The sequence below is a fragment of the Tepidiphilus sp. HLB4 genome (assembly GCF_054823945.1).
The window spans coordinates 1-55719 of the sequence record NZ_JSYB01000025.1; the positions used below are offsets into that span (position 1 = coordinate 1).

Consider the following 55719-nt stretch of genomic DNA (forward strand, 5'->3'; position numbering starts at 1 on the left):
CCCGGAAAACGGGAGTTGATCGAGGTTCCCTATTGAAAGGCGAGCCTTCGATGACCTTCCTGCTGATCGCAAGATATACCAATGTATTGTTTTTTTCATCCCACAGACGAACCACGCGCGTCTCTTTGAAGAGCAGCGATGTGTCCTCGGAAAATACCGTCTCTTCTTTGGGCAGGCGCGGCGGCAATACGATCGGACCCGTCTGCCGGCAGGCCAAGGAAAACTGTGACGGATCTTGCGCCACGCCGAACGCCCCGGAAATGCCTCCTGTCTTGGCCTGGCTGACGTGGCAGGTCACCCCTTGCACCTTGGGGTCGTGAAAAGCCTCGACGCAGACCTTGTGGTTTGCACCGATGAGCTTCCATGCGGTGGTGACGCAACCGATTTCTTCTGCGTTGGCGAGCAGGGGGCCGCCGAACAGGCAGATCACGAAAACAGCGGCTGACTTGAGGTTCATCTGAGTCTCCCGAGGATATTTTACATAATACAAATTATCACGCTTTTACTTCAAGGGCGCAAGAAAGAGCACCTCGGGTACCGGTGTACCCGCTAGACGGGCCTTCTTGCCCAGCGCCGCGACATGGCGCAAGGTAGCGCGCTGCTCTTCATGACCGAGGAACTCCTGCACTTCTTCGAGACTATAGCGGCCGCACGTCAAGGCCAAACGTGCGAAGGTGTTACGCAAAAGGTTTGCTCCCGTCTGCTCGTGTGTTTCCGTCAGGGGGCCTAGCCAGAGATTGACGCGGCGAAAAAGCCCCGATACGGAAAAAGCGGAACCTTGACGTGTGGCGGGACAAAAGACGTTTCCTGGAATGGATGAGGCCTTGCGCTCGATCTGCCACTCGTCGATCCAGGTCCGCCAAGGTCCTTCCGGCAAAACGAGCGTCCGATGTGCCCGATGGACGCTGTTTGGCCGCACCTCGATTTCGTACAGGGGCGAAACATCTCCCACGCGAAGCCCGATCAATTCGTTTGCACGTAGACCGGCACCGAGCAGCAAACCTGCCGCCGCCCGGTCTCTCTTGCCGCGCCAACCCGGCAAGGCTTCGAGCCGTTCGACGACGGCGGCGAGCTCCGTTTCATCCAGGCTTTCGGGATCGTCGGGATCCAAGATTTTCTCTTTTGCGAGTTCCTCTCGCAAAGGATGTACTCCTGGCCAACCAATACGGGATAGATAACGATACACGCGATCGAGAAGCTGGAGATACCTTCGGCGTGATATGGCTTCGAGCTCATGAGCGGCGAAAATTTTTGCCGCATCCTTGGGAGAAGCCTCGAGCAATCCAACCCCTTCCCTTTCGAGCGCATCGAGCCACCAAGAAAAAATCGCCACATAGGTTTTCGTTGAGCTGCGTCGAAACTGCCGATCATGGACGATGCGTTGTTGTGATAACCAATCGAGGAAACTTTCACGTGGAGCTTCTTGCCACGAGCGCAGATCATCCGCAGGCCAAAAAGTACCATTACGCGTGGGCAACGCAATAGGGGCCGTTTTTCTCATAGGGCCCTACTCCATGTGATTCTTGGCAAGAGTATATTGTAGCAAAAATTTCAATTTACCAACTGTAAGCTCCATTTTGATTGTTGAAGTTATTTGCTGACTTTTGTGGATTCTAGCTATTTCTATTGCAGTTCAGTCGATGGTGCGAGTTTTTTATGGTTTTCGTCTCCTTTGTCCGTAAATTGAAATTTAATTTTCGAGACGGTCGCAGGTCCGGGTCTGGAACTCCTGATAATCAGCTTGGGGGCGTTTTGGTCCGAAAACGCAGCGACCCAAGCACTGCCACGATCAACACGATCGATACGAGCGGCACTTCTCCGCCAAGACGTACGAAGGGGGTAAGACCCTCCCTGCCCTGCACCGTCATGTCCAGCGTACCTTCCTGCCATTCGGGCAAAGCCGAGAGCACTCGACCATCGGCGTCGAACCCTACGCTCACGCCCGTATTCGTCGCCTGAACCCAGGGACGGGCGGTCTCCAACGCCCGCACCCGACCGATCTGGGCGTGCTGGGCTTGCGCGGCGCTGCGGTCGTACCAGGCGAGATTGGAGAGATTGAGTAGCCAGGTGGCACCGGCACGCACGTCACCGGCGATCAGGTCGGCGAAGGCGCTCTCATAGCAGATATTGACTGCCGCTGCGCTCTCGCCCACGCGCAGCATGGCTTGTCGCGCAGCCCCCGGTCCTTGGTCCGACATGGGAATCGACAGGGCGCGGAAAAACCAGCCGAAGAGCGGCGGCGAGTATTCGCCAAACGGAACCAGGTGGCGTTTGTGATAGGAAAAGGGCGCGGCCCTGCCCTGCGCCAGCGCCGAATTGTGGATGACACCTGCCGCGTCGCGCGTGAAAGCGCCATAGAGCACGGTACGATCCTCGCCCAAGACCTGCGCCACGAGGCTGCGCCACTCGTCGGGAATCTGGGCGTCGAGCAGCGGCAGAGAGGTTTCTGGCAGCACCACCAGCGTGCCGCGCGTCTGCGCGAGCAGCTCGGCCTGGCGCCAAAGGTGGCGCCCCAGCAGCGCCCCGTCCCATTTCTGATCCTGGGGAATCGCCGGCTGCACCAGGCTCAGCGCAAGCGGCGCCCCTGCAGGCCGGGACCATTCCACGCCGCGCAGGGCGCCGCCGAGTGCGGCCATGATGGCCACGAACGGCAGCCAGCGCCGCCAGGATAGGCCGAAGGCGATGAGCCCGGCAAGGACGAAGAGCAGGAAACCCACCCCCAGCGCTCCGACGAGCGGATAGAATCCTGCCAAGGGGCTGGGCGGTGTCTGGCTCAGGCCGGGAGTGAGCCAGGGAAAGCCGGAGAAGGCCCAGCCGCGCGCCCATTCGGCGGCCGTGAAGACCGCCGCCGTAAAAAACGCCCGGCGGAAAGCGCTTCCTGACGGAGCCCAGCGCACGGCCAGTCCCGCCGCCAAGGCCCACCACGCGGCAAGGTAGGCGGCAAAGAGCGACACCGCTGCCCAGGCGGCCGGCCAGGGAAGCCCGCCATAGCGTGCGAGCGCCACCGACAGCCACCCTACCCCCACGAGAAAATACGGCCAGACCCAGAGAAAGGCCGCGACCATGGCCTGTCGCGGACTGGCATGCACCAACGCGAAAAAGAGGGGCAGAAGCGCAACGGGCAACCACCAGAACGCCTCGGTCGGAGCGAAGGCCAAAGGGGCGCTCGCTCCGGCAGCGGCGATCAGGATCCCCCCTGCCCAAGGCGGCAGAGAATGGCCGCGCAGGGTCAGAGGCGGCAGCCAGGCGGCCATCCTCACCCTGCGCTTTCCTCTCCGCCCGAGGGTGCTGGCGGGCGCACGCGCAGCCAGTGCAGCCGGCGGCTGTCGGCACGCAGCACCTCGAAAGTCCAGCCGTCGATCTCGAGGCGCTCGCCGCGCTGCGGCAGGCGCCCGAGCCGATGGATCACGAGTCCGCCGACGGTGTCGCTCTCCTCGTCGGAGAACTCGGTTCCAAACGCCTCGTTGAAGTCGATGAGCTCCATCGTCGCCTTGACGCGATAGCTGCCGTCGGCTTCGAGCCGGATGGCGTCTTCCGGCTCGTCGAAGTCGTATTCGTCTTCGATCTCGCCGACGATCTGCTCGAGCACGTCTTCGATCGTCACCAGGCCACTCACTCCGCCGTATTCGTCGGCGACGATGGCCATGTGGTTGCGCCGACGGCGAAATTCGCGCAGCAGCAGATCCAGCCGTTTGGATTCCGGCACGAACACGGCCGGACGCAGGCTATCGCGCAGATCGAACGGCAAGCCGGCGAAATAGCGGATCAGGTCCTTGGCAAGGAAGATGCCGAGAACGTCGTCCTTGCTCTCGCCGATCGCCGGAAAGCGCGAATGATTCGTTTCCGCCGCGAAGCGGGCGATCTCCTCGATCGGATCGTCGATGCGGATCACGTCCATCTGGCTGCGCGGCACCATCACGTCGCGCACGCGCAGCTCGGAAATCGCCAGGGCGCCTTCGATGATGGAGAGCGCCTCGGCGTCGAAAAGGTTTCGCTCGCAGGCCGAGCGCAGCACTTCCAGCAATTCTTCGCGCGTTTCCGGCTCGCGCGACCAGAACGCCGTCAGCCGATCCCACCAGCTACGATGGGAAGGTTCGTCGTCGTCTTTCATCGCTCCTCGTCAGCATACGGGTCGGGAAAACCGAGCCGCCCGAGCACGTCGCGCTCGAGCGCCTCCATCTCGGCCGCCTGCGCTTCGTCCTCGTGGTCGTAGCCTTGCAGGTGCAGCATACCATGCACGATCAGGTGCGCGTAGTGCGCCGCCAGCGGCTTGCCCTGCTCCGCGGCCTCGCGCGCCACCACGGGCGCGCACAGCACCAGATCCCCCATCAAGCCGGCTTCTTCTGGAAGATCATAGACGAAAGAAAGCACGTTGGTGGCGTAATCCTTGCCACGGAACCGCCGGTTCAATTCACGCCCTTCCTCGGCATCGACGAAACGCACCGTCACCTGCGCCTCGCCCTCCAATAAGGCGGCACGCGTCCAGCGCAGCACCGCGGCGCGCGGCGGCAATTCTTCGGCGGCGCAGGCCCGCTGATAGCTCAGGCGCAGGCGTTTCACCGTTCCCCTCCTTCGAGGCGGTCATAGGCTTCGACGATGCGCGCCACCAGCGGGTGGCGCACCACGTCTTCCTTGAGGAACTGGGTGAAGGCCACGCCGCGCACCTCGGCCAGTACCTCGCGCGCCTGCGCGAGACCGCTCTTGGCGCCGCGCGGCAGGTCGATCTGGGTGAGATCGCCCGTGATGACCGCCTTGGAGCCGATGCCGATGCGTGTCAGGAACATCTTCATCTGCTCGGGAGTGGTGTTCTGCGCTTCGTCTAGAATGATGAACGAGTGATTGAGCGTGCGTCCGCGCATGAAGGCGAGCGGGGCGATCTCGATCGCGCCGCGCTCGAAGAGCTTGCCCACGCGCTCGAAACCGAAGAGGTCGTAGAGCGCATCGTACAAAGGACGAAGATAGGGGTCGACTTTCTGCGCCAGATCGCCGGGCAAAAACCCTAGGCGCTCGCCGGCTTCCACCGCCGGGCGCGTGAGCACGATGCGCTCGATTTGTTCGCGCTCGAAGGCGTCGACGGCCGCCGCCACCGCGAGATAGGTCTTGCCCGTGCCGGCCGGGCCGATGCCGAAGGTGATGTCGTGCGACTGGATCGCGCGCAGATAGGCCACCTGGCGCGGCGTGCGCCCGCCGATCGCCCCCTTGCGCGTGCGCAGCTGCGGCACCGCGCCTTCCTCGGCCGACGCCTCGTTCGCGTCGCTCAGGCGTTCGATCACGCCGAGCTGGATGTCGTCGAGCGAGAGCTCTTGCCCGGCGCGGGCCCACAGCCGCTGCAGGACGTCGAGCGCGAGCCTCGCCTGAGCCGGCGCGCCGGCCAGGGTGAAGTGGCCGCTGCGCCGTGCGATCGTCACGTCGAAGGCCGATTCGATCTGGCGTAGGTTCTCGTCGAGCACCCCGCACAGGTTCGCGAGTCGCGCGTTGTCGAGCGGCTCGGCTTCCCACTCCAGGTACTTCATCTCAGGACGCACGGACGAGCACCTCCCCGCGCAGGCTGTGCGGCAGCGCCTCGGTGATCTTCACGTCGATGAACTGCCCCACCAGCCGGGGCTCGCCGCGGAAATTGACCACGCGGTTGTTCTCGGTACGCCCGGCAAGCCAGGCCGGGTCTTTCTTCGAGGGACCGGTGACGAGCACCCGCTCGATGCGCCCTACCATGGCCTCGCTGAAGGCGCGCTCCTGCGCCTCGAGTTGCGCCTGCAATCGGGCGAGCCAGGCGAGCTTGGTCTGCTGCGGCACCGGGTCGGGCAGTTCGGCCGCGGGCGTACCGGGCCGGGCGCTATAGACGAAACTGAAGGAATGGTCGAACTGCAGCTCCTCGACGAGGCGCAGCGTCTTTTCGAAGTCGGCTTCGGTCTCGCCGGGAAAACCGACGATGAAGTCGGAGGACAGCGACAGGTCGGGGCGCACCGCCCGCAGCCGCCGCACGATGGACTTGTATTCGAGCACGGTATAGCCGCGTTTCATCGCCGCGAGCACCCGGTCGGAGCCGGACTGCACCGGCAGGTGCAGGTGGCTGACGAGCTGGGGAATTTTCTCGTAGGCGGCGATCAGGCGCGAAGTCATCTCGCGCGGGTGCGAGGTGGTGTAACGAATGCGCTCGATGCCGGGGATCTCGGCCACACACTCCAGCAGAAAGGCGAAGTCGCCCACTTCGTCCCCCTGACGCGTGATGCGCCCACGCCAGGCGTTGACGTTCTGCCCCAGCAGGGTCACCTCCTTGACCCCCTGCTCGGCGAGCTGGGCCACTTCGACGAGCACATCCTCGAGCGGACGGGAGATCTCTTCGCCCCGCGTGTAGGGGACGATGCAAAACGAGCAGTATTTGGAGCAGCCTTCCATGATGGAAACGAAGGCACTCGCCCCCTCGACGCGCGGCTCGGGCAGCGCATCGAACTTTTCGATCTCGGGGAAGGAGATGTCGACCTGCGGCCGATCCTGGCGCCGACGCGCTTCGATGAGCTCAGGCAGCCGGTGCAGGGTCTGCGGCCCGAAGACGACGTCCACATAAGGGGCGCGGCGCACGATGGCCTCGCCCTCCTGGCTCGCCACGCAGCCGCCCACGCCGATCACGAGATCGGGGTTGCGGCGCTTGAGCTCTTTGACCCGCCCCAAGTCGTGAAAGACCTTCTCCTGTGCCTTTTCACGCACCGAGCAGGTGTTGAAGAGGATGACGTCGGCTTCGAGCGGATCGTCGGTGGGTTCGGCGCCGTAGCGCGCCGCGAGTACGTCGAACATCTTGGTCGTGTCGTACTCGTTCATCTGGCATCCGAACGTGCGGATGTAGACTTTTTTCATTTGCCTGTGGACCCTTGACATCCGAAAGGGAAAACCGGTATATTACCAGACTCGATGGTGAAGTAGCTCAGATGGTTAGAGCGACGGATTCATAACCCGTAGGTCGGCGGTTCGACTCCGCCCTTCACCACCAGTTCCTCCGCGCCGCGATCCCCTTTTTGCACCACCACTTTCTCCCGCTCGATGAGGCGGCGAAAGGTCTCGTCGATGCTCGCCCAGTCGATCACGTCCACGCGGTAAGGCAGATCGGACTCGGAGAAGTCCTCGCGCAACCGGGCGCCGAGATCGAGCGGCAGGGGTCGGTCGGTGATCACGGCCAGATCCAGGTCGGAATACTTCCTTGCCGTTCCCTTGGCGCGTGAGCCGAACGCCCAGACTTCGATACCTGGAAGATGGCGCTGCAGGATGTCCCGCACGATCCGCCAATGCTCTGGGCGGATGTCGAGCGGCGGGACGCTCTCGCTCATGACAGCCGCTCCCGCAGCCGCTCGCGCAGATGACGCACTTCCGTGAGGAATTCGGGGATGCCTCGAACCACTTCGAGCGCGACGTTCTCGTCGTAGGCATGGCTGGTCTTGGCGCGCATCTCGCGGTAACGCCGCCAGTCGGGCCATTCTCCCCGCAGAAGTCCCTGCTCGTTGCCGGCGCGGATCAAATCCTGAAAGGGCATGTCGTCGTACTGCTGCGGTGAGGCAGAGGTGAGCCGGAGAAAGCGCTTGAGCATCTTGTGCGCGAGCTCGTAAGTGAACTCGAAGCGCTGGATCAGTCCGTCGCGAATCTGCAGGTCCTCAGGGTCTTGCAGATATCGCCTCCAACCCTCTTCCAGCCGGGCCAAGGCGCGCTCCAGCGGGGTGATGTCGAGCGACTCATCCATCACGCATCTTCCTCCCTCATCCCCTGCCGGGTTGGTGCTTCGGGTGGCACGGCGATACCCCTCAGCGCTGGCCGATCTTCACGTCGCCGAACACGCCGCGGTGCTGTTGCGGCTGGCAGCGCCAGTATTGCGGCGGGGCCTCGACGGTGGCGCCGAGCGCGGCGGCGGCGTGCCACGGCCAGCGCGGATCCCACACCATCATGCGCGCGAGCGCTACCAGATCGGCTTTTTCTTCGGCAAGAATGGCCTCGGCCTGCTGCGGCTCGGTGATGAGCCCGACGGCGATCACGGGCATGTGCTTCACGGCGCGCCGTACCGCTTCGGCGAATGGCACCTGATAGCCCGGAGCCACCGGAATTTTCTGCAGCGGCGAGAGACCGCCGCTCGAGACGTGGATATAAGCGCAGCCCAAGGGTTCGATCGCCTGCGCGAGCACGATGCTCTGCTCCAGATTCCAACCCCCTTCCACCCAGTCGGTGGCCGAGATGCGCACGCCCACGGGAATGCGCTCGGGAACGGCATCGCGCACCGCCCGGAACACTTCCAACGGAAAGCGCATGCGGTGCTCCAGCGAGCCACCGTACGCATCGGAGCGCTGGTTCGACAGCGGAGAGAGGAATTCGTGCAGCAGGTAGCCGTGCGCCATGTGCAGCTCGATCGCCTGCAGGCCGCAGTCGACGGCGCGCCGGGCGGCGGCCACGAAGGCTTCACGGATACGGGAAAGCCCTGCGGCATCGAGCTCCTGCGGCGGCAGCTCGCCCGGCGCGTGCGGCAGGGGCGAAGGAGCGAGCGCGAGCCAACCACCCTCCTCCACCGGAATCTGGGCGCCTCCTTCCCACGGCACCCGGCTCGAGGCCTTGCGCCCGGCATGGGATAGCTGGATGGCAAGCGGTATCACCCCTTGACGACGCACGGGTGCCAACGACCGGGCGAGCGACTCGGCGTGCGCGTCAGACCATAGCCCCAGACAACCCGGCGTGATGCGCCCTTCGGGCGTGACGGCGGTCGCCTCGACGATGAGCATGCCCGCACCCGAGAGCGCCATTGATCCCCAATGCAGAAGGTGCCAATCACTGGGATGCCCCTCCTGCGCCGAATACTGGCACATGGGCGCGATCACGATGCGGTTGGGCAGCTCCAGCGCCCCCAAGCGGAACGAAGAAAACAGACGGCTCACGGAATTCTCCTTGTTTCAAGGATGTGGGCGCCAGCGCGCCCGCTAGGCCGATGCCCGGAAAAACTGACGCAGCGAGATCTCAGCTCCGAGCGCCCCCAATACCGCCCCGGCGGCAACGAGTGCCACCCCTCCCGCCCAGACGGGAAACGGAAAGAATCCTCCGAGTCCGTAGAGTCGGGCGAGTTCGTCGAACGGCGGCGTGAGCCAGGCGATGAGCCCGCCCCAGAGCGCCGCGCCGACGCAGCCGGCGAACAGCCCCTGCAGCCAGCCGAGCCAGCGAAACGGCCGGCCGATGTAGCCGTCGGTGGCACCCAGGGCGCGCAGCACGGAGATCTCCTGCGCCGCGGCCACGAGTTGCAGCCGGATCGCCAGATAGGTCTGCGCCAGCATTCCCAAGGCGAACCAGGCCGCGAGCGCCGCTGCCACCATCGTGCCGGCGCGCGCGAGCCCATGCACCCGCTCTACCCAGGCCGTGTCCACCTGGACCGCCTCGATGCCAGGCTCGGCGGTGAGCCGTTGCTGCAGCTCGGCCACATCCTGCGGGGCATGGCGACGCGGCACCAGCGTCATGGCGTCCGGTAGGGGATTGTCGGGCAAGGTCTCGATCGCCGCGCCCAGATCCGTCTGCCGCAGACGGGCGAGCGCTTCCTCGCGCGGGATGAACACGGCGCGCGCCACCGCTTCGTCCTCGCGCCAGCGTTGCACCACCGCGAGCGCCTCTTCGCGGGCAAGCTTTTGCCGGAAAAAGGCCGTGATCTGCGGCTCCGTCCCCTGCCCGCCGAACCACTGGGTGACGCCGGCCCCGATCCAGGCCATCGTCGCCGGCAGCGCGAGCGCCGTGGCGAGCACGAGCGTGACCACCGCCGTCACCAGCGGCGCCGTACGCAATAGGATCGCGGCGCGCCCCAGCGCCTCCACCTGCCCTTCCCACCATCCCCGTTTCACCGCGCATCCTCCACCAGGCGACCGTGCGCGAGCACGATGCGCCGCTGCGCCACGCTGGAAAAAAGCGCCTCGTCGTGTGTGGCGATGATCATCGTCACCCCCGCCGCATGAAAGGCGCGCAACAGGCGCACCACTTCCGTGGCGCTGTCGTGATCGAGCTGGGCGGTGGGTTCGTCGGCGATGACCACCGAAGGCCGATGTACTACGGCGCGAGCGATCGCCGCCCGCTGCTGCTCTCCGCCCGAGAGCGTGGGCGGCAGTTCGTGTGCCCGGCCGGCGAGCCCCACGCGCTCCAGCGCTAGTGCCACGCGCTCGAACGCCTGCCGCCGCGGCACCCCGGCGAGCAGAAGCGGCAGGGCCACGTTCTCGGCCACCGTGCGCTGCGGCAAGAGGGGAGCGTCGGAGAGTACCAGGCCGAAGCGACGCCGATAATACGGCAAGCCTCCCCGCCCCAGGCGCGCCACGTCGTGCTCATTGACCGAAACGGTACCGCTGGTGGGTGTCTCCAGACCGGCGATGAGACGAAAGAGCGTGGTTTTCCCCGCCCCCGAATGGCCGCATACCAGAAGAAACTGCCCGGCGGGGATGGTGAGGTCGACATCGACGAGCGCCGCCACCGGGCCGGGATAGATCTTGGCGAGTTTCTCGCAACGGATCATCGTTCGATCCCGAGCAGCGCCTCCACGAAATCGCGGGCCGAGAAGGGGCGAAGATCGTCGATGCCCTCGCCCACGCCGATGAAACGCACCGGCTTGGGGCAACGCCGGGCGATCGCCGCGATCACGCCTCCCTTGGCCGTGCCGTCGAGCTTGGTGAGCACGAGCCCGGTAAGGCCGACGGCCTTGTCGAAGGTTTCGACCTGGGTGATGGCGTTCTGGCCGATGTTGGCATCGAGCACGAGCAGCACCTCGTGCGGTGCGCCCGGCTCGGCCTTGGCGATGACGCGGCGCACCTTGGCAATCTCCTCCATCAGATGCAGCTGGGTGGGGAGCCGCCCGGCCGTGTCGATGATGGCCACGTCCACCCCTCGAGCCTTGGCCGCCTGCACCGCGTCGAAGGCCACCGCCGCCGGGTCGCCGTGCTCCTGCGCGATCACCGGCACGCCGTTGCGCTCGCCCCACACCACCAGCTGCTCGCGCGCCGCGGCACGGAAGGTGTCTCCCGCCCCGAGCAGCACGGTTTTTCCTTGCGACTGGAAGTACTTGGCAAGCTTGCCGATGGAGGTGGTCTTGCCCGCGCCATTGACCCCCGTCACCATGATGATGAAGGGCTTGTGGGACTCGACCTCCAGCGCTTGCTGCAAGGGCAGGAGCAGCTCGGTGAGCAGTTCGGCCATCACGCCGCGCAGCTGCTCGGCGTCGGTAAGGCCGTCTTTTTTGATGCGCCGGCGCAGGGAATCCATCAGCCATTGCGTGGCCTCCACCCCGCAGTCGGCGAGCAGGAGCGTGGTCTCGATCTCTTCGAGGAGATCCTCGTCGATGCGCCGCCGCCCGAAGAGCCCGGCGAGGTTTTGCCGCGTGCGCGCCAGTCCCGCCTTGAGACGCTCGGTCCAGGAGCGCTTGCGCGATTCTTGCTCGGGCGCAGCCGCACCATGGGATTGCCTCTCCACGGCGACGGGCTCGCCCGCAGGCAGGATCGAATCCGATTCCTGTACGGCGGCCTCGGTCCCCGACTCGGGGGCATGGGGCGAATCTGCTGCCTTCGCTTCGGCTGCAATTGCCTCCTCCGGCGACGTTTCCGGCAAGGTTTGCGCCGACGCGGCGTCGGCGCCGCTGCCGGGGGAAGTTTCGCTGGGAAGCAGCGCTTCGGTGCCTTGCGTCCCGGCCGAATCCGCGGATTCCTTTTTCTTTCGCTTGAACAAACCGAACATGAGGCTGTCTGCCACCTTGGTGCGGACACCCGGAGCGCCAAGCACCGGATACCGCCGAAAAAGTATGGGTACAATGTTGCCTTGGGCGTTTGCTCACCCAACGGGTGAAAAGGATTCTAGCAGATGCGATTCGATCCCTCCCTACGCCGGACGTTCCCCTGGTCGCGGTCGTTTCTCGCCGCCCTCCTCGTCCTTACGGCCTTGCTGGTCGCCACGGCGGCGCGCGCCGAGGCCAAACTCTTTCGCCTCGACAATGGCATGGAACTCATCGTGGTCGAAGATCACCGGGCTCCTTCCGTGGTGCACATGCTCTGGTACGACGTAGGCTCCATCGACGAGCCGGCGGGCAAGACGGGCGTGGCGCACGTATTCGAGCACATGATGTTCAAAGGCACGCCCACCGTGGGGCCGGGGGAATTCAGCCGGCGCGTGGCCGAGCTCGGCGGGCGCGACAACGCCTTCACCAGCCGCGACTACACCGCCTACTTCGAGCAGATCCCGCCGCAGGCGCTGGAAGAAGTCATGAAGCTCGAGGCCGACCGCATGCAGCACCTCGCCTTCGACCCGAATGAGTTCGTCAAGGAGCGCGAGGTGGTGCGCGAGGAGCGGCGCCTGCGTACCGACGACGTACCCGAGTCGCTCGGCGAAGAAGCCCTCATGGCCACCGCCTTCTGGTCCCATCCCTACCACAACCCCGTGATCGGCTGGCCCACCGACCTCGAACGGCTCACCCTCGAAGACGTGCGGCAGTGGTACCGTACCTGGTACGCGCCGAACAACGCCCGGTTGGTGATCGTGGGCGACGTCAAAGCAGAAGACGTTCTGGCGCTGGCCCAGCGCCACTACGGCTCGATCGGTGCACGCCCTGTGCCCGAGCGACCCGTGCGCGACGAAACCCCGCAGCATGGCCGGCGCTACGCGATCGTGCGCGGCCCCACGGAACTTCCTAGCCTGACGCTCGCCTGGAAAGTGCCGCCGCTGCGCGATCTCGAGGCCGACCGCGATCCCTACGCCCTCATGGTGCTCGCCGCCGTGCTCGATGGCTACGACGGCGCACGCCTGACGAAAGCTCTGGTGCGGGAGCAACCCAGGGCCATCGCCGTCTCGGCCGACTATGACGGCCTCGCCCGCGGTCCCGGCCTCTTCACGCTGTCGGCCAGCGCCCGCCCCGGCGTGCCGCTCGATGCCCTGGAAAAGGCACTGCGCGAGGAAGTGGAGCGCATCGCCAAGGAAGGGGTTTCCGAACAGGAACTGCAGCGGGTCATCCGCCAGGCAGTGGCGCAGCAGGTCTATAAGCGCGACTCCCTCATGGGTCAGGCCATGGAGATCGGCTTTTCCCGCGCCGTGGGACTACCATGGGACGCGAGCGCGCGCATCACCGAGGCGCTCAAGCGCGTCACCGCCGCCGAGGTGCAGCGCGCGGCCCAGACCTGGTTCGCCGAAGAAGGGCTCACCCGCGTCGACGTGCTGCCCGACGGCAGCGCGCCGCGCCCCGTCGCCGTCGATCCGCACGCGCCGCTGCGCTGACCTTTTTCCTAGGAGGCACCGATGACCCGCCGTATCCTCCGTACCCGCGCTTTTGCCGCGCTGCTCTTCTTCATCGCCACCGCGTTCTCGCCGCTCGCCCTGGCGTTGCCGACGATCGAGCGCTTCACCACCGCGAACGGCGTGCGCGTCGATTTCGTCGCCAGTCGCGAACAGCCTCTCATCGACGTAGTCGTCTCGTTCGATGCCGGCTCCGCCCGCGACCCCGAGGGCAAGGAAGGGCTGGCTTCCCTCACCCGCCAACTGCTCGACACCAGTACCCGGGTGCACGACGAGCAGGGCCTGAGCGACGCCTTCGCCGATCTGGCCGTCAGCCTCTCCGGTTCGGTCGACGAAGACCGCGCCACCGTGGCCTGGCGCAACCTCTCGGAGGCGCAGGTGCGCGACGCGGCCGCGGATCTGGTGGCCGAAGTGCTCACCCAGCCCATCTTCTCTCCCGCCATCTTCATACGCGAACGCGCGAACGCCAAGGCGGCGCTCAAGGACGCCCTCACCCGGCCCGAGGTGCTCTCCGAACGCACCTTCACCGCCAACGTCTATCGCGACCATCCTTACGGCAAGCTTCCCACGCTCGAGTCGCTCGACCGGATCACGCGCGAGGATCTCATCGCCTTTCATCGCGCCTACTACACCCGCGCGGCGGCGCACGTGGCCATCGTCGGCGATCTCGATCGCGCCCAGGCCGAGCAGCTCGCCGACCGCATCACGGCGAAACTGCCCGCAGGCGAGCCGCCCAAGCCGCTGCCGCCGGTCGCCCCGACCCAGGCGCACGACGAGCGCATCGCCCATCCGGCGCAGCAGGCCCACCTGCGCCTGGGCCTGGCGGTGATGACGCGGGACGATCCCGATTATTTTCCGCTGCTCGTAGGCAACCACGTGCTCGGCGGCGGCGGTTTCGGCTCGCGCCTGGTCGATGAGATCCGGGAAAAACGCGGCTACGCCTACAGCGTGGCGAGCGTGCTCGAGCCGCGCCGCCAGGCCGGGCCTTTCGTCATCGCGCTGCAGACCCGCGGCAAGCAGGCCGAGGAAGCCATGGCGCTCGCGCGCGAGACGCTCGAGCGCTTCCGCGAGCAAGGTCCCACGGCCGAGGAGCTGCGCCGCGCCCAGGACAACATCGCTCAAGGCTTCGGCCTGAGGCTCGATTCCAACCGCAAGCTCATCGGCTACGTTTCCATGATGGGCTATTACGGTCTACCCCTCGACTGGCTGGAGCGCTACCCCGAGGCCGTGCGCGCCGTCAGCACGCAGCAGGTGCAGGACGCCTTCGCGCGGCGCATCGACCCGGCGCGTCTGGTGACGGTGCGCGTCGGCGGCGACGGGGATCGGTGAGGCGATGGCGCGGCTGCGCCTCATCGGCGGTGCCTGGCGCTCGCGGCTGCTCACCGTGCCCGACCTTCCCGGTTTGCGCCCGACGCCGGATCGGGTGCGCGAGACGCTCTTCAACTGGCTGGGGCAGGATCTCACCGGGCTTTCCTGCCTCGATCTCTTCGCCGGCACCGGCGCGCTCGGCTTCGAAGCCGCCTCGCGCGCAGCGGCACGCGTCACCCTCGTGGAGCGCGACCGGCGTCTCGCACGGCGTCTCGAAGAAAACCGGCGGCTGCTCGGCGGCGACACGGTGCGCATTCTTCTTGCCGATGCGTTAGAATGCGCGCGCGCCTGGTCCGAGCCCGTCGACGTGCTCTTCCTCGACCCGCCCTACCGCGAACGTTGGCCCGAGCGGCTCGAACCCTGGCTCGACCGGCTCGTGCGCCCCGAAGGAGCCATCTACCTCGAGGCCGAGCATGAAATCGAGACACTCGGGGCTTGGCACACCGTGAAACGCGGCCGTGCGGGCCAAGTGCATTACCATTTGCTGGAGCGCAGCCCATGAGCGAACGATCGGTCGTCGTCTATCCCGGCACCTTCGACCCCTTCACCCGGGGGCACGAAGACCTCGTACGCCGCGCTTCCCGCATCTTCGACGAGATCATCGTCGCCGTGGCGCGCAGCCGCAACAAAAACCCCCTGTTCGGACTCGAAGAGCGCGTTGAGATCGCCCGCGAAGTGCTCTCGCCTTTTCCCAACGTCGAAGTAGTGGGTTTCGATGGCCTCCTGATCGACTTCATGCGCCAGCGCAGCGCGCGCATCCTGCTGCGAGGCTTGCGCGCCGTCTCCGACTTCGAATACGAATTCCAGATGGCCGGAATGAACCGCAAGCTCTTTCCCGACATCGAAACGGTGTTCCTCACCCCGGCGGACGAATACATGTTCATTTCGGCGACCATGGTGCGCGAAATCGCCCGGCTGGGCGGCGACGTGCGCGGCTTCGTGCACCCCGTGGTCGCCGAACGGCTCGCGCACCGCAATGCCGTGCAAACCGATTGACCTTTCCTTCCTGCGGAGGCTTTTCCATGGCCCTGAAAATCACCGAAGAGTGCATCAACTGCGACGTGTGCGAACCCGAGTGCCCCAACGAGGCGATCTCGCAGGGCGACGAGATCTACGTCATCGACCCGGACAAATGCACCGAGTGCGTCGGTCACTACGACGAACCCCAATGCCAGCAGGTGTGCCCGGTGGATTGCATCATCCCCGATCCGGACCACCGCGAGACCAAGGAGCAGCTGCTGGAGAAATACAAACGCCTCATGGCCGCCAAGGCGAAAGCCTGAGCGCCCGTGCGCACGAAGCGGCGGCGCCCTTTTCCTGCAAAGAGGACGGCGCCGCCGTTTTTGCTGCGCCGCAAAAAGCGTATAATTTTCTTATCGTGTCCCTATCGATCCGCTCCGTGAAGCCCAAGACCCGCTATCGACCTCGTCGCTCGCCTCACCCCCGCTGCGCTCGCGGCTGACGCCTTCGTCGTTTCGCCGCGATCCGAAAACCCCGTCGGCGAAACGTACAAAGGTGCTCCATGCTGCGACTGTTCCAGACCGAAAAAGACGCCATCCGCGAACTGCCCAAAACCCTCACCGCCGACGCACAGGCCGTGGCGAGGGCGCTGTGGATCGACGCGCAAGACCCGGACGAAAACGAGCGCGAGCTGCTGCAGCGGCTGTTGAACGCCGAACTCCCCGAATCCGAAGACGTCGAGGAAATCGAGTCCTCCGCGCGCTTTTTCATCGACAACCAGGGGCTGCACGTCCACTCCCTTTTCCTTGCCCAGGAAGAGGGCCGCCACGTCACCGTCACCGTCGCTTTCATCCTGCAGCGCGATCGCCTCATCTCGGTGCGCGAGGAAGACCTGGCCGACTTCCGCCTGCTGCGCATGCGTGCTCGCCACGGCCAGGTGCACGCGCGTACCCCCCAAGAGCTGCTCGTGACCATCTTCGAGCAGAAGGTGGAAAACCTCGCCGACACCATCGAAGACCTGCACCGGCGGCTCGAGGACGTCAGCTTCATGGTGCTCGAGGACGAGAACGCCGAGCTCGAGGACGCCATCGACAAGCTGGCCAAGATCGAGAACAGCAACGGACGCATCCGCCTGTGCCTGATGGACACCCAGCGCGCCGTCTCCTTCCTGCTGCGCCATCTGCGCGATCAGGCCGAACTGCAGGAAACCTGCCGCGAGATGATCCGCGACCTCGAAACCCTCATGTCGCACACCAACTTCGTCTTCGAGAAGATCAACTTCCTCATGGATTCGGCGCAGGGGTTCATCAACATCGAGCAGAACCAGATCATCAAAATCTTCTCGATCGCGGCGGTGGTCTTCCTGCCGCCGACGCTCGTGGCCAGCATCTACGGCATGAACTTCGAGCACATGCCGGAGCTGCATTTCGAATACGGCTACCCCCTGGCGCTGCTCCTGATGGTATTCAGCGGTTTCGCTCCCTACTTCTATTTCAAGCGTAAGGGATGGCTGTGAAACTGGCCGAACACCCCATCCGGCAGGCGCTGCACGAAGAGATCCACGCCCGGCCTTCCGTGCCGCTCGTGGCCCCGGCCACGGTGGTCCAGCTCTCCTGGCTGCTGCCGCGTGAGGCCACATCCGAGCGTCTCCTCGAGCACTGGATGCGCCTGCGCAATCTTCCTGGCGCCGTGCTCGAGCTCGATGCCGCGGCGCAATCGCTCCTACGGTGGGGCGGGTTGCGCATCAAGCGCGAGCGCCACGCCGAATTCCATTCCTATACCTTCTATCTCGACGGCGATCACGACTTGCCCGCGGCGATCCTCTCACGCCTTCCCGAGGGGTGGCTCGAGGCCAGCCCCGGCGAAGTCATCGCCGCCACGCACGTGCGCCTGCGACCGATATCCGACACGCCGCCGAGCGAATTCCTCGACGCGGCCGATCCTTTCGGCCCGGCGCTCGTCGCCTCGAAGATCTCCGATGGCAACGCCTGGGTGCTGAGCGACTTTCAGTTGCACGAGGGTTTCATCCAGTTGATCGTGCTCGATGCGGCGATGACGCCCAAACAGGCCGGACGCGCCGTGCAGCGGCTGCTCGAGATCGACACCTACCGCATGCTGGCGCTGCTCGCCTTTCCCGTGGCCAAGGAGGTCGGCGCCTTCTTGGGTCGAGCAGAGGCGGAACTGGCCGAACTGGTAGCCGCCATGAGCCGCGCCGCCTCGTTCGAGGACGAGCGCGACATTCTTGCCCGGCTCACGCACCTGGCCGCCGAGATCGAGCATTCCATCGCCGCCAGCGCCTACCGCTTTGGCGCCGCGGCAGCCTACAGCGCCCTGGTGCGTCAGCGCATCGCCGAGCTGCGCGAGATCCGGCTTGCCGGCTATTCCACCCTGCAGGGCTTCATGGAGCGGCGCTTCGCCCCGGCCATGAATACCTGCGCCGCCGTGGCGCGGCGTCAGGAGGAGCTCTCGCAGCGCTCGACGCGCAACTCCCAGCTGCTGCGCACCCGCGTCGATCTCGAACTCGAGCGGCAGAACCAGCAGCTGCTCGCGCAGATGAACCGCCGCGCCAAGCTGCAGCTGCGGCTGCAGGCAGCCGTCGAGAGCCTGTCGGTGATGGCCATCACCTACTACGGCTCGCAGCTCGTGCATTACCTCGCCAAAGGCTTCGAGCCCTGGCTGCACATAAAGCCGGAACTGGCCACCGCCGTGTCCATCCCCCTGCTCGCCGCCCTGATCGCTCTGGGCGTGCGCCGCGTCCATCGGGTAGTGGAGCACGAAGGCTAGCGCCCGTGCGATAATTTCCTTTTTCAGAATGCCGGGGAAGGATCCATGGCCGAGGCGATCTTCGAGACGCACATCACCAGTCTGCCACTCATCGGACGCGGCAAGGTACGCGACCTCTATGCGGTTGGCGAGGACAAGCTCCTCGTCGTCGCCACCGACCGGCTCTCCGCCTTCGACGTCGTCCTGCCCGATCCCATCCCGGGCAAGGGCAAGGTGCTCACGGCGATCACCGAATTCTGGCTCGAGCAGCTCGCCGGCATCGTGCCGGATCATCGCACCGGTATCGATCCGACTTCCGTCGTCGCGCCCGGAGAGCGCGACCAGGTCGCCGGGCGGGCCATGGTGGTCAAGCGTCTGCAGCCGCTTCCCATCGAAGCGGTGGTGCGCGGCTATCTCATCGGCTCCGGCTGGAAAGAATATCAGCAGAAAGGCAGCGTCTGTGGCATCACGCTCCCAGCGGGGCTGCGGCTTGCCGAGCGGCTGCCCGAGCCGATCTTTACCCCGGCCACCAAGGCCGAGGCGGGCGAGCACGACGAGAACATTTCCTTCGAGCAGGCCGAGGCGCTGTGCGCCGCAAAGCTCGCGCCGCACGACGGCGCCGCCCTCGCGCGCCAGGCCAAGGCTGCGGCGCTCGCGCTCTACATCCGGGCGCGCGACTACGCCGCCGAGCGCGGCATCCTGATTGCCGACACCAAGTTCGAGTTCGGCATCGACGCGGCCGGCGTGCTGCACCTCATCGACGAAGTGCTCACCCCCGATTCCTCCCGCTTTTGGCCGGCCGACGCCTGGCAGCCCGGCACCAACCCGCCTTCCTTCGACAAGCAGTACGTGCGCGACTATCTCGAGACGCTCGCCTGGGACAAGACCGCGCCCGGCCCGCGCCTGCCGGAAGAAGTCATCCGGAAGACCGCCGAGAAGTATCGCGAGGCGTATCGGCGGCTGGTTGGGCGATCGCTGCCGGAATAACGCTTCCTGAAGGGGGTAATTCCGGCGCAGCCCCCCTCGCCGCGATTCCGAAAACAAAAAGAGGAGACTCCCTATGGCCTACAGCCGCCGCACGACGGCGCTCGTCGTCGTCATCGCCGCCTACGTTTTGTCCTTCTTCCACCGCTTCGCCCCCGCTGGCATCGCCACCGAGCTCGCTGCGGCCTTCCACACCAGCGCCGCCTCGCTCGGCACGCTCGCCGCCACCTATTTTTACGTCTACACGCTGATGCAGCTGCCCACTGGCATCCTCGCCGACACCGTGGGGCCGCGGCGCATCATCGTAGCGGGCGGGTTCGTCGCCGCCGCGGGAAGTCTCCTCTTCGCGCTCGCCCCGTCGCTGGAAGTGGCACTCGCCGGACGCACCCTCACGGGCCTTGGCGTGTCGGTCACCTTCATCGCCATGCTCAAGCTCTTCGCCCTGTGGTACGACGAGCGGCGTTTCGCCTCTCTGGTGGGTCTGGGCATGTTCGTCGGCAACCTCGGCTCGGTGCTCGCCGGCACGCCGCTCACGGCGCTTGCGCAACTCACCGGCTGGCGCGGCGTGTTCGTGGCTACGGCGCTGGCGTCGCTCGCCATCGCCGTGCTGTGCTGGCGGCTCATCGAACCGGAGCAGCCGGGCACCCTCAAGCGCTTCGACCGTACCGTGATCCTCGGCGGATTGGCGACCATCCTGCGCAACCGCGCCACCTGGCCCGCCGTGCTCGCCAACTTCGGCATCGCCGGCAGCTTTTTCGCCTTCGCCGGCCTGTGGGCTACCCCCTACCTCATGAGCGTGCACGGGCTGACGAAACTGCAGGCTTCGCACCACCTCTCTCTCTACTTTCTCGCCTTCGCCGTAGGGTGCCTGGCCATCGGGTCCTTGTCGGACCGGCTCGCGCGGCGCAAGGCGGTGCTGATTCCCGCCGCCGCCGTCTACCTCGCCTGCTGGGGCGTGTGCCTCTTTGCCGGCCCCCTGCCCGAGCGCCTTACCTTCCCCCTCTTCGCCCTCATGGGCCTTGCGACCTCTTCCTTCTCGCTCACCTGGGCCTGCGCCAAGGAGGTCAATCCGCCGGCGCTCTCGGGCATGAGTACGGCGCTCACCAACATGGGCGGATTCCTCGGCGGCGCCCTTCTGCAGCCGCTCGCCGGCGCGCTCATCGACCATGCCTGGAACGGCACGGTGGTCGACGGCGTGCGGATCTACGCGCCCGAGCATTTCACCGCGGCGATCGCCTGCCTGGCCGGCGCCGCCGCCCTCGGTTTTCTCGGCGCCTGTCTCGTGCGCGAGACACGCGCCCGCAACCAGTGGCAAAATCCCGCCTGAAGAGAATCCACCTCGAGGACACGATGAACGCACCAGAGCATCCGCTGCTGCATCCCTTTCAACTCCCTCCCTTCGACCGCCTCCGGCCGGAGGACGTCGAGCCGGTCATCACCGAACTCATCGCGCGGGCCCGCGCCGCGATCGACCACGCGATGGATGAGCGCACCCCGCCCACTTGGGAAGACTTCGTCGCACCGCTCGAACACGCGCTCGAGCAGCTCTCGGACGCATGGGGCGTGATCGGACACCTGCACAGCGTGATGGACACTCCCGCCTGGCGCGAGGCCTATAACAAGCTGCTCCCCGAAGTCACGCGTTTCTGGACGGAACTGGGGCAGAACGAGGCGCTCTACCGCAAGACGCAGGCGCTCGCGCAAAGCCCCGAATTCGCCCGCCTCTCGCCCGAGCGCCGCCGCGTGATCGAGCTCGACCTGCGCGACCATCGGCTTGCCGGCGCGGAACTGCCGCCCGAGAAGAAACCCCGCCACCGCGACATCCAGCAGGAACTGTCGGCGATCGCGGCCAGGTTCTCGGAAAACGTGCTCGATGCGACCAACGCCTACCAGGAGTGGATCGAGGACGAGGCGCAACTTTCCGGCATCCCGGAGGAAGTGCGGGCTATGGCGCGCGAGGCGGCGCAGGCGCAGAATCGCCCGGGCTGGTGCTTCACCCTGCAGATGCCCTTCTACCTGCCGGTGATGCAGTACGCCGACGATCGGTCGCTGCGCGAGCGCATGTACCGGGCGCACGCCACGCGGGCCTCCGAGTTCGGCCCCCCCGAGCGCGACAACGGCCCGCTCATCGAACGCATCCTGGCGCTGCGCGGCGAAGAGGCGCTACTGCTGGGCTACCCCGACTACGCCAGCTACTCGCTCGTGCCCAAGATGGCCGACCATCCGGAGGAAGTCGCTTCCTTCCTGCGGGAACTCGCCGCCCGCGCCAAGCCCTTCGCCCTGCGCGACCTGGAAGAACTGCGCGCCTTCGCCCGCGACACCCTCGGGCTCGATCCGCTCGAACCGTGGGACATCGCCTATGCCTCGGAAAAATTGCGCCAGGCGCGCTACGACTATTCCGAACAGGAAGTGCGGCGCTACCTGCCGCTGCCGCGCGTCCTGGAGGGGCTCTTCGCCCTCTTGGAACGGCTCTTCGGCGTGCGCCTCGTGCCCGACACCGCCCCCGTGTGGCATCCGGACGTGACCTTCTACCGCGTCGAGCGCGACGGCGCGCCGATCGCCTATTTCTACGTCGATCTCTACGCGCGCGACACCAAACGCGGCGGCGCCTGGATGGACAGCGCCAAGTCGCGCCGACGCGAGGGCGAGTCCCTCATGCTGCCGGTGGCCTACCTCGTGTGCAACTTCGCCCCGCCGGTGGGCGGCAAGCCCCCCACGCTCACCCACGACGACGTGCTCACCCTCTTCCACGAAATGGGCCACGGGCTGCATCACATGCTCACCCAGGTCGACGAAGCGCCCATCTCGGGCATTCACCACGTCGAATGGGACGCCGTGGAGCTGCCCAGCCAGTTCATGGAAAACTTCGCCTGGGAATGGGAAGTGCTGCAGCACATCACCGCCCACGTCGACACGGGCGAGCCACTGCCGCGCCCGCTCTACGAGAAGATGCGCGCGGCGAAGAACTTCCAGGCCGGCATGCAGATGGTACGCCAGATCGAATTCTCGCTCTTCGACCTGCGCATCCACCGCGAGCTTGCCAAAGCCCAGGAACCGGCGCCCGAACGCGTGCCGCTTGCCGAGGTACTGCGCATCCTGGAAGAAGTGCGCGACGAGGTGGCGGTGATCCGCCCGCCTTCCTGGCATCGCTTTCCCCAGAGCTTCTCGCACATCTTCGCCGGCGGCTATGCGGCCGGCTACTACAGCTACAAATGGGCCGAAGTGCTCTCGGCCGATGCCTACGAGGCCTTCGAGGAAGCCCAGGCGCGCACCGGCACCGTACTCGATCCCGATACCGGACGCCGCTTCTGGCGCGAGATCCTCGCCGTGGGCGCAAGCCGCCCCGCGGCCGAATCCTTCCGCGCCTTCCGCGGCCGCGAGCCGCGCATCGACGCACTGCTGCGGCACAATGGACTGGTGGAGGAAGCGGCGGGCGGCTAGAGGCGTCGCGCGGCGCCTTCAGCCGAGCAGCCGCTCGACGAGCGCCGCCGCGCGCGCCTCCACCTCCGGATCCTGGACGATGGCCCGGCCCCACTCACGCTGTGTCTCGCCGGGCCACTTGTTCGTGGCGTCGATCCCCATCTTGCTGCCCAGCCCGGCTTCGGGCGAGGCGAAGTCGAGATAGTCGATGGGCGTGTGCTCGGCGATCAGCGTGTCGCGCGCCGCATCCACGCGCGTGGTGAGCGCCCAGATCACTTCCTGCCAGTTGCGGATGTCGACGTCCTCGTCCACCACCACGATGAACTTGGTGTACATGAACTGGCGCAGGAAGCCCCAGATGCCGAACATCACACGCTTGGCGTGCCCTGGATAGGCCTTTTTGATCGACACCAGCGCCATGCGGTAGGAGCAGCCCTCCGGCGGCAGGTAGAAATCGACGATCTCCGGATACTGGCGCTGCAGCAGCGGCACGAAGACTTCGTTCAGGGCCACGCCCAGCACCGCCGGCTCGTCAGGCGGCTTGCCGGTGTAAGTGGTGTGGTAGATCGCATCGCGCCGCAGCGTGATGCGCTCGAGCGTGAGCACGGGGAAGACCGCCTGCTCGTTGTAATAGCCCGTGTGATCCCCGAATGGACCTTCGAGAGCCGTGTCGCCGGGATGGATGTGCCCTTCGAGCACGATCTCGGCGCGCGCCGGCACCTGCAAGCCCCCCACGGCCTCGGTGAGCTCGGTTTTGGCGCCGCGCAGCAAGCCGGCGAACTGGTACTCGGAAAGGGTATCGGGCACCGGCGTGACCGCGGCGAGGATGGTGGCCGGATCGCAGCCGATCACCACCGCCACGGGAAAAGGTTCGTCGGGGTGCAGCCGGGCGTGTTCGGCGTAATCGATCGCCCCGCCGCGATGGGCGAGCCAGCGCATGATCACCCGGTCTGACCCGATCACTTGCTGGCGGTAGATCCCCAGGTTCTGGCGCTTCTTGTGCGGCCCGCGGGTAACCACCAGCCCCCAGGTGATGAGCGGACCCGCATCCCGCGGCCAGCAGTGCTGGATGGGCAGCCGGGAAAGGTCGAGCTCCGCCCCCTCCCACACTACTTCGCGGCAGGGCGCGCGCGAGACGACCTTCGGCGCCATGTCGAGCACCTTGCGCAGCACCGGCATCTTCTCCCAGGCGTCGCGCCAGCCCCGCGGCGGCTCCGGTTCTTTCAGATAAGCGAGCAGGCGCCCGACGTCGCGCAGCGGCTCGCGCCAGTCGCCGTCCTCGCCCACGTCCTGCCCCATGCCCAGCAACACCCGGCGCGGCGTGCCGAAGAGATTGGCAAGCGCCGGGATCGAATGCGTCCGGCCTTGGGTGTGCGGACGCTCGACGAGCAGCGCCGGTCCCTGGCGTCGCAGGACGCGCTCGGCAAGCGCCGTGAGCTCCAGGTGCGTATCCACGGGTTCGGACACCCGTTTGAGCTCGCCCAGCGCCTCGAGCCGGGCGCAGAACTCGCGCAGATCGGCAAACGCCACGGCGCTCATCCCAGATCGGCGAGCAACGCACGCACCTCGGCCACGAGGGACTGCGCCGCCGCGGCAGAGGCTTGCTGCCAATCCTCGCCCTCACTCGCGTAGAGGATGGCGCGCGAGGAATTGAGGATCAGGCCGGGAAACTCGGGACGCCACCAGCCGGCGCGCACCGTGGCCGCCAGGTCGCCGCCCTGCGCACCAATGCCCGGCACGAGCAGCGGCACGCCCGGCGCGAACGAGCGCACCCGCGCCACTTCCTGCGGCCAGGTCGCGCCCACCACCAAGCCCGCCTGCCCGTTCGTATTCCACGGGCCAGCAGCCAGGCGCGCCACGCGCTCGAAGAGCCGCTCGCCGCCAGCCAGCTCCAGCGCCTGCAGCTCGGCGCTTCCCGGATTGGACGTGCGGCACAGCACGAACACCCCCTTGCCCGGGTAAGCGAAGAAAGGTTCGAGCGAGTCGCCGCCCAGATAGGGATTCACCGTGACCGCATCGGCCCCGTAACGCTCGAAGGCTTCGCGCGCATAGTGACGGGCGGTGGAGCCGATGTCACCGCGCTTGGCGTCCAGGATCACGGCAATGTCGGGATGATGCAGCTTCACGTGGGCGACGAGCCGCTCGAGCACGCTCTCCAAACCCAGGGCGGCGAAATGCGCGATCTGCGGCTTGAAGGCGCACACGTAAGGCGCGCACGCCTCGATCACCTCGCGGCAGAACACCCAGACCCCCTCGGCGAGCGGCAAAGCGCGCACGCTGCGCGGCAGGCGTTCCGGTTCCGGATCCAGCCCCACACAGAGTAGCCGCGCCGGATCGCGCCAGCGCCCGCGCAGCAATTCGAGGAAAGCCGTCTGCGTCACTTCGTTCTCCCTTCAAGCACGCCACAGATCGAGCACGACGCCGGCAAAGAGCACGAGCCCGATGTAGTTGTTGTGCAGGAATGCCTTGAAGCAGCGCGCCGGCTCGCGCGTGCCGATGAGCTCCAGATGGTAAGCAGCGATGCCCGCGGCCACCACCAAGGAGACGAGGAAAGGCGCCCCAGCCCCGGCGAGGATGCCGGCGCGCGCCCACAGGGCAAAGGCCGCGAGGTAACAGAGAAACACCGCCAGCACGTCCCAGCGCCCGAAGGTGATGGCCGAAGAATGCACCGGCAGTTTCAGGTCGTCGGGGCGGTCGGCCATGGCGTATTCGGTGTCGTAGGCGATGGTCCAGAAGAAGTTGGCGGCAAAGAGCGTCCAGCACGCCGCGTCGGTTTCGCCGCGGATCGCCACCCAGGCCATGGGGATGCCGAAGGAAAACGCCACGCCCAGGTAAGCCTGGGGCACCGGCAGAAAGCGCTTGGTGAAGGGATAGGTGGCAGCGATCACGAGCGCCGGCACCGACCACGCCACCACCCTCCAGCCTAGGGGCAGCACCAGGAGGAAGGCAAGCCCGGCCAGCACCGCGGCGACCTTGAGCGCCTCCTGGGGCGAGATCTTTCCGGCGGCAAGCGGCCGCTCGCGCGTGCGTTCGACGTGGGCATCGAAGTCGCGGTCGGCCCAGTCGTTGATGGCGCAGCCCGCCGAACGCATGAGGAAGGTTCCCACCACGAAAACGAAGAAGACCCCCGGCGGCGGCACCCCGCCTGCGGCCCACCACAGGGCGATCAGAGTCGGCCACAGCAGCAGCAGCGTACCGATGGGTCGATGCCCCCGGATCAGCTGCCAATAGAGCGGCAGGCGCGCTCTCCAGTCGAAATTCGGCTCCATCGCTCGTCACGTCGGTGTAATGAGAAGGTCGATCGGCGGCAGGAACACCTCGCTCACGAGAAGCGGAACGCCCGCCCGCCAAAAGAGCGAGCGTCGCGCCCACAAACCCGGCGGTACTTCCCGCCACAGCGCCGATGCGCGATGATACCGCGGATCGCGCGCATCGAGCCGAACCGCCTGCACAGTGCCGCGGCGTACCGTGGGATCGGCGAAGAGCACCGCGCCCAGCGGACGGTTGCCGATGCGCTGCAACAGACGCCACGGGTATCGCACGCCCTGCCACGCCGTCAGCGAGCGTGCGAACACTACCGGCACGCCGTCGGCAAGAAGCGCCACTTCGCGCACGCGCACCCTCTCCCACCTCGGCACATTCAGGGCGATCGCTTCGTCCGGATAGGGGCGACCCCATCCTTCCCAAAGACGACGCACGGCAAACTCGCGGCAGTGCGCCCGGATGCGGGCAGTGAGCGACCCCCGCTCGGCAAGCCAAGGCTGCAGACGGCGCGGCACCCCGACAGGCAAACCGGATCGCCAATGCGGCACGAAGAAGAGCGGCCCCTCAGGCATGGAGCCACGCTCCGCCGCCCGGCACCCAGCGCCGGATGAGGACTTCGGCGAGCGCCGGATCGCGCGCGAGCACTTCGTCGGCGAGCTGTTGTGCGAGCGGCACGAGATCCTCGTCCGCCACCAGGTCGGCCACGCGCAGGCTGGGCACGCCACTCTGGCGCAGCCCGACGAATTCGCCGGGGCCGCGCAGCCGCAGATCCTCGCGCGCGAGCGCAAAACCGTCGTCGTTGGCGCGGATCGCCGCGAGCCGCTGGCGCGCCGTCGCCGAGAGCGGCTCACCGTAGCACAGCACGCAGAAGGAGGCGTCGCTGCCGCGCCCCACGCGCCCGCGCAGCTGATGCAGCTGCGCCAGGCCGAAACGTTCGGCATGATCGATCACCATGAGGCTCGCGTTGGCCACGTCCACGCCCACCTCGATCACGGTGGTCGCCACCAGCACGTCGAGTGCACCGGCCACGAACCGCGCCATCACTTCCTGCTTTTCTTCGTTCCTGAGCCGCCCGTGCAGCAGGCCGACCCGCAGCTCTGGCATCGTCGCGACGAGCTCCTGCCAGGTGGCGGTCGCCGCCTGCAGGTCCAGCACTTCCGATTCTTCGATCAAGGGGCAGACCCAGTAGGCCTGTCGCCCCTGGGCGCACCAGCGGCGCACCCGCTCAATGAGCTCGCCCCGGCGCCGCTGCGACAGCAGCACGGTCTGCACCGGCTGGCGCCCCGGCGGGCGCTCGTCGAGCAGCGACAACTCCAGGTCGGCGTAGATCGCCAGCGCGAGCGTGCGCGGAATGGGGGTGGCGGACATCATCAGAAGGTGCGGCGAGAGCCCCTCGCCCGCCTTCGCACGCAAGGCAAAGCGCTGACGCACGCCGAAGCGGTGCTGCTCGTCGACCACCGCGAGCGCCAGACGCGGCAGCGCCACCGCCTCTTCGATGAGCGCGTGCGTGCCGACCACCAGCATCGGTTCCCCCTGCGCGAGCCGGGCGCGCAAGGTCTGCGCGCTGCGCGCCGGCGTGGCGCCGGAGAGCAAGGCCACTTCGACTCCGGCCGGGGTTAGCCACTCGCCGAGCTTGCGCGCGTGCTGTATCGCGAGGATCTCGGTGGGCACCATCAGCGCCCCTTGATGGCCCGCATCCAGCGCCCGCGCGAGCGCGAGCGCCGCCACCACCGTCTTGCCGCTGCCCACGTCGCCCAGGAGCAGACGGTGCATCGGATGAGGTTTTCCCAGATCGGCGTCGATTTCGGCGAGCACCCGCTGCTGCGCCGCCGTGAGGGTGAAAGGCAAGGCCTCGCGCAGGGCCCGCCGCACCGGCCCTTCCGGCTCGGGCAAGGCCGGTGCCTTGGCCGCGAGCCGCACGGCCCGGGCACGGCGCATCGACGCCTGCTGCGCCACCAATTCTTCCAGTTTGAGTCGGCGCCGCGCCGCCGTCAGCCGCGCTTCGTCGGCACCGGCGCTCGGCGCGTGCAAGCATTCCAGCGCCTCGCGCAGCGGCGGCAGCTGCTCGCGCGCGCGCAGCGCTTCGTCGAGCCACTCGGCGGGCGAAACCACCTCCAGCGCCCGGCGCACCAGACGGCGCAAGAGCCCCTGCGACAACCCCTCCACGCTCGGATAGACAGGGGTGAGGCGATCGGGCAGCGGCGCCTCGAGCGGCACCAGCCGCGGGTGGAACATCTCGCGCTCGCCGAAGAAACCGACCCGGATTTCGCCGAACCAGCGCATGTGCCGTCCCGGCTCGAGCCGCTTGACGGTACCGGGATAGACGTGCAGCCAGCGCCCCGTGAGCAGCCCCGTACCGTCGTCCAGATGCGCGACGAGCTGCGGCCGCGGCCCCTCCTTGCGCTCCACGCGCACGATGCGGCCTTCCACGAGTACGGACGAACCGGCCTGCGCCTGCGCCACGGGCGTGATGCGCGTCTCGTCCTCGTAGCGCAGCGGCAAGAGAAAAAGGAGATCCTCGGGGCGCATCACCCCGAGTTTCACCAGACGCGAAGCCACCGCCGGGCCGACGCCCGGCCAGGATTCCAGCGGATGGCGGAAAGGCGCTTGCGCGGGCAAGGCCGGATCACACCCCCAGCCAGACGACGGCCTCGGCCTCCACCATCGCCCCGCGCGGCAGCCCTTTCACCTCCACCGCCGAGCGCGCCGGATAGGGCGCGGCGAAGTAGCGCGCCATCACCTCGTTGACGGTGGCAAAGTATGATAGATCGGTGAGAAAGACCGTGAGCTTCACCACCTGATCGAGGCTCGCCCCGGCCGCCTCCACCACCGCCTCGAGATTGGCGAACATCCGCTCGCACTGCGCGGCGAATTCCGGCGGCAGGGTCATCGTGGCCGGATCGAGCCCAAGCTGGCCGGAGACATAGAGCGTGTCTCCGGCGAACACTGCCTGGGAATAGGTGCCGATCGCTGCCGGAGCCTTGTCGGTATTGACGTGACGTCGCATTGCCCTGCTCCTTACGCCCGCACGACCATTTCACAGCTGAAGCGCTCGAGCACTTTCTGCAGTCCGCGGCGCGCGGCGGTGTTGATGAGGAGCGGCCCCATGAAGTTCGCCCGCAAGCCGGTGTCCTGCGGCGTGTTCGCCTCGGCTCCATCGGCTCGGCGCACGATCACGGCCAAGGCCACATCCTCGGGCTTTTCGATCTGCAACTGGGCCGCCTCGCCGTCGGAGAGGGTGATCTCGTAGCGCACGCCCAAGGCATCCGGGTTCACCACGGAAAAGGCCACCTCGGGATCGTCCAGACTCTGCAGGATGAAGACCTTGGGACGATCTTCGCCCGCCTTCCCTTCCGCATCGTGCGCCAGCATGAAACGCTTGCACGCCTCGAACCCTGGTAGGCCATTGGGAAACTCGATCACCTTGTCTTCGGCCACGTCCACTTCGCCCAACACCGGACTTTGCAGTTTCATCGCACACCTCCTTACCGTTGATTTGAATGTCTCACTTGACCTGCATCACACCGGCAGCGCCGAGCTTGTGCTGGCGTTTGAGCCGTTCGGCCGCCTGCTGCGCTTCCTGGCGCGTGGCATAAGGGCCGACCAACACCCTGGACTGCAGCCGCGCCGGAAAACCCAGCGCATCCAGCTGCCCGGCGAGTCGCTCGGCGGCGTCCAGCCGGCCGAACACGCCCACCGGCACATAATATCCCTTGTCCAGAGGTTTCGAACGCATAGCAAGAGGAGATTTGTCCGGCATTTCCGCCGATGGGGCGGGCGCAGACGCCTCGCCGTGCAGGGTTTCCGCTCCGCGGAGATCGTTGCCGGGAGAAATGCGCTCGGTATGCTCGGCCGTGGCGCGTTCCGGCGCAGCCGGTTCGGGGCGAGTTTGCTCCGGCGAAGCGCTGGCGTTTCCGGAGGGCGGTTCGGGAGAAACAGGGGCAACGCGCGCCGACACTTTCGCCGCAACGACGGGCACCGCGACGGGGGGCGCAGGTTCGGGCGCCTTTTGCTCGTTCGCCAGGTACCACAGCGCGAAAGCCGCCACGGCGGCGAGCACCGAGGCGGGCACCACCCGCTTCCAGGGAAAAGGTGTGGAAGTCCCCTTGCCCGCCTTCATGGTGCAGTTCCCCGGTCGCCGCGCGCCATCGCCACCAACAGCTCCGCCTCGCCGAGCGTGATGCCGCAGCGCGCGGCGATCGCTGGTGCATCGAGCCCGCGGCGGGCAAGCACCATCGGCTCTACATATTCGGGGGAAGCGGCGAGCGGTTCGACGGCGGAAGGCGCCGGAGCCGGTTCTGCCGCAGCAGACTGTTCGAGGCGCTGCAATCGGTCGAGGATCTGCTGCAGCTGACGGGCGTGCTCATCGAGCGCGTGCTGCATCGCCTCACAGCGGCGCTCCAGCGTCTTCACCGTGAGATCGAGCCCGAAAGGAGCGGCCGACTGCGGCAAAGGCGGAGAAGCCATCCGTTGCCGGACACGCCACCAGCGCACGACCTCGAACACCACCCAGGCGATGCTCGCCACCAGGATCCCGCCGATCACCCACTGCACGCTCAGCGCTCCGCCGTCCTTTACCTCGGCAATGATAAAGCCGTCCGGCATTCCCGCCAAGCGGGGAAGATCGAGGCATGCACCGAAAGCGCGTTCAGCGACCGCGGAAACGTGGCTTGCGCTTGGCGAGGAAGGCTTCGATGCCTTCGACGAAATCCTCGGTGGCGCTGCAGTCGCCAAACGCCTCGGCCTCGGCGAGGAGCTGCGCTTCCAGGCTCTGTTCGAGCGAATCGGCGAGCAGCGAGCGGATACGCCCATAGGCATAGCTCGGTCCGGCGGCCAGGCGTGCGGCCAGCGCCTCGACTTCGGCATCGAGCGCTTCGGGCGCGACCACGCGGTTGACGATCCCCAGCTCCAGGGCACGCTGCGCGTCGAATCGCTCCGAGAGGAGGAAAAGCTCCGCCGCACGCCGGCTACCGACCGCCCGGGGTAAGAAGTAGGACAACCCCCCGTCGGCCGGAAGCCCCAGCATGGCATAGGCCGTGGTAAACACCGCGTCGCTCGAGGCGATCGCCAGATCGCAGGCGAGCATGAGCGACATGCCGAAGCCGGCGCAGGCGCCGCTCACCTTCGCCACTACCGGACAGGGCACGCGGCTCAGGCGCTCCACCACCGGATTCACCCGCTGCTCGATCGCGGTGCGAAACGTTTCACGTCGCTCGCCGGGCGTGCGGTCGAGCAGGCGGGAGAAATCGCGGATGTCGCCGCCGGCCATGAAATGCCCGCCGCGCCCGCTCACCACCAGCACGCGCAGATCGGGACGCTGCACCAGGGCGGCGCTCGCCGCGTCGAGCGCTTCCATCATGTCGAACGACAAGGCGTTGAGCGACTCCGGACGGTTGAGCTCCAACCGTCCGATTCCGTCGACCACCTCCCACAGCACCGTCTGTGCCATGCTTCCTCCCGTCTACACCCGCTCGAAGATCCCCGCTGCCCCCATACCCGTGCCGATGCACATCGTCACCATGCCATAGCGCACCTTCGGGTCGCGTTGCATCGCCGCCATCAGGGTGGCGGTACGGATCGCTCCGGTTGCCCCCAGAGGATGGCCCAAAGCGATCGCCCCGCCCAGTGGATTCACCTTGACCGGATCCAGCCCCAGCGTGCGCATCACCGCCAACGATTGCGCCGCGAACGCCTCGTTGAGCTCGATCCAGTCGAGATCATCCTGTTTCAGGCCGGCACGCTGCAAGGCTCGGGGGATGGCTTCCACCGGACCGATTCCCATCACCTCCGGCGGCACGCCGACCACCGCGTACGATACCACGCGGGCAATGGGCCGCACTCCATAGCGTTCGAGCGCCGCTTCGGACATCAGCAACACTGCCCCCGCCCCGTCGGACATCTGCGAGCTGTTGCCGGCGGTCACGCTGCCGCGCGCAGCGAATACCGGTTTGAGGGAGGCGAGCCGCTCCGGTGAGGTATCGCGCCGCGGCCCCTCGTCGATCTCGGCCATCGACTCGCGCACCGCCACCGTTCCCTCGGCGCCGGGCAGGTGCGTTCGTACCATCAGGGGAGCGATCTCGTCGCGGAAGTACCCTGCGTCGATTGCCGCCACGGCCTTGCGGTGTGATTCCAGGGCGAAGGCATCCTGATCCTCACGCGACACGCCATATTTGCGTGCCACCACCTCGGCGGTCAACCCCATCCCGTAAGCGATGGCCCGGTTCTCGTCCGATTCCACCACCTTCGGGTTGAGGCTCACCTTGTTGCCCATGATCTGCGGCATCACGCTCATCGACTCGGTGCCCGCGGCGACCATCACGTCGGCCTCACCCAAGCGGATGCGCGCCGCCGCGTCGGCCACCGCCTGCAGGCCGGAAGCGCAGAAGCGGTTGATCGTCACGCCCGGCACTTGCACCGGAAAACCAGCCAGCAAGAGGCCGATGCGGGCCACGTTCATCCCCTGCTCGGCCTCGGGCATGGCGCAGCCCGTGATCACGTCGCCGATCTCCGCCAGATCGAGCGACGGCACCTTTTCCGTCACCGCTCGCAGCACGTGCGCCAGCATGTCGTCCGGTCGTACATGGCGTAGCATCCCGCCCTTGCGACCCACCGGCGTGCGTACCGCTGCCACCACATAGGCATCCTGCCCTCGTTTGCTCATCGTTGCTCCTTTCCTCAGTTGCGCAGCGGTTTGCCCGTTGCGAGCGTATGTGCGATGCGTTCCAACGTCTGGGGCGTGCGCAGCAGCGCCATGAATTCGCGCCGCTCCACCGCCAGCAGCCATTCCACCGGCACCCGGGCTCCGCTCTCCACCTCCCCTCCGCACAACGCAGTGGCCACCCCCTTGCCGACACGGTAGTCGTGCTCGGAAATGAATCCCCCTTCGCGCATATTGACCAGCATCATCTCGCAGGTGGCAATGCCGTTTCGCCCCGCCACCACGACCTCACGCTCGGGCAGCGGCGGACGGTAGCCCGCCTCGGCCAGAGAGCGGGCACGACGGATCGCCACATAGAGCAATTCCTTCGGGTGCATCACCACGTCGTCCCCGGCCCGGCCATAGCCGATCGCCTGCGCCTCGAGCGCACTGCGCGAGACCTTGGCCTTGGCCACCTGCTCGAACATCGGCTGAATGAACGCGAAGACGTCACCGCCAGCGGTACGCCGGGCCATGCGATGCGCCTGGATCGCCAGTTCCTTGCATCCGCCCCCGGCCGGAATGAGCCCCACGCCCACCTCCACCAGACCGACGTAGGATTCGAGCGCGAACACCCGATGCGCCGCATGCAGAGCGAACTCGCAGCCCCCGCCCAAGGCCATGCCCTCGATCGCCGCCACCACGGGAATCTCGGCGTGCTTGAGCCGCATGGATGCCTGCTGGAATCGTTCGACCATGGTCTCCAGTTGATCGAACCGGCCAGCCTGTGCCGCCTCGAGCACCTGCTTCAGGTCGGCGCCCAGCGCAAACGGAGCCTCGTGCCACAGCACCAGCGCATCGAGCTCACGCTCGGCCCGCGCCACTGCCTCCAGGATGCCCTCGATCACCGCTGCGCCCAGCGTGTGATGGCGGGTGCGCACCGAGACGATCCCCACGCCCTGGTCCTGATCGGGGCGACGCCACAGGCGCACCCCCTCGTTCTCCCACAAGGTCTCGCCCGGATCGTCGAATCTTTCCCCCAAGACCCTGTCGGGATAGAGCTGACGCCGATATACCGCGAGCGAAGAGCGTCCCACCCACGTGCTGCGCGCCGCGCTCCACGAACCCTTGGCCGAGTGCGTGCCTTCGAGCCCCTCCACCCAGGCTGGCAGCGGCACGTTGGCGAGCGTGAGGCCGGCGGCACGATCTTCCTCGATCGACCGGGCGATGTCGCGCCAACCCGCCGCCTGCCAGGTCTCGAAAGGCCCCATGGCCCAGCCGAACCCCCAGCGCATCGCCAGATCGACGTCGCGGGCGCTGTCGGCGATCGTCGCCAGATGGAAAGCGCAGTAGTGGAACACGTCGCGAAACAGCGCCCACAGAAACTGGGCCTGAGGATGCCCGCTCGCGCGTAGCCGGGCAAAGCGCTCGCGCACATCGCGCAGGGCGAGGATCTCCTCCACTTCCGGCGCCACTTCTCCCTGGGCCGGACGGTAAGTCCCGGCGGATAGATCGAGCACCAGGATGTTCCCTTTCTCCTTGCGATAGACCCCGGCGCCGCTCTTCTGCCCCAAGGCACCCTGCCGGATCAAAACCTCAAGCCACGGCGGCACGCGAAAGATCTCATGCCAGGGATCGTCGGGCAGGGTCGTCTGCATCGTCCCGATGACGTGTGCCAGCGTGTCCAACCCCACCACGTCGGCCGTGCGGTACGTCGCGCTTTTGGGACGGCCGATGCGCGGCCCCGTGAGCGCGTCGACTTCGTCGAACCCCAGGCCCAGCCGCTGCGTGTGATGCATCACCGCGAGGATGGAAAACACGCCGACGCGGTTGGCGATGAAGTTGGGCGTATCCTTGGCCCGGATCACCGATTTCCCCAAGCGCGTCGTCAACCAACCCTCCAGCGCATCGAGCCGTGCTGCGTCGCTACCCGCATGCGGCACCAGCTCCACGAGCGGCAAGTAGCGCGGTGGATTGAAGAAATGGATGCCGCAGAAATTGCGGCGCACCGCCTCGGGCAGCGCCTGCGCGAGCGCAGTGATCGACAGGCCCGACGTGTTCGAGGCCAGCGTGACCCCTTCCGCGAGAAAAGGCGCCACGCGTTCATAAAGGGACTGTTTCCAGTCCAGGCGCTCGGCGATCGCCTCGATCACCAGATCGCACTCGCGCAGCGCCTCCAGATCGTCGTCGTAATTGGCCGGTTGAATCCAGCCGAGCCGCTGCGACTCGGCCAGCGGCGCCGGATCGAGGCGCTTCAGCCCCTCGAGCGCCCTGAGCACCGTCGCATTGCGATCCCCCTCGCCCGAGGGTAGATCGAACAACACCACCGGCAGGTCGGCATTGGCGCAATGCGCGGCGATCTGCGCCCCCATCACCCCGGCGCCGAGCACGGCCACCTTGCGGATCCTCAGACGTTCCACTCGCTTCTCCTTGCTTCACACGAATACCCTGCTCGCCAAACCCGCACACTTAAAACGAACGGGAATATTGCACCCCAGCCAGCCACACATCGCCTTCGTATTGGCCACGCACCCATCCCTTCCCTTCAGCCATCGCGTTGCGGTCGATGCGCGTGTCGTCGATGAACAGATACGCCAGCCCTAGGTCTACCCGGTTGTCGGCATCCGGCATCCAGCGAGCCCCCAGCGATACCCAGATGCGGTCGTTGTCCGGCAGCGCCGTGAGCCGACGCTCGGCATCGCGCACCGCCGACTCGTCGTAGGCCACCCCAAACTTCAGTAACCAGTGCTCATCGTAACGATAGCGTGCTCCCAAAGCCACGCGCCATGTATCCTGAAAACGAGTAGCCAAAGTATCGGCCACCGAACCGGACTGAACCCCGCTCGAACGGTAGATTGGCAGCACGTTCAGACTGCTCCAGCCAGTCCACGACACGTCGGCGAGGATCTCCCACCGCTCACCAACTCCCTGCGCCGCACTGGCGATGAAGGTATCTGGCAGATCCACCGACACCTCGGCGTCGACGCCGGCCAAGCCAACCCGTGGGTTCCTCAGCACCGGCGCAGCCGGGCCTCTGGCCTCGATGTCGCCATCGAGATCGTGCTTCACCTTGGATCGATAGGAGAACCCCAGCTTGGTCCTTTCGGTGGGGGTAAAGAGTATGCCCACGTTCCACCCCCAGGAGACATCGTCCGCTTCGAGGCGTAACTTGGTTCGCTGCATCGCCGCATCGCTTACACCGAAGGATTTCAGAGGCCCCGGCGCCGCCACGCCTGCGTAGCGATCGTATGTCGCCTCGAAACGCTGTACGCTCACCCCGAATCCCAGCGAGACCACCTCATTCACCTTGAATGCCAGGGAAGGATTGACGTTGATCGTCTTGATCTCGAACTTGGTCGAATGGAATCGGCCGATCCAGTCGTCGTCGTACTCCGTCACGAGACCGAAGGGCACGCTCATCCCCAGGCCGAGCCACAAGCGATCGTTGATCTTCTGCGAATAATAGCCGTTGGGTACCGCTGCCCAACCGCCGGCATCCCCGCCGTTGCTGCCGGTCAAGGGTGCGCCTGGCGCCGCAAGACTCCCTCTGTCATCGAACTTGAAACTGGGTTTGATCGCCGCCACGCCGAGTGAGACCTCGCGGGCTTTCAGACGTGTCATTCCCGCCGGGTTATAAAAAATTGTTCCGGCATCGTCGGCCACGGCAGCCGAACCAGCATAAGCATTGCCGATGCCGCTCGCGCTCTGTTCGATGAGCTGAAAACCGCTGGCCAGCGCCGTGGAACTGGCGGCGAACAACGACGGAATTACCACGGCCAAAAGTTTCTTCTTCATTGCTCGTCTCCTCCTCTTCGTCACGAACCGATGGGCATACGCCCGCTCTTTCTTTTTTACCTGCCACGTTCCGACGAAGCCTCCTCGGCAAGCCGGACCGTTCAGCTCCCCTCTATGGGGCGTTTGTTGCCCTGCGCATCGAGCGCCACGTAGGTGAGCCGGGCTTCGGTGACCTTCACCACGACCGGACGCTCGGGATGGCGCTCGGCGAAGACTTCGACGTCCACCGTGATCGAGGTACGCCCCACCGAGACGATCTCCGCATACAGACTCACCACGTCACCCACGGCAATGGGCTGTTTGAACACGAAGCTGTTGACCGCCACCGTGGCCACGCGCCCTCGGCTGCGACGGCGCGCTGGCAAGGACCCCGCGATGTCGACCATCGCCATCACCCAGCCCCCAAACACGTCGCCCGCCGGATTGAGATCCGAAGGCATTGGCATCACCCGCAATTCCGGTTGACGATCTGGCAGCACATCCGACATGGTTTTCTCCTGAGGACACGAATCGAGCTTCCATGATAGCCGACCCATACTCCTCTTTCTGGCAAAAAAAGGCGCTCGCCCGAAGGCGAGCGCGACCACCAAGGGAGGGAGGGAACTCTGGAGAACGCATGGGATGCACCAATTGTTTCTTACGTTTGTTTGAATAATAGCACAAAAAATTTTTGAGGCAATGGTTCACGGAGAAAAATGCCGATGAAGGGGAGGAATAAACCAGGAAAGGGTCGTGCACCGCGAAAACCACCTCGAGTAGAATCCGGGCAAAGGGTCTTGGCAGTCGAGGTATCGAGGCGACAAGCCGCCCTGCAGCCGTCCATTCCGGGCTGCCAGGCATCGGCCCATCCAAGGGAAAGAATGCGCCTGATGATAAAATGCCGGGAGAGGGAGTCGAACCCTCACGGTGTCGCCACCGGCGGATTTTGAGTCCGCTGCGTCTACCTGTTCCGCCATCCCGGCGCGAAAGAAAGATTATATGCAAGAACCCAGCCTACGCAAAGCCCCGTCGCTGACGGTGCACGACTTCGATTTTTCCCTGCCGCCCGAGCTCATCGCCCAGGCGCCGCTACCCGAGCGCAGCGCCAGCCGTCTGCTCGTGCTCGAGGGCGAAGCGCTGCACGACCGGCTCTTTCGCGATCTGCCCGGATTTCTCGAAGAAGGCGACCTGCTCGTCTTCAACGACAGCCGGGTGATCCACGCGCGCCTTTTTGGGCGCAAGGAAAGCGGCGGCGCGGTAGAGGTGCTCGTCGAGCGGCTCGTCGGCACGCAGGAAGCGCTCGCCCAGGTGCGCGCGAGCAAGCCCCCGCGCCCGGGCATGCGCCTGCGGCTGGAAGAGGCTTTCGACGTCGAAGTCGTGGGCCGCGACGGCGAGTTTTACCACCTTCGGCTCGTCGGCGAAGGCGATCTGCCCCAGCTCGTCGAGCGCCATGGCCGGCTGCCGCTGCCGCCCTACATCGCCCGCCCGGCCGAGCCGGAAGACGAAGCGCGCTACCAGACGGTCTATGCCCGCACACCCGGCTCGGTGGCCGCGCCCACCGCCGGCCTGCACTTCGACGAATCCCTGCTACGGCAGCTGGCTGAGCACGGCGTAGACACCGCCTGGGTGACGCTGCACGTCGGCGCCGGCACGTTTCAGCCGGTGCGCGTCGAGCGCCTCGACGAACACCGCATGCACCGCGAACGCTACTGGATCCCGGAAGAGACGGTGGCGCGCGTCGCCCGGGCAAAAGCGCGCGGCCGCCGCGTGATCGCCGTGGGCACCACCAGCCTGCGCGCCCTCGAAGGCGCCGCCCAGGGCGGAGCGCTGCGCCCCGGCAGCGGCGAGACCGAGCTCTTCATCACGCCGGGCTACGATTTTCGCGTGGTCGATGCGCTGGTGACGAACTTCCACCTGCCCCGCTCGACGCTGCTCATGCTGGTGTCGGCGCTCGCCGGGCTCGATCGCATCCGCCGCGCCTATGCCCACGCGATCGAACGGCGCTACCGCTTCTTCAGCTATGGCGACGCGATGTTCATCCCGCGCCGCTTCGCACGCTGACTTCCGGTCATCGAGGAATTCCCATGAGCGATACTCCCGCCTTTACCCTGCTTGCCACCGACGGCGCCGCCCGGCGCGGACGGCTGCATCTGGCGCACGGCACGGTGGAGACCCCCATTTTCATGCCGGTGGGCACCTACGGCACCGTCAAGGCGATGACGCCGACGGCGCTCGAAGACGTGGGCGCGCAGATCGTGCTCGGCAACACCTTCCACCTCTGGCTACGCCCGGGGCTCGAGGTGATCCGCCGCCACGGGGGGCTACACCGCTTCATGGGCTGGAACAAGCCGATTCTCACCGATTCGGGCGGTTTCCAGGTGTTCTCGCTCGGAGCGCTGCGCAAGATCAGCGAAGAAGGCGTGCGCTTCGCCTCCCCCATCGACGGGGCCCGCTGTTTCCTCACCCCGGAAGTCTCGATGCAGATCCAGACCGTGCTCGATTCCGACGTGGTGATGATCTTCGACGAATGCACGCCCTACCCCGCCACCGAAACGCAGGCGGCCGAATCGATGCGTCTGTCGCTGCGATGGGCTCAGCGCTCGCGGGCCGAATTCGACCGGCTGGGGAATCGCAACGCGCTCTTCGGCATCGTGCAGGGCGGCATGTACGAAGCGCTGCGCGACGAGTCGCTCGCCGGGCTCATGGAGATCGGCTTCGACGGCTATGCCATCGGCGGGCTATCGGTGGGCGAACCCAAGGACGAGATGCGGCGCGTGCTGGAATACGTCGCGCCCAGGCTGCCGCAGACGCGGCCGCGCTATTTGATGGGCGTGGGCACGCCGGAAGACCTCATCCACGGCGTGGACGCGGGCGTGGATATGTTCGACTGCGTCATGCCCACGAGAAACGCACGCAACGGGCTGCTCTTCACCCGCTACGGCGACGTGAAGATCCGCAACGCGCGCTATCGCGAGGACACCGCCCCGCTCGACGAGACCTGCAGCTGCACCACCTGCCGCCATTTCACCCGCGCCTACCTGCATCACCTCTACCGCACGGGCGAAATCCTGGCGAGCATCCTCAATACCACGCACAACCTGCACTTCTACCTGACGCTCATGGCGGAGCTGCGCACGGCGATCGAACGAGGAAACTTTGCCGAAACGGCGGCGCGACTCCTCGTCGAGCGGCAACGCGGGGTGTAACCCGGCAGCTCAGTGCCGCTCTCGCCGGCCCCACGCGCACGGTGCCACGAAGTACGCCGGAATCGATTCGTCAACGCTCAGGCGAAGACGTTGACCGAATTGCCCAGATGCGGCGGGTTCGAGGCTGCGGCCGGCGCCTGCTGCACCTGGGGCAGGGCCGAGAGCAGCGCCTGCGCCGTGCTTTCCTGCACGTCGAGCGCCTTTCTCATCACGGCGGTGCCAACCTGGTCTTGCAACTTCGCCTGTTGCATGGCGCTCATCATGCTGGCGACACTGACGGCGTCCATGGCACGCTCCTTTTCCAAGAGTCACGATATCATTTTAGTCCATCGGGACGAGGATACGTTCCCCAGACAAAAAAAGAGCCCCGCTCGCGCGGGGCTCCCGGACGGCCTTCCCGGCCCACCGAGCGGGCCGGAACGGCAGATTACATGTCCATGCCGCCCATGCCGGCCATGGGGTTGGCGGCAGGTTTGTCTTCCGGAACTTCGGCCACCATGGCTTCGGTGGTGAGCATCAGACCGGCGACGGAAGCGGCGTTTTGCAGCGCGGTGCGCGTGACCTTGGTCGGGTCGAGCACGCCCATCTCGATCATGTCGCCGTATTCGCCGGTGGCGGCGTTGTAGCCGAAGTTGCCCTTGCCTTCGAGCACCTTGGCCACGACCACGCTGGCTTCTTCACCGGCGTTGGCCACGATTTCACGCAGCGGCTGCTCGACGGCGCGCATCACGATCTTGATGCCAGCGTCCTGATCGTGGTTGGCGCCCTTGAGCCCTTTGGCGAGCACCGCTTCGCGCGCACGCAGCAGGGCCACGCCACCGCCCGGGACGATGCCTTCCTCGACCGCGGCGCGGGTCGCGTGCAGGGCGTCCTCGACGCGGGCCTTCTTCTCTTTCATCTCGACTTCGGTGGCCGCACCGACCTTGATCACCGCCACGCCGCCGGCGAGTTTCGCCACACGCTCTTGCAGTTTCTCGCGGTCGTAGTCGCTCGTGGCCTCTTCGATCTGGACGCGAATCTCTTTGATGCGCGCCTGGATCTTGGCCGGATCGCCCGCCCCGTCGATGATGGTGGTGTACTCTTTGCCCACTTCGACGCGCTTGGCTTGGCCGAGGTCGGCGAGCGTGGCTTTCTCGAGCTGCAGGCCAAGCTCTTCGGAGATGACCGTACCGCCGGTGAGGATGGCGATGTCTTGCAGCATGGCCTTGCGCCGGTCGCCGAAGCCCGGAGCCTTGACGGCGCAGGTCTTCAGGATGCCGCGCAGGTTGTTGACCACCAGCGTGGCGAGCGCTTCGCCTTCGACGTCTTCGGCGATGATGAGCAGCGGACGGCCCGCTTTGGCGACCTGCTCGAGCACCGGCAACAGCTCACGGATGGAGCTGATCTTCTTGTCGTGCAGCAGGATGTAGGGGTTGTCGAGGACGGCGATCTGCTTCTCGGCATTGTTGATGAAGTACGGCGAGAGGTAGCCGCGGTCGAACTGCATCCCTTCGACCACTTCGAGCTCGTTTTCGAGCGACTTGCCGTCTTCGACCGTAATCACGCCTTCTTTACCGACCTTGTCCATCGCCTGAGCGATGATGTCGCCGATCGACTGGTCGGAGTTGGCGGAGATGGCGCCGACCTGGGCGATCTCCTTGCTGGTGGTGCAGGGCTTGGAGATCTTCTTGAGCTCGTCGACGATGGCAGAGACCGCCTTGTCGATGCCGCGCTTGAGATCCATCGGGTTCATGCCGGCGGCGACGTACTTCATGCCTTCGCGCACGATGGCCTGGGCGAGCACGGTCGCAGTGGTGGTCCCGTCACCGGCCACGTCCGAGGTCTTGGACGCGACTTCTTTCACCATCTGCGCGCCCATGTTCTCGAACTTGTCCTTGAGCTCGATTTCCTTGGCGACCGACACGCCGTCCTTGGTCACGGTGGGGGCGCCGAAGCTGCGCTCCAGCACCACGTTGCGACCTTTGGGGCCGAGCGTGACTTTGACGGCATTGGCCAGAACATTGAGACCCGCCACCATCCGCTCGCGGGCAATATCACCGAATTTGACTTCCTTGGCAGCCATGGATCATGCCTCCTGAGAATATTCTGAAATAAAGGGGAGTCGCGACGCGATCACTCTTCGATCACGCCGAGGATGTCTTCTTCACGCAGCACCAGCAGCTCTTCGCCGTCGACTTTCACCGTCTGGCCGGCGTATTTGCCGAAGAGGATCTTGTCGCCGGGCTTGACCGACATGGGGCGCACTTTGCCGTCTTCGAGGATCTTGCCGTTGCCCACGGCGATCACTTCGCCCTGATCGGGTTTCTCGCCGGCAGTGTCCGGAATCACGATACCGCTGGCGGTCTTGCGCTCGGATTCCAGACGCTTGACGATCACGCGATCATGCAAAGGACGGATTTTCATGGTATCGACTCCTCTGGTTCGGGTACAGGTTGAACACACCCAACGGCGGCCCGTTGTTAGCACTCACCGTTGTCGAGTGCTAATAATAGGGATGTTCGGGCGAAATTTCAAGAGGGGGCGATGCGCCCCGCGCCATTTCTTCGAGGGCGCGAGGCGTCGGGCGGGGAGAAATCAGGAGGCGTCGGCCTCTTCGTGATAGGCGCGCACCCGCTCGACCTCTTCCTTGGAGCCGAGGATCACCGGTACGCGCTGGTGCAGCCGCTGCGGGACGATCTCGAGGAGGCGGCGCCGCCCGTCGATGGCCGCCCCACCGGCCTGCTCCACCAGCAACGCCATGGGGTTGGCCTCGTAGAGCAGGCGCAGCTTGCCGCCCTGGGCGCGGTTCTTCGCATCCAGCGGATAGAGGAAGATACCCCCGCGCGAGAGCGTCCGGTGCACGTCGGACACCATGGAAGCCACCCAGCGCATGTTGAAATCGCGCCCGCGCGGCCCTTCCTTGCCGGCGATGAGTTCCTCGATGTAGCGGCGCACCGGCGGCTCCCAAAAGCGCATGTTGGAGCAGTTGATGGCGAATTCGCTCGTCTGGGGCGGAATCGTCATGAAAGGATGGGTATAGACGAAGTAGCCGAACTCCCGATCGAGCGTGAAGCCGTGCACGCCGTTGCCGGTGGTGAGGACGAGCTGGGTGGCCGGACCGTAGATGGCGTAACCGGCGGCTACTTGTGCCGTGCCCGGCTGCAGGAAGGACGCTTCGGTGGGAATGGCCTCGCGATCGGGATTGCGCAACACCGAGAAGATGGTGCCCACGGAAATATTGACCTCGATGTTGGAGGAGCCGTCGAGCGGATCGAACAAAAGCAGGTAGCCGCCGCGCGGATACTCGAAGGGGATGTGGCAGATCTCCTCGACTTCTTCGGAAGCCATGGCGGCGAGGTGCCCGCCCCATTCGTTGGCCTGCAGCAGCAGCTCGTTGGCGATGACGTCGAGTTTCTTCTGCACTTCGCCCTGGACGTTCTCGACTCCGGTCTCGCCATGCACGTCCCACAGCTTTCCTTTGGAGATGGTCACCGCGATGGCCTTGACGGCGCGGGCGACGACCTCGACGAGGAGCCGCAGGTCGGCATCGAGCCGTCCGGCGCGTTGTTCTTCGATGAGGAATTGCGAGAGGCTGACACGGCGCATGAGGAAGACTCCAGCAGTTGGCGGAAAGAGGAATTATCGCGCCAAGCCCGTCCGTTTGGCACGATCGCGACGATAAAGGCGGATCGCGCGCGAAAAAATTTGGGCTATATTCTTCGACTCACCGACTTGGAGAAAGCCGATGATCGAACGCATCCCCGACGACACCGACCTGCCCGAGCTGACGCTGCGCGGCATGCTGCTCGGTGCCGTGCTCACCGTGGTCTTCACCGCGGCCAACATTTATCTGGGGCTCAAAGTGGGGCTGACGTTTGCCTCTTCGATCCCCGCGGCGGTGATCTCCATGGCGGTGCTGCGCCGTTGCCGCGGAGCGAACATCCTCGAAAACAACATGGTGCAGACGCAAGCCTCGGCTGCCGGTACTTTGTCGGCCATCATCTTCATCCTGCCGGGTCTGCTGATGATCGGTCACTGGCAGGGATTCCCCTTCTGGCTGACGGCGGCGGTGTGCGGCGTGGGCGGGCTCCTTGGGGTGCTCTACACCATCCCCTTACGGCGGGTGATGGTGGTCGACAGCCCCCTGCCCTATCCGGAAGGCGTGGCGGCGGCGGAGATCCTGCGCGTGGGCGAACTCGCGCGGGAGAAGGACAACGGGGAGGCCGTCGCTCAAGGGCAGGCTCAGGCGCGCGAGATCGCCTTCGGCGGCCTGCTCGCCGCGCTCGTCACCCTTTTTTCCGGCGGTTTTCGCCTGCTCGCCGAAAGCTTCACCGCCTGGATCCCGCTCGGGGCAGCTGCGGTGCGCCTGTCGGTGGGCTTTTCGCTCGCGCTCGTCGGCGCCGGCTATCTCATCGGCCTGGCGGCGGGGCTGGCGATCCTGTTGGGACTCGTCCTCGCCTGGGGCGTGATCGTGCCCTGGCTGACGATTCAGGCCGCGCCCGCACCAGACCAGACGCTGCCGGCGCTCGCCATGAGCCTGTGGCGCCAGCAGGTACGATTCTTCGGCGCCGGTACCATCGGCGTCGCCGCCATATGGACGCTCGCCACGCTCGCCAGACCCATGTGGGACGGAATCCGTACCGCGCTCGAGTCGGTACATCTGGGCAATGGCGCTGGTGCTGCCCCTCGTACTGAACGGGATCTCTCGCCCCGGGCGATCATGGCGGTGGGTCTGGCCTCGCTCCTGGTGTTGCTCGTCATCTTCCACCGCTTCCTCTATGCAGCCGACTCCGGCCTTGCTCCCCTTGCCTATGGCGCCCTGGTGCTCGCCTGCGTGCTCTTCGCGGCGCTCTTCGGCTTTCTCATCGCCGCCGCGGCCGGGTACATGGCCGGCCTCGTCGGCTCTTCGAGCAGCCCCATCTCCGGCATCGGCATCCTGGCCGTGATCCTCGTCTCGCTCATGCTGCTCGGATTCGGCGCCGCGGCACCGCAGCTCACCGGCGCCAACGAAGGCAAGCTCGCCGTGGCCCTGGCGCTCTTCACCACCTCGGTGGTGGTGGCGATCGCGGCCATCTCCAACGACAACCTGCAGGATCTCAAGACCGGCTACCTCGTCGGCGCCACCCCCTGGCGCCAGCAGGTCGCCCTGATGATCGGCTGCGTGGTGGGTGCCTTGGTGATCCCGCCGGTGCTCGAGCTCCTTTACCAGGCCTACGGGTTTGCCGGCGCCCTGCCGCGCCCCGGCATGGATCCGGCGCAGGCACTTGCCGCTCCCCAGGCCACGCTCATGACGGCGATCGCCATGGGCATCTTTCACGCCACGTTGGAATGGAAGATGATCCTGGGTGGCGTGGCGCTCGGCGTGGTGCTCATCGTCATCGACCGGTTCCTGCGCCGCAGCGGCGCCGGTTCCCTGCCGGTACTCGCCGTGGGGCTGGGCATTTACCTGCCGCCGACCATCGGCATGACCTTGGTGGTCGGAGCGCTGCTGGGTCATGCCGTCGAACGCGCCCTGGCTCGCCGACCAGCGGCCGAACGCGAAGAGCCCCGGCGCCGCGGCGTCCTGCTCGCCTCGGGTTTCATCGTCGGTGAGAGCCTTATGGGCATCGTGCTCGCCGCGCTCATCGCGGGCACCGGCAAGGAAGCACCGCTCGCGCTCGTGGGCGAAGGGTTCGAGCCGGTGGCGCAATGGCTGGGACTGGCGGTGCTCGCCTCGGTGTGCATCCTTTTCTATCGTCGGATCGCCTTACGCTGAATCCGGCAGGAACGCCGCCGGTTTGCGCCTACCAGCGCACCGGCGGCAAACACTCGAACCCCCTTGGCGAAGAAATACCCTTGCATCAGCGCCACGCCGCGCGCGGCAAACCAATCCACCTCTTCGGCCTGTTCCACTCCTTCGGCGAGCACCTTCACGCCCAGCTCCCGACAGGTGAGCAGCAAACCTTCCAGGATCGCCTGTTTGATGCGGTCACGATGCACATCGCGCACCAGGGCCATGTCGATCTTGATGAGATCGGGCATGAAGCGCGCCAGCATGTTCAGCCCCGAATGACCCGCGCCGAAATCATCGAGCGCGGTGAGGAAACCGCGCGAACGGTAATAGGCGAAGATGTTCGTGAGATGCTCGACCTCGTCGATGCGCTCCCCCTCCGTCACCTCGAAGAGGATCTTCTCGGCCGGAAAGCCACATTCCTTCGCTGCCTCCAGGGTACTGCGAATGCACAGGGACGGTTCATAGACCGCATTGGGCAAAAAGTTGATGCTCAGATGACGGTCCAGCCCCAGGCGGCTCGCCAGGGTGATCGCACGCACACGGCAGGCCTGGTCGAACGCGTAGCGGTTGGTATCGTCGACCCGACCGAGCACGGTCATCGCCGGTTCGCCCTGGGGTCCGCGCACCAGCGCCTCGTAGCCGAACACTTCGCGCTGAGCCACGTCCACGATCGGCTGAAAGGCGAAAGTGAAGGCGAATGCTACTTCCTCGCGGCAGCGGTCGCAGCCGGAGCGCAAGACTTCTTCCGGGGGAAACAGGGCGGGCATGGCAGGACCTCCGGCGTGCAGGCAATGGCTGCATGATAGCAGCGGGCGGCCTCGCCCTACAGCGCGTTGCGCAGCCCCAGCCGCGGCGGATGCGGCTCCAGATAGACCTGCTGCGCCAGATAAGAATCGGGATGGCGGCGCAGATGGTGACGCAAGAGCACCATCGGCGCGACGAGCGGCACCACGCCCTGGCGATACTGCGCGATGAGCTCCTGCAGCTCCTGGCGCTCCTCGGACGGCAATACCCGACGCAGGTAACCGGCCAGATGCTGCAGCACGTTGGCGTGCGTGCCGCGCGTGGCGCGCCGCCTCAGGGCGGCCATGAACGCCGGAAAGTAGTGCGCCGCGAACGCCTCGGGCGTCTCCTCGCCGAGTCCGGCCACCATACGCCCCAGGGTACGGTAACCCGCGGGGTCGTGCGCGAGCAGCAGATACTTGTAGCGCGAATGAAAAGCGATGATCGCCCCGCGCGTGAGTCCCGCGGCGAGCAGGCGTCGCCACTCGCCGTAGGCGCGCACCCGAACGACGAAATTCTCCAGCAGTACCGGATCGTGCAATCGCCCTTCCTCTTCGATGGGCAGCTCCGGCAGCCGGCGCGCCAGCGTGGCCGCAAAGATGCCGCTACCGAACTGCGGCGGTCGATCGTCCTGCCGATAGACCTTCACCCGGAAGAGCCCACAGGAAGGCGAGCGCTGCATGAGAATGACCCCGCTCACCCCTTCCAGCGTCGCCACCGTGCGCTCGGACCATTCTTGCAGACGCTCGGTCACGTCGAGCGTGGCATCGCCCACCCCCACGGCCCGGGGAGATTCGGGGGAACCGACGAGGCGGATGGGCGGACGCGGCGTGCCCAGTCCGATTCCGACTTCCGGACACAAAGGTACGAAATCGAACGCCTGGCCCAGAAGTTCCACGCACAAGGCCGATCGCTTGTGCCCGCCGTTGTAGCGCACCGGGTGCCCCAGCACGCAGGCACTCACGGCGAGCTTCAGGCGCTCCGCCCCTTGGATGGTCTGCCTTTCATTCTCCACGCCCTGGCCCATCGTTTTCCTCCCACTGTATCAAAACCACCGGCACCCAGCCACGCAAGGCATTGAGAAAAGCAAGCGCTTCGGCAGAGTCGAGCTCCTCGCGGCGAATCATCCGCTCGACGAGCCGCCCTTGCGCCAAGAGCAGGTGGCGCATCACGCCATCGAGCAAGCCACAGCACAGCGGCGGGGTATACCACGTCTCACCAAAACGCACCGCGACGTTGCCGCGCGTGAATTCGGTGATCTCACCGGATTCATTCCACAGCAAGGTGTCGAATATCCCGGCGCGGCCGAGCGCCTCGTAGGCCTCGCGTCGAGTCGTCTTGTAGCGCACGAACTCGCTCGTGCCATCGATAGGCGAGTGGGCGAGCATCACTTTGGGGCACTCCGGCGTTTCGGGCAAGGCGCCAACCTCGACCGAAACTTTTCCTTCGGCATCGAGCAATAAGCGCAGCCGCCCCGCCGGCTCGGGCCAAGAGTCCATGGCCGAGCGCACCGCCTCTTCCAGAGCCGATTCATCACAAGGATGGCCGAAGTGCCGCGCGGCACGCAACAGGCGTGCCCGATGCAACGGCCAATGGGCCACTTCACCGCCCTCCAAGCGCATCGTCTCGAGGATCTGAAAAGGACGCGCCGCCCGTTCGAGGAAAGCTCGCTTCACACGCCACTCGCGCGCCTCGCTGCGTGCCCGCGCATCGGCGGTGATGGCGCTGCCGATGCCACAGCGCGCCCGCCCTTGGGCGATCTCGACGGTCCGGATGGGTACGTTGAACGTGGCATCCCCTCCGGGACGAACCACCCCCATCGCGCCGCAATATACGCCCCGCGGTCCGCGTTCCAGGCGACGAATCCAGTGCATCGCCCGCACCTTGGGCGCCCCGGTCACCGACCCGCAAGGAAAAAGCGCCTCGAAGATTTCACCCAAGCTCACCGCTTCGCGCAGCTCCGCCTCGACGTCCGAGCTCATTTGCCACACCGTCGGCCAGGCTTGCGTATGGAAGAGCCGCGGCACACGCACTCCGCCGGGTCGCGTCAAACGCGAGAGATCGTTGCGGATGAGATCGACGATCATCACGTTTTCCGCCCGCTCCTTTTCATCCGAACGCAAACGTAGCGCCTGGCGTGCATCCTCTTCGGGTGAAATCCCCCGCGGTGCCGTCCCTTTCATCGGCCGGCACAGAATGCGATTCCCCACCCGATGGAAGAAGAGCTCCGGCGAGACGCTCGCCACCCGACGCCCCTCACCCGTATCGAGAAAGAGCGCATACCCTCCCGGCTGCGCACGGCGTAAAGCGGGAAAGAACGCCAACGCATCCCCCGAAAAGGGACTCTCGACGGGCGCCGTGAAATTGAGCTGGTAGAACTCCCCCTCGGCGATTGCCCGCTGGATGCGCGCCACCGCGGCCCTGAAGGACGCCTCATCCAGCGTCTCGCACCAGCGCAAGGGTGTGTATTCCCCTGTCACGATGGACTCTGGCCACGGCGCAAGCCGATCGAAGAGCGCGAACCAGGCCAGCGGCGATCCCGGCGCGGGCTCATGAGTCTCCAGGGCAGGATCGAATGCGGCGGCGGCCTCGTAGCTTACGTATCCCACGGCCCAGGAGCCGTTCCTCGCCGCAACGTCGATGCGTTCGAGCAACGGGCCCACCTCCTCGTGCCGATTTGCCCCCAGCACCGCCTGCAGACCGACGAAACGACCCCGCAGCGGCGCATCCTCCGCCGTCGGTGCGGCAAAATCGATCCACGCTTCGGGGTTCATGCGCTCATCGCCCATCTTTTCCCCCACCGACTTATCCTGCTCCAGTGCATCACCCCATGCACCAGCAGTGATCGAGCGAGAACGTCATCACGCCTCCTTCTTGCACCGCGACGATGCCACATCGGCCACCGTGCGCAAGGTGAGCGCCAGTCCGCAAGACACCAGCGCGAGCCCCACCAGCAGGCCGATCCAGAAACCGAACACCCCCATAGGGTGGCCAAACATCCCGCCGTCGTAACCGAGCCAGGCCCCCAGGGGGATGCCCACCAGCCAGAACGCCCCGAGCATGAGGAGCATGGGCAACAAGGTCACGTGATAGCCACGCAAAGCGCCCATCATGCACGCCTGGGTGGCGTCGAACACCTGCCATAGCGCCGCCAGCACCAGGAGCGAAGCCGCGAGCTCGCGCACCGCCGGATCCGAACTGTAGAGCGCCGTGATCGCATGCCGCCCTGCCAGCACCGGCCCCATCATCAACACCCCGATCCCCAGACCTGCCGCCACCCCCGTCCAGGCCAGCCGCCGTGCCCGCGCCGGATCCCCCGCACCCAGGCTCTGCCCCACCCGGATCGCCAGCGCCGCCCCGATGCCCGCCGGCAGCATGAAAAGGAGCGAAGCCACGTTGAGCGCCACCTGATGCGCCGCAATCTGCACCGGCCCGAAGCGACCGATCAGCACCGCGATGCCGGTGAAAGCCGCCACCTCCGCCAGACCCGCCCCGCCCATGGGCAGCCCCAGACGCAGCAGGCGCTTCTGCCCCTCCCAGCTTGGCCAGCTCCAGCCGCCGCGCCACCAGCGAAACGGCGCGTAGCCCGGCGCAAACGCCGTCCACAGCCCCATCGCCACCAGGCTGCACCACATCCCGATCGCCGTGGCCCAGCCGCAGCCCGCCCCGCCCAGAGCCGGTGCGCCAAAATGCCCATAGATCAGCACCCAGTTGAAAAAGGCATTGATCCCCAGTCCGGCAAAGGCGATCGTCATGATCGGTTTGGGACGGTCTACGCTCGCCGAATAGAAGGCGAGCGCCCGGAACACGAGCGCCGCGGGCAGACCGCAGCCGATTCCTTCCAAGAAAAAGGCCGTCTTCTCCGCCAGTTCCGCTTCGATCCCAAAGGCACGCAACAGCCCCGGCACGAAAGGCAGGGCTGCCAGCGGTACGAGCGAAGTCCACAGGCCCAGCCACATCGCCTCGCGCGTGTCGCGCACGATCGCCGGATGATCCCCCGCCCCATAGTGCCGCGCCACGAAGGGGCTCACCGCCTGCACCACGTTCATCAGGCCGATGAAGACCGGAATCCACAGCGCCACCCCCAGCCCCACCACCGCCTGCTCGCGCGCCCCGGCATGCCCCGACATGGCTGTATCCACCAGCCCCATGAGCACGAACGCCGTCTGCGACAGCACCATCGGCCCGGCGAGGCGGAGCAAGGCCCGAATTTCGGACCAGCGTTCATACCCCCCTTTGCTCATCGTCATTCCTCCCGGAGCATGCCGATGGCGGCGACGGGCGTTGTCGAACCGATGAAAAGCAACACGGGACGCAAGAAAGCGCGCCTGCTCATTCGAATTCCTCGCATGAAGGAAACTTCGAAGTCTGCCACGAAATCTCCCCGGGCGCGTACCGCGTTTTTTATGCGCTACACTGTTCGACATGAAAAGGCGGTGCTGCCGCTCGTTTCGTTCCACGGAGAAAAGGATCCCCCCATGAAAATCCTCGTGATCGGTGCCGGCGTAATCGGCGTCGCCACCGCCTGGGCCTTGCAGGAAGCGGGGCATACGGTCACCCTGGTGGATGCGCGCGAGGCGCCGGGGCGCGGCGCGAGTTATGCCAACGGGGCGCAAATCTCGGTGAGCCACCCCCAGCCGTGGTCTAGCCCCAGGGCGCCGCTGATCGCGCTGGAGTCGCTCACACGCGAGGACGGGCCATTCCGCTGGCGCCCAGCGCTCGATACGGCGCAATGGTGCTGGCTCACGGCGTTTCTGCGCGAATGCCTGCCCTCGCGCCATGAGCGCAACACGCGGGCGATTGCGCTCCTTGCGCGCCACAGCCTCCAGGTGCTGCGGCGCTGGCGCGAGGCGCTGGGGCTCGAGTACGACGTGCAGACGCGCGGCATCCTGCACCTTTTCTTCACTCCGCGCGACTGGGAAACCGGCCGGCGGCACGAGGCGGAGCTGCGCGAGCTGGGCATCGCCGCCCGGGCGATCTCACCCGCAGAGGCGGCGGAAATCGAGCCGGCGCTCGCGCCGGTGGCCGCGAAGCTCTGCGGCGCCCTGTACGCGCCGGAAGACGAATCGGGCGATGCGCGCCGATTCTGCGAGGAGATGGTGGCGCGGCTGCGCCAGGCCGGGGCCGAGGTGCTCTTCGAGACGCGCTGGAGCGGCTGGCGCCTGGGCAAAGGCCGCTGCGAAGCGGCACGCTTCGAGGGGCCGGCGGGGGCGTTCGAGCTCACGGCCGAAGCCATCGTCGTCTGCGCCGGGGTGGACAGCCCGCGTCTGCTCGCACCCCTGGGGATGGAGGCGCCGATCTATCCCGTCAAGGGCTACTCGCTCACGGCACCCATCCTCGCGCCGGAGCGCGCGCCCACCGCTTCGCTCACCGACGAATCGAAGCGCATCGTGTGCTCGCGGCTTGGCAACCGTTTGCGCTTTGCCGGTACGGCCGAGATCGCCGGCTACGACGACTCGGTGCGCCCCGAGCGCATCGCGCCCTTGAAGCGCTGGGCCGAGGTGATGCTGCCCGGCGTGGCGGATCTGGAAGCGGCCGAAGCCTGGGCGGGGCTGCGGCCCATGACGCCGAGCGGCGTGCCGCTCATCGGGCGCAGTCCCATGGCAAACGTGTGGGTGAACACCGGCCACGGCTCGCTGGGCTGGACGCTTGCCTGCGGTTCGGCGCAGGCGCTGCTCGCCCGGCTGGAGGGAAAGACGCCGCCCGGGCTGGAAGCCTTTCCCTTCGTTGGTTGAGCGGGGCTATTTCACCACGCGCAGGAACCCCCCGCCGCGTTTGCCGGCGGGGGATTCCTGCGGTTCTTCGGGCGGCGTCGGGCCGCCGTCGGGCTCGGGCGCGGTGAACATCTCTTCGGGCAGCGCGATGCCGTGCCCGGTCTCGCGGGCGTAGATCGCGAGGACGTTTTCCGCCGGCAGCCAGACGTCGAAGACCTTGCCGCCAAAGCGGGCCTGAAAGGAGATGCCGTCGGGCTCGAAAGCGAAGCGGTTGGTCGCCTCCGGCCCGAGGTTGAGCACGATGACTCCGTCCTGATCGTAGCCGCGGGGAACGCTCGCGCCCTCGACCTTGGCGCTGACGTAGGGCGTGAGCCCGCGGTCGAGGCACCAGTCGTAGAGGGCGCGGGCGAGGTAGAGTTTGGCCGAGGGGGGCAGCATCGTCACTTCCTCATGAGTTTTTCGGCAGGCGAGAGGGCGTCGATGAATCCCTGACGGCTGAAAAGCCGCTCGGCGTACTTCATGATCGGCGAGGCGGCCGCTGGCAGCGCGATGCCGTAGTGCTCGAGCCGCCACAGGAGCGGCGCCATCGCCACGTCGATCATCGAGTAGTCCTCGCCGAAGAGGTATTTCTGCCGGTTGAGGATGGGCGCGAGCTGCACCAGCTGGTCGCGGATCGTCTGGCGCGCCTGATCGCGCGGGGCCTCTTCTTGCGCCTCTTCCAGCACGCGCATGTGGCGGAAGAGCTCGTTCTCCAGCGTCTGCAGCAGCTGACGCGCGCGGGCGCGCAGGATGGGGTCGGGCGGCATCAGCTGCGGATGGGGGAATCGCTCGTCGATGTACTCGTTGATGATGTTGGGCTCGAAGAGCACGAGCTCGCGGTCGACGAGCACCGGCACCCGACCGTAGGGGTTGATGCGGGCGACGTCGGCCTGCTTGTCGAGCAGATCGACGTCGGTGACTTCGAAATCCATCCCCTTTTCATAGAGGACGATGCGGCAACGGTGGCTGAAGGGATCGACCGATCCCGAATAGAGGTTCATCATGGCATGCGTCTCACGAAGAAAAACGAACGCACCCCGGCCGGGGTGCGCACGTGACGACGGGGCGGAGGGACCTCCCGGCCGAGCCGCGGCGCCCCGCCGCAGCAGGGTTCAATGGACGTCTTTCCAATACGCTTTCTTGAGCGCATAGGCAAGCGCGAAGAACACCGCCAGGTAGATCATCACCCAGATGCCGATGGACTTGCGCTTCTCGGCGATCGGCTCGCCCATCCACTGCATGAACGAGACCACGTCGGCCACCATCTTGTCGTATTCCTGCGCGCTCATGCTGCCGGGCTTGGAGAGCACGAGCTCGATCGACTCGGTGCCATCGGGGTGCTTGGTGATTTTGGCCGTCTGTTCGCCCTGGAGTTCCCAGAAGACGTGCGGCATGCCCGCGCCGGGGAAGACGACGTTGTTCCAGCCGTTGGGGCGGGTGGGGTCGCGGTAGAAGGTACGCAGGTAGGTGTAGACCCAGTCCGCGCCGCTGCCGAGCTCGGAATTGCGCTGGCGCGTGACCAGGGTGAGATCGGGCGGCGCCACCCCGCCGAACCATTTCTTGGCGTCCTGCGGCCGCATGGCGATGGTCATGAGATCGCCCACCTTCTTGTCGGGCGGCAGCAGCTTTTCCTTGATCTCCGCTTCGGTGAAGCCGATCTCGGTGAGCTTGTTGTAGCGCATGAAGCTTGCGGAGTGGCAGGCCATGCAGGTGGTGACGAAGATCGTCGCCCCGCGCTTGAGGTTTTCCGGATCCTTGGACAGGGGCGCCTTGTCGAGCTGCGGCCCTTCGGCCGAAGCGAGCACGAGCGCGGGGGCGAGGAGCGCGGCCGCGAGGAGCCGCTTGGCATGGACGATGAGGTTCTTCATTTCCAGGTCACCCTTTCCGGTTCGGGTTTGCAAGGATCGATCTTGCTATACCAGGGCATCAGCAAGAAGAAGGCGAAGTAGAGCACCGCGCAGATCTGGGAGACCAGGGTGCGGCCCGGGGTGGGCGGGAGCACGCCGAGGTAGCCGAGGATGAAGAAGGAGATGACGAAAATCGTCAGCGCCGTCTTGTAGATCGGCCCCTTGTAGCGGATGGACTTCACCGGCGAGCGGTCGAGCCAGGGCAGGAAGGCGATGATGACGACCGCTGCACCCATGGCCACCACGCCCCAGAACTTGGCGTCGATGCCGAAGAGCGGATAGGTGACGGCGCGCAGGATGGAATAGAAGGGGGTGAAGTACCACACCGGCGCGATGTGCGGCGGCGTGACCATGGGGTTGGCCGGGATGAAGTTGTTGTACTCGAGGAAGTAGCCGCCCGCCTCGGGCACGAAGAAGAGCACGGCGAAGAAGACGATGAGGAAACCGGCCACGCCGACGATGTCCTTCACCGTGTAGTACGGGTGGAAGGGGATGCCGTCGAGCGGGCGGCCGTTGGCGTCTTTCTTCTTCTTGATCTCGATGCCGTCGGGGTTGTTGGAGCCGACTTCGTGCAGTGCGATGATGTGCGCGGCCACGAGCAGCAGCAGCACCAGCGGCACGGCGATGACGTGCAGCGAGAAGAAGCGGTTGAGGGTAGCATCGGAGATGACGAAGTCGCCGCGGATGACGGTGGAGAGATCCGGCCCGATCACGGGGATGGCCGAGAAGAGGTTGATGATGACCTGCGCCCCCCAGTAGGACATCTGGCCCCAGGGCAGCAGGTAGCCCATGAAGGCCTCGGCCATCAGCGCAAGGAAGATGAGCACGCCGAAGATCCACACGAGTTCGCGCGGCGTGCGGTAGGAGCCGTAGAGCAGGCCGCGGAACATGTGCAGATAGACCACGATGAAGAAGGCCGAGGCGCCGGTGGAGTGCATGTAGCGGATGAACCAGCCGCCGGGCACCTCGCGCATGATGTACTCGACGCTGGCAAAGGCCACCGGGATGCCGGAGGCGTTGAGCGAGGCGTCGGGTTTGTAGTGCATCACGAGGAAGATGCCGGTGACGATCTGGATCACCAGCACCAGCAGCGCCAGCGAGCCGAAGTAGTACCAGAAGTTGAAGTTCTTGGGAGCGTAGTATTCGGTGAGGTGCTCGCGGATCGTGGAGGTGAGCGGAAAGCGCTCGTCGATCCACTGCAGCAGGCCGGATTTGGTGGTCATATTCTTTCCTCGCGCGTCAGGCTTTGTCTTCGCCGATGAGGATCTTGGTATCGGTCAGGTATTGGTGCGGCGGCACGGTGAGGTTCGTGGGCGCCGGCTGGCTCTTGAACACGCGCGCGGCGAGGTCGAAGCGCGAACCGTGGCAGGGGCAGAGGTAGCCACCGAGCCAGTCCTTGCCGATGCCGCTCGCCTCACCCTTGGCGAACTTGGCCGTGGGGGAGCAGCCAAGGTGGGTGCAGATGCCGATCACCACGAGGTATTCCGGCTTGATGGAGCGGTGCCGGTTCTTGGCGTAGGGCGGCTGGACGGATTTCTCGGAGGTGGGGTCGGCGAGCTGCGGTTCGACCTCTTCGAGCGTGGCGAGCATCGCCTCGGTGCGGCGCAGGATCCAGACGGGCTGGCCGCGCCATTCGACGGTCATCATCTCGCCGGGAGCGAGCTTGCTGATGTCGGCCTCGGCCGGGGCGCCGGCCGCCTTGGCGCGTTCGGAAGGGGTGAGACTGGCGACGAAGGGAGCGGCACCGGCCACTACCCCGGCGCCTCCGACGACGGAGGTGGCGATCAGCAGCTGCCGCCGGTTGTCGTCCAATGCTTGATCCTTGCTCATGGCGCGAACCCTCGAGAGATGGGAAGACGGTGCAAATCTGCAGATTATAAAGGAT

Annotated in this window: 54 protein-coding genes and 2 tRNA genes; 15 read left to right on the forward strand and 41 right to left on the reverse strand. The window is 66.2% G+C overall.

What is annotated here, in order from left to right:
• The 7 genes from OA56_RS05845 to miaB all read right to left on the reverse strand — a co-directional run.
• A partial coding sequence (locus OA56_RS05845; RefSeq protein ID WP_461584028.1) for a CreA family protein occupies positions 1-457 on the reverse strand: 457 nt, incomplete at its 3' end.
• A gap of 45 nt (positions 458-502) precedes the next feature.
• Complete coding sequence (locus OA56_RS05850; protein WP_082438402.1) at positions 503-1501, reverse strand: tyrosine-type recombinase/integrase; 999 nt, start codon at positions 1499-1501, stop codon at positions 503-505.
• A 235-nt stretch (positions 1502-1736) separates the two neighbouring features.
• Positions 1737-3254 carry an apolipoprotein N-acyltransferase gene (gene lnt / locus OA56_RS05855; RefSeq protein WP_055423596.1) on the reverse strand — a complete coding sequence of 506 codons (1518 nt, stop codon included), beginning with the start codon at positions 3252-3254 and terminating at the stop codon, positions 1737-1739.
• A gap of 2 nt (positions 3255-3256) precedes the next feature.
• Positions 3257-4111: an HlyC/CorC family transporter gene (locus tag OA56_RS05860; protein ID WP_055423597.1), complete on the reverse strand. Its 855-nt coding sequence runs from the start codon at positions 4109-4111 to the stop codon at positions 3257-3259.
• Positions 4108-4560 (reverse strand): rRNA maturation RNase YbeY, encoded by a 453-nt coding sequence (gene ybeY / locus OA56_RS05865; protein ID WP_141055973.1) that lies wholly within the window; start codon positions 4558-4560, stop codon positions 4108-4110. Before ybeY ends, OA56_RS05860 begins: the two co-directional genes overlap by 4 nt.
• Entirely contained in the window at positions 4557-5513 is a 957-nt protein-coding gene (locus OA56_RS05870; RefSeq protein ID WP_141056051.1) for a PhoH family protein, read from the reverse strand. The genes ybeY and OA56_RS05870 overlap by 4 nt, the downstream gene beginning before the upstream one ends.
• Position 5514: 1 nt before the next feature.
• Positions 5515-6852, reverse strand: a complete 1338-nt coding sequence (gene miaB, locus OA56_RS05875; RefSeq protein WP_055423600.1) for a tRNA (N6-isopentenyl adenosine(37)-C2)-methylthiotransferase MiaB — start codon at positions 6850-6852, stop codon at positions 5515-5517.
• Positions 6853-6908: 56 nt separating this feature from the next.
• Between miaB and OA56_RS05880 the strand changes: the two genes are divergently transcribed.
• Positions 6909-6985: transfer RNA gene (locus tag OA56_RS05880), tRNA-Met, on the forward strand.
• Here the strand turns inward: OA56_RS05880 and OA56_RS05885 are convergent.
• The 6 genes from OA56_RS05885 to ftsY form a co-directional block, all read right to left on the reverse strand.
• Entirely contained in the window at positions 6942-7319 is a 378-nt protein-coding gene (locus OA56_RS05885) for a nucleotidyltransferase family protein (protein ID WP_055423649.1), read from the reverse strand. The genes OA56_RS05880 and OA56_RS05885 overlap by 44 nt on opposite strands.
• The gene (locus OA56_RS05890) at positions 7316-7726 is read right to left on the reverse strand and encodes a nucleotidyltransferase substrate binding protein (protein WP_055423601.1); all 411 of its coding nucleotides are present in this window, start codon (positions 7724-7726) and stop codon (positions 7316-7318) included. The genes OA56_RS05885 and OA56_RS05890 overlap by 4 nt, the downstream gene beginning before the upstream one ends.
• Positions 7727-7787: 61 nt before the next feature.
• A complete protein-coding gene (locus tag OA56_RS05895) occupies positions 7788-8903 on the reverse strand; it encodes an NADH:flavin oxidoreductase/NADH oxidase (protein ID WP_055423602.1) in 1116 nt (371 codons plus the stop codon).
• A 42-nt stretch (positions 8904-8945) separates the two neighbouring features.
• On the reverse strand, positions 8946-9848 hold the full coding sequence (locus OA56_RS05900; RefSeq protein ID WP_461584033.1) for a cell division protein FtsX: 903 nt from the start codon (positions 9846-9848) through the stop codon (positions 8946-8948).
• Positions 9845-10507: a cell division ATP-binding protein FtsE gene (locus OA56_RS05905; protein ID WP_055423604.1), complete on the reverse strand. Its 663-nt coding sequence runs from the start codon at positions 10505-10507 to the stop codon at positions 9845-9847. The genes OA56_RS05900 and OA56_RS05905 overlap by 4 nt, the downstream gene beginning before the upstream one ends.
• On the reverse strand, positions 10504-11718 hold the full coding sequence (gene ftsY / locus OA56_RS05910) for a signal recognition particle-docking protein FtsY (RefSeq protein ID WP_072247941.1): 1215 nt from the start codon (positions 11716-11718) through the stop codon (positions 10504-10506). Before ftsY ends, OA56_RS05905 begins: the two co-directional genes overlap by 4 nt.
• A 123-nt stretch (positions 11719-11841) precedes the next feature.
• On the opposite strand from ftsY, the gene OA56_RS05915 reads away from it, so the two are divergent.
• The 10 genes from OA56_RS05915 to OA56_RS05960 all read left to right on the forward strand — a co-directional run bounded on the left by OA56_RS05915 (position 11842) and on the right by OA56_RS05960 (position 22779).
• The gene (locus tag OA56_RS05915) at positions 11842-13245 is read left to right on the forward strand and encodes a M16 family metallopeptidase (RefSeq protein ID WP_055423605.1); all 1404 of its coding nucleotides are present in this window, start codon (positions 11842-11844) and stop codon (positions 13243-13245) included.
• A 21-nt stretch (positions 13246-13266) separates the two neighbouring features.
• Positions 13267-14592 (forward strand): M16 family metallopeptidase, encoded by a 1326-nt coding sequence (locus tag OA56_RS05920; RefSeq protein ID WP_461584036.1) that lies wholly within the window; start codon positions 13267-13269, stop codon positions 14590-14592.
• 4 nt (positions 14593-14596) lie between these two features.
• A complete protein-coding gene (gene rsmD, locus OA56_RS05925; protein WP_141055960.1) occupies positions 14597-15133 on the forward strand; it encodes a 16S rRNA (guanine(966)-N(2))-methyltransferase RsmD in 537 nt (178 codons plus the stop codon).
• Positions 15130-15627, forward strand: coding sequence for a pantetheine-phosphate adenylyltransferase (gene coaD / locus OA56_RS05930; RefSeq protein WP_461584038.1), 498 nt, complete (start codon positions 15130-15132; stop codon positions 15625-15627). The genes rsmD and coaD overlap by 4 nt, the downstream gene beginning before the upstream one ends.
• A 26-nt stretch (positions 15628-15653) precedes the next feature.
• Positions 15654-15914, forward strand: a complete 261-nt coding sequence (locus OA56_RS05935; RefSeq protein ID WP_055423609.1) for a YfhL family 4Fe-4S dicluster ferredoxin — start codon at positions 15654-15656, stop codon at positions 15912-15914.
• 239 nt (positions 15915-16153) lie between these two features.
• Complete coding sequence (corA, locus tag OA56_RS05940; protein ID WP_055423610.1) at positions 16154-17107, forward strand: magnesium/cobalt transporter CorA; 954 nt, start codon at positions 16154-16156, stop codon at positions 17105-17107.
• A complete protein-coding gene (locus OA56_RS05945) occupies positions 17098-18375 on the forward strand; it encodes a DUF3422 family protein (RefSeq protein WP_461584041.1) in 1278 nt (425 codons plus the stop codon). Before corA ends, OA56_RS05945 begins: the two co-directional genes overlap by 10 nt.
• 45 nt (positions 18376-18420) lie before the next feature.
• Positions 18421-19341 (forward strand): phosphoribosylaminoimidazolesuccinocarboxamide synthase, encoded by a 921-nt coding sequence (locus tag OA56_RS05950; protein WP_461584043.1) that lies wholly within the window; start codon positions 18421-18423, stop codon positions 19339-19341.
• Positions 19342-19414: 73 nt separating this feature from the next.
• Entirely contained in the window at positions 19415-20665 is a 1251-nt protein-coding gene (locus OA56_RS05955; RefSeq protein ID WP_461584045.1) for an MFS transporter, read from the forward strand.
• Between the two features lie 23 nt (positions 20666-20688).
• Positions 20689-22779, forward strand: a complete 2091-nt coding sequence (locus OA56_RS05960; protein ID WP_461584047.1) for a M3 family metallopeptidase — start codon at positions 20689-20691, stop codon at positions 22777-22779.
• 18 nt (positions 22780-22797) lie between these two features.
• Here OA56_RS05960 and ubiD read toward each other — a convergent pair whose 3' ends face one another.
• The 15 genes from ubiD to OA56_RS06035 form a co-directional block, all read right to left on the reverse strand.
• Entirely contained in the window at positions 22798-24288 is a 1491-nt protein-coding gene (gene ubiD, locus OA56_RS05965) for a 4-hydroxy-3-polyprenylbenzoate decarboxylase (protein ID WP_055423651.1), read from the reverse strand.
• Positions 24289-24293: 5 nt separating this feature from the next.
• Entirely contained in the window at positions 24294-25139 is an 846-nt protein-coding gene (pyrF, locus tag OA56_RS05970; protein ID WP_055423615.1) for an orotidine-5'-phosphate decarboxylase, read from the reverse strand.
• A gap of 12 nt (positions 25140-25151) precedes the next feature.
• Complete coding sequence (gene ubiA, locus OA56_RS05975; RefSeq protein ID WP_461584049.1) at positions 25152-26027, reverse strand: 4-hydroxybenzoate octaprenyltransferase; 876 nt, start codon at positions 26025-26027, stop codon at positions 25152-25154.
• Between the two features lie 6 nt (positions 26028-26033).
• Positions 26034-26594, reverse strand: a complete 561-nt coding sequence (locus OA56_RS05980; protein ID WP_461584051.1) for a chorismate--pyruvate lyase family protein — start codon at positions 26592-26594, stop codon at positions 26034-26036.
• Entirely contained in the window at positions 26587-28641 is a 2055-nt protein-coding gene (gene recG, locus OA56_RS05985) for an ATP-dependent DNA helicase RecG (protein WP_461584053.1), read from the reverse strand. Before recG ends, OA56_RS05980 begins: the two co-directional genes overlap by 8 nt.
• A 7-nt stretch (positions 28642-28648) precedes the next feature.
• Entirely contained in the window at positions 28649-29029 is a 381-nt protein-coding gene (locus OA56_RS05990) for a RidA family protein (RefSeq protein ID WP_461584055.1), read from the reverse strand.
• A gap of 11 nt (positions 29030-29040) precedes the next feature.
• The gene (gene fliW, locus OA56_RS05995; protein ID WP_461584057.1) at positions 29041-29496 is read right to left on the reverse strand and encodes a flagellar assembly protein FliW; all 456 of its coding nucleotides are present in this window, start codon (positions 29494-29496) and stop codon (positions 29041-29043) included.
• A 31-nt stretch (positions 29497-29527) separates the two neighbouring features.
• Positions 29528-30142, reverse strand: a complete 615-nt coding sequence (locus OA56_RS06000) for an SPOR domain-containing protein (RefSeq protein ID WP_461584059.1) — start codon at positions 30140-30142, stop codon at positions 29528-29530.
• Positions 30139-30627 carry a DUF2802 domain-containing protein gene (locus OA56_RS06005; protein ID WP_461584061.1) on the reverse strand — a complete coding sequence of 163 codons (489 nt, stop codon included), beginning with the start codon at positions 30625-30627 and terminating at the stop codon, positions 30139-30141. Before OA56_RS06005 ends, OA56_RS06000 begins: the two co-directional genes overlap by 4 nt.
• 43 nt (positions 30628-30670) lie before the next feature.
• Positions 30671-31471, reverse strand: a complete 801-nt coding sequence (locus OA56_RS06010) for an enoyl-CoA hydratase/isomerase family protein (protein ID WP_141055938.1) — start codon at positions 31469-31471, stop codon at positions 30671-30673.
• 12 nt (positions 31472-31483) lie between these two features.
• Positions 31484-32683: an acetyl-CoA C-acyltransferase gene (locus tag OA56_RS06015; RefSeq protein WP_461584063.1), complete on the reverse strand. Its 1200-nt coding sequence runs from the start codon at positions 32681-32683 to the stop codon at positions 31484-31486.
• 14 nt (positions 32684-32697) lie between these two features.
• Positions 32698-35079 (reverse strand): 3-hydroxyacyl-CoA dehydrogenase/enoyl-CoA hydratase family protein, encoded by a 2382-nt coding sequence (locus OA56_RS06020; RefSeq protein WP_461584065.1) that lies wholly within the window; start codon positions 35077-35079, stop codon positions 32698-32700.
• 49 nt (positions 35080-35128) lie between these two features.
• On the reverse strand, positions 35129-36454 hold the full coding sequence (locus OA56_RS06025; protein WP_461584067.1) for an OmpP1/FadL family transporter: 1326 nt from the start codon (positions 36452-36454) through the stop codon (positions 35129-35131).
• 101 nt (positions 36455-36555) lie between these two features.
• On the reverse strand, positions 36556-36942 hold the full coding sequence (locus tag OA56_RS06030) for an acyl-CoA thioesterase (RefSeq protein WP_028874684.1): 387 nt from the start codon (positions 36940-36942) through the stop codon (positions 36556-36558).
• 390 nt (positions 36943-37332) lie between these two features.
• Positions 37333-37416: transfer RNA gene (locus tag OA56_RS06035), tRNA-Leu, on the reverse strand.
• A 16-nt stretch (positions 37417-37432) separates the two neighbouring features.
• On the opposite strand from OA56_RS06035, the gene queA reads away from it, so the two are divergent.
• Together queA and tgt are read left to right on the forward strand one after the other, a co-directional pair.
• Entirely contained in the window at positions 37433-38494 is a 1062-nt protein-coding gene (gene queA, locus OA56_RS06040; protein ID WP_055423654.1) for a tRNA preQ1(34) S-adenosylmethionine ribosyltransferase-isomerase QueA, read from the forward strand.
• A gap of 23 nt (positions 38495-38517) precedes the next feature.
• Positions 38518-39639 (forward strand): tRNA guanosine(34) transglycosylase Tgt, encoded by a 1122-nt coding sequence (tgt, locus tag OA56_RS06045; protein WP_141055925.1) that lies wholly within the window; start codon positions 38518-38520, stop codon positions 39637-39639.
• A gap of 77 nt (positions 39640-39716) precedes the next feature.
• Here tgt and OA56_RS06050 read toward each other — a convergent pair whose 3' ends face one another.
• The 4 genes from OA56_RS06050 to OA56_RS06065 all read right to left on the reverse strand — a co-directional run bounded on the left by OA56_RS06050 (position 39717) and on the right by OA56_RS06065 (position 43224).
• On the reverse strand, positions 39717-39926 hold the full coding sequence (locus OA56_RS06050; protein ID WP_055423626.1) for a YjfB family protein: 210 nt from the start codon (positions 39924-39926) through the stop codon (positions 39717-39719).
• Positions 39927-40066: 140 nt separating this feature from the next.
• Positions 40067-41701, reverse strand: a complete 1635-nt coding sequence (gene groL / locus OA56_RS06055; RefSeq protein ID WP_055423627.1) for a chaperonin GroEL — start codon at positions 41699-41701, stop codon at positions 40067-40069.
• A 50-nt stretch (positions 41702-41751) separates the two neighbouring features.
• Positions 41752-42042, reverse strand: a complete 291-nt coding sequence (gene groES / locus OA56_RS06060; RefSeq protein WP_055423628.1) for a co-chaperone GroES — start codon at positions 42040-42042, stop codon at positions 41752-41754.
• 171 nt (positions 42043-42213) lie between these two features.
• The gene (locus OA56_RS06065; RefSeq protein WP_055423629.1) at positions 42214-43224 is read right to left on the reverse strand and encodes a class 1 fructose-bisphosphatase; all 1011 of its coding nucleotides are present in this window, start codon (positions 43222-43224) and stop codon (positions 42214-42216) included.
• A gap of 139 nt (positions 43225-43363) precedes the next feature.
• Between OA56_RS06065 and OA56_RS06070 the strand changes: the two genes are divergently transcribed.
• Complete coding sequence (locus OA56_RS06070) at positions 43364-45373, forward strand: OPT family oligopeptide transporter (protein ID WP_055423630.1); 2010 nt, start codon at positions 43364-43366, stop codon at positions 45371-45373.
• On the opposite strand, the gene OA56_RS06075 is transcribed toward OA56_RS06070, so the two are convergent.
• From OA56_RS06075 to OA56_RS06090, 4 genes are read right to left on the reverse strand one after another with little or no spacing between them, the layout of a single operon-like run.
• Positions 45349-46158 (reverse strand): EAL domain-containing protein, encoded by an 810-nt coding sequence (locus tag OA56_RS06075; protein WP_461584072.1) that lies wholly within the window; start codon positions 46156-46158, stop codon positions 45349-45351. The two genes, OA56_RS06070 and OA56_RS06075, sit on opposite strands and share 25 nt — an antisense overlap.
• Before the next feature lie 56 nt (positions 46159-46214).
• A complete protein-coding gene (locus OA56_RS06080; RefSeq protein WP_141055919.1) occupies positions 46215-47201 on the reverse strand; it encodes a YbgA family protein in 987 nt (328 codons plus the stop codon).
• Positions 47179-48975 (reverse strand): aminodeoxychorismate synthase component I, encoded by a 1797-nt coding sequence (gene pabB, locus OA56_RS06085; RefSeq protein ID WP_461584075.1) that lies wholly within the window; start codon positions 48973-48975, stop codon positions 47179-47181. The genes OA56_RS06080 and pabB overlap by 23 nt, the downstream gene beginning before the upstream one ends.
• A gap of 60 nt (positions 48976-49035) precedes the next feature.
• Complete coding sequence (locus OA56_RS06090) at positions 49036-50418, reverse strand: MATE family efflux transporter (RefSeq protein WP_461584077.1); 1383 nt, start codon at positions 50416-50418, stop codon at positions 49036-49038.
• A 234-nt stretch (positions 50419-50652) separates the two neighbouring features.
• Between OA56_RS06090 and OA56_RS06095 the strand changes: the two genes are divergently transcribed.
• Positions 50653-51909 carry a D-amino acid dehydrogenase gene (locus OA56_RS06095; protein ID WP_055423634.1) on the forward strand — a complete coding sequence of 419 codons (1257 nt, stop codon included), beginning with the start codon at positions 50653-50655 and terminating at the stop codon, positions 51907-51909.
• A 6-nt stretch (positions 51910-51915) separates the two neighbouring features.
• Here the strand turns inward: OA56_RS06095 and OA56_RS06100 are convergent, their stop codons facing one another.
• From OA56_RS06100 to petA, 5 genes are all read right to left on the reverse strand, one after another.
• A complete protein-coding gene (locus tag OA56_RS06100) occupies positions 51916-52326 on the reverse strand; it encodes a stringent starvation protein B (protein WP_055423635.1) in 411 nt (136 codons plus the stop codon).
• A gap of 2 nt (positions 52327-52328) precedes the next feature.
• Positions 52329-52931: a glutathione S-transferase N-terminal domain-containing protein gene (locus OA56_RS06105; protein ID WP_055423636.1), complete on the reverse strand. Its 603-nt coding sequence runs from the start codon at positions 52929-52931 to the stop codon at positions 52329-52331.
• 108 nt (positions 52932-53039) lie between these two features.
• Entirely contained in the window at positions 53040-53795 is a 756-nt protein-coding gene (locus OA56_RS06110) for a cytochrome c1 (RefSeq protein ID WP_461584080.1), read from the reverse strand.
• Positions 53792-55057, reverse strand: a complete 1266-nt coding sequence (locus OA56_RS06115) for a cytochrome b (protein ID WP_055423638.1) — start codon at positions 55055-55057, stop codon at positions 53792-53794. The genes OA56_RS06110 and OA56_RS06115 overlap by 4 nt, the downstream gene beginning before the upstream one ends.
• Before the next feature lie 16 nt (positions 55058-55073).
• Entirely contained in the window at positions 55074-55664 is a 591-nt protein-coding gene (petA, locus tag OA56_RS06120; protein WP_461584083.1) for a ubiquinol-cytochrome c reductase iron-sulfur subunit, read from the reverse strand.
• Positions 55665-55719 lie beyond the last annotated feature (55 nt).

What these genes read in the sequence shown, in the direction of transcription:
- OA56_RS05850 (WP_082438402.1), bottom strand. Translation starts at nt 1,501, where the DNA reads ATGAGAAAAACGGCCCCTATTGCGTTGCCCACGCGTAATGGTACTTTT.
- lnt (WP_055423596.1), bottom strand. Translation starts at nt 3,254, where the DNA reads ATGGCCGCCTGGCTGCCGCCTCTGACCCTGCGCGGCCATTCTCTGCCG.
- OA56_RS05860 (WP_055423597.1), bottom strand. Translation starts at nt 4,111, where the DNA reads ATGAAAGACGACGACGAACCTTCCCATCGTAGCTGGTGGGATCGGCTG.
- OA56_RS05870 (WP_141056051.1), bottom strand. Translation starts at nt 5,513, where the DNA reads ATGAAGTACCTGGAGTGGGAAGCCGAGCCGCTCGACAACGCGCGACTC.
- miaB (WP_055423600.1), bottom strand. Translation starts at nt 6,852, where the DNA reads ATGAAAAAAGTCTACATCCGCACGTTCGGATGCCAGATGAACGAGTAC.
- OA56_RS05885 (WP_055423649.1), bottom strand. Translation starts at nt 7,319, where the DNA reads ATGAGCGAGAGCGTCCCGCCGCTCGACATCCGCCCAGAGCATTGGCGG.
- OA56_RS05890 (WP_055423601.1), bottom strand. Translation starts at nt 7,726, where the DNA reads ATGGATGAGTCGCTCGACATCACCCCGCTGGAGCGCGCCTTGGCCCGG.
- OA56_RS05905 (WP_055423604.1), bottom strand. Translation starts at nt 10,507, where the DNA reads ATGATCCGTTGCGAGAAACTCGCCAAGATCTATCCCGGCCCGGTGGCG.
- ftsY (WP_072247941.1), bottom strand. Translation starts at nt 11,718, where the DNA reads ATGTTCGGTTTGTTCAAGCGAAAGAAAAAGGAATCCGCGGATTCGGCC.
- OA56_RS05915 (WP_055423605.1), top strand. Translation starts at nt 11,842, where the DNA reads ATGCGATTCGATCCCTCCCTACGCCGGACGTTCCCCTGGTCGCGGTCG.
- OA56_RS05920 (WP_461584036.1), top strand. Translation starts at nt 13,267, where the DNA reads ATGACCCGCCGTATCCTCCGTACCCGCGCTTTTGCCGCGCTGCTCTTC.
- rsmD (WP_141055960.1), top strand. Translation starts at nt 14,597, where the DNA reads ATGGCGCGGCTGCGCCTCATCGGCGGTGCCTGGCGCTCGCGGCTGCTC.
- coaD (WP_461584038.1), top strand. Translation starts at nt 15,130, where the DNA reads ATGAGCGAACGATCGGTCGTCGTCTATCCCGGCACCTTCGACCCCTTC.
- OA56_RS05935 (WP_055423609.1), top strand. Translation starts at nt 15,654, where the DNA reads ATGGCCCTGAAAATCACCGAAGAGTGCATCAACTGCGACGTGTGCGAA.
- corA (WP_055423610.1), top strand. Translation starts at nt 16,154, where the DNA reads ATGCTGCGACTGTTCCAGACCGAAAAAGACGCCATCCGCGAACTGCCC.
- OA56_RS05945 (WP_461584041.1), top strand. Translation starts at nt 17,098, where the DNA reads ATGGCTGTGAAACTGGCCGAACACCCCATCCGGCAGGCGCTGCACGAA.
- OA56_RS05950 (WP_461584043.1), top strand. Translation starts at nt 18,421, where the DNA reads ATGGCCGAGGCGATCTTCGAGACGCACATCACCAGTCTGCCACTCATC.
- OA56_RS05955 (WP_461584045.1), top strand. Translation starts at nt 19,415, where the DNA reads ATGGCCTACAGCCGCCGCACGACGGCGCTCGTCGTCGTCATCGCCGCC.
- OA56_RS05960 (WP_461584047.1), top strand. Translation starts at nt 20,689, where the DNA reads ATGAACGCACCAGAGCATCCGCTGCTGCATCCCTTTCAACTCCCTCCC.
- ubiA (WP_461584049.1), bottom strand. Translation starts at nt 26,027, where the DNA reads ATGGAGCCGAATTTCGACTGGAGAGCGCGCCTGCCGCTCTATTGGCAG.
- OA56_RS05980 (WP_461584051.1), bottom strand. Translation starts at nt 26,594, where the DNA reads ATGCCTGAGGGGCCGCTCTTCTTCGTGCCGCATTGGCGATCCGGTTTG.
- OA56_RS05990 (WP_461584055.1), bottom strand. Translation starts at nt 29,029, where the DNA reads ATGCGACGTCACGTCAATACCGACAAGGCTCCGGCAGCGATCGGCACC.
- fliW (WP_461584057.1), bottom strand. Translation starts at nt 29,496, where the DNA reads ATGAAACTGCAAAGTCCGGTGTTGGGCGAAGTGGACGTGGCCGAAGAC.
- OA56_RS06000 (WP_461584059.1), bottom strand. Translation starts at nt 30,142, where the DNA reads ATGAAGGCGGGCAAGGGGACTTCCACACCTTTTCCCTGGAAGCGGGTG.
- OA56_RS06005 (WP_461584061.1), bottom strand. Translation starts at nt 30,627, where the DNA reads ATGCCGGACGGCTTTATCATTGCCGAGGTAAAGGACGGCGGAGCGCTG.
- OA56_RS06010 (WP_141055938.1), bottom strand. Translation starts at nt 31,471, where the DNA reads ATGGCACAGACGGTGCTGTGGGAGGTGGTCGACGGAATCGGACGGTTG.
- OA56_RS06015 (WP_461584063.1), bottom strand. Translation starts at nt 32,683, where the DNA reads ATGAGCAAACGAGGGCAGGATGCCTATGTGGTGGCAGCGGTACGCACG.
- OA56_RS06025 (WP_461584067.1), bottom strand. Translation starts at nt 36,454, where the DNA reads ATGAAGAAGAAACTTTTGGCCGTGGTAATTCCGTCGTTGTTCGCCGCC.
- OA56_RS06030 (WP_028874684.1), bottom strand. Translation starts at nt 36,942, where the DNA reads ATGTCGGATGTGCTGCCAGATCGTCAACCGGAATTGCGGGTGATGCCA.
- queA (WP_055423654.1), top strand. Translation starts at nt 37,433, where the DNA reads ATGCAAGAACCCAGCCTACGCAAAGCCCCGTCGCTGACGGTGCACGAC.
- tgt (WP_141055925.1), top strand. Translation starts at nt 38,518, where the DNA reads ATGAGCGATACTCCCGCCTTTACCCTGCTTGCCACCGACGGCGCCGCC.
- OA56_RS06050 (WP_055423626.1), bottom strand. Translation starts at nt 39,926, where the DNA reads ATGGACGCCGTCAGTGTCGCCAGCATGATGAGCGCCATGCAACAGGCG.
- groL (WP_055423627.1), bottom strand. Translation starts at nt 41,701, where the DNA reads ATGGCTGCCAAGGAAGTCAAATTCGGTGATATTGCCCGCGAGCGGATG.
- groES (WP_055423628.1), bottom strand. Translation starts at nt 42,042, where the DNA reads ATGAAAATCCGTCCTTTGCATGATCGCGTGATCGTCAAGCGTCTGGAA.
- OA56_RS06065 (WP_055423629.1), bottom strand. Translation starts at nt 43,224, where the DNA reads ATGCGCCGTGTCAGCCTCTCGCAATTCCTCATCGAAGAACAACGCGCC.
- OA56_RS06070 (WP_055423630.1), top strand. Translation starts at nt 43,364, where the DNA reads ATGATCGAACGCATCCCCGACGACACCGACCTGCCCGAGCTGACGCTG.
- OA56_RS06075 (WP_461584072.1), bottom strand. Translation starts at nt 46,158, where the DNA reads ATGCCCGCCCTGTTTCCCCCGGAAGAAGTCTTGCGCTCCGGCTGCGAC.
- OA56_RS06080 (WP_141055919.1), bottom strand. Translation starts at nt 47,201, where the DNA reads ATGGGCCAGGGCGTGGAGAATGAAAGGCAGACCATCCAAGGGGCGGAG.
- OA56_RS06090 (WP_461584077.1), bottom strand. Translation starts at nt 50,418, where the DNA reads ATGAGCAAAGGGGGGTATGAACGCTGGTCCGAAATTCGGGCCTTGCTC.
- OA56_RS06095 (WP_055423634.1), top strand. Translation starts at nt 50,653, where the DNA reads ATGAAAATCCTCGTGATCGGTGCCGGCGTAATCGGCGTCGCCACCGCC.
- OA56_RS06100 (WP_055423635.1), bottom strand. Translation starts at nt 52,326, where the DNA reads ATGCTGCCCCCCTCGGCCAAACTCTACCTCGCCCGCGCCCTCTACGAC.
- OA56_RS06105 (WP_055423636.1), bottom strand. Translation starts at nt 52,931, where the DNA reads ATGATGAACCTCTATTCGGGATCGGTCGATCCCTTCAGCCACCGTTGC.
- OA56_RS06110 (WP_461584080.1), bottom strand. Translation starts at nt 53,795, where the DNA reads ATGAAGAACCTCATCGTCCATGCCAAGCGGCTCCTCGCGGCCGCGCTC.
- OA56_RS06115 (WP_055423638.1), bottom strand. Translation starts at nt 55,057, where the DNA reads ATGACCACCAAATCCGGCCTGCTGCAGTGGATCGACGAGCGCTTTCCG.
- petA (WP_461584083.1), bottom strand. Translation starts at nt 55,664, where the DNA reads ATGAGCAAGGATCAAGCATTGGACGACAACCGGCGGCAGCTGCTGATC.